The sequence below is a fragment of the Kitasatospora sp. NPDC059827 genome (assembly GCF_042731675.1).
GTDB lineage: Bacteria > Actinomycetota > Actinomycetes > Streptomycetales > Streptomycetaceae > Kitasatospora.
On the sequence record NZ_JBHWIV010000052.1, the window covers coordinates 1 to 57,671 of the forward strand.

Sequence of the window (57,671 nt, forward strand, 5' to 3'; positions counted from 1 at the left end):
GCCGAGCCGCGGCCGCCCGGCGCCGTCCGACCGCGCCGTCCTCACCCGGGACCGGCAGGTCCCACCACCTGTCGGTCCCGGGTCGCGCTACAGCGCGCGGCGCGCGGCGGCGATCCCGTCGGGATCCCAGCCGGGCCGGGGGACGGACTCCAGCAGCAGCGCCGTGTAGGCGTGCTGCGGGTCGTCGAGGACCTGGGCGGTCGGTCCGGCCTCGACGATCCTTCCGTTCCGCATCACCACGACCTCGTCGGTGACGCAGCGGACCACGCCGAGGTCGTGGGTGATGAAGAGGTAGCCGATGCCGGTCTCCTCGCGGATGTCGGCGAGCAGGTTGAGCACCTGCGCCTGGACGGACACGTCCAGGGCGGCGACCGCCTCGTCCAGTACCAGGACGGCCGGCCGCACGGCCAGCGCCCGGGCGATGGCGACGCGTTGGCGCTGGCCGCCGGAGAGTTGGCGGGGCAGCGCGTCGGCGGCCCTGGTGCCGAGCCCGACCTGGTCGAGGAGTTCCTTGATCCGGGCCTGGTGGTCGGTCTCCGGGAAGTGCAGCCGCAGGGTCTCCCGGAGCACGGCCTCGACGCTGGTGCGCGGGTCCAGCGAGAGGTACGGGTCCTGGAAGACCATCTGCACCTCGCGGGCGCGGGCCAGCCGCTCGGCCCTGCCCCGGGCGCGGCCGGTCCGCGGTCGGCCGTGGACGGTGACCCGCCCCTCGTCGGCCTGTTCGAGGCCGACGATGATCCGCGCGGTGGTGGTCTTGCCGGAGCCGGACTCGCCGACGATGCCGAGCGAGGCGCCGGCGTCGAGGGTGAAGGAGACGTCGTCCACCGCCCGGACGCTGCCGAAGGTCCGGTGCAGTCCGGTGACCTGGAGTACGGGCTCAGGCATCGGCGCGGCTCCCTTCGAGCGGGCCGTCCCCGACCGGGGTGTCCCCGAACGGACCGTCCCCGAGCGGGTGGTGACAGGCGACCGGGTGTTCCCCCGCCAGCTCGGGGGTCTGCTCCCGGCACACCTCGGTGGCGAAGGAGCACCGGGCGGCGAACGCGCAGCCGGTCAACTCCTGCCGCAGGTCCGGTGGTTGGCCGTCGATGGCGGCGAGCCGGCCGGCCGGGGCGTCCAGTCGGGGGGTGGAGGCGAGCAGGGCGGCCGTGTAGGGGTGGCGGGGCCGGGCGAAGAGTTCGGCGGCGGGGCCGGTCTCGGCGATCCGTCCGGCGTACATGACGTAGACCCGGTCGCTGATCGCGGCGGCGAGGCCGAGGTCGTGGGTGACGAACAGCAGCCCGGTGCCGAAGCGTTCGCGCAGCCGGCCGAGCAGGGCGACCACCTCGGCCTGGCTGGTGACGTCGAGCGCCGTGGTGGGCTCGTCGGCGAGCAGCAGGATCGGGTCGCCCATCAGGGCGGCGGCGATCATCACGCGCTGGAGCATGCCGCCGGACAGCTGCCCGGGGTAGCGGCTCAGCAGTTCCGGTCCGAGGCCGACGGCGTCGAGGAGTTCGACGGCCCGCCGGTCGGCGTCGGCGGCACTCATGGCACCGGTGAGGCGCACGCTCTCGGTGAGGAAGTCGCCGATCCGGCGCAGCGGGTTGATGGCGGCCCGGGGGTCCTGGAAGATCATCGCGGCCTGGCCGGTGCGCAGGGTGCGCAGCCGGGCGGGCGCCATGGTCAGGACGTCCTCGCCGTCGACCAGGACGGTGCCCTCCGGTGCGGCGCCGGACGGCAGCAGGCCGAGGGCGGTGCGGGAGGTGAGGGTCTTGCCGGAGCCGGACTCGCCGACCAGGGCGACGGTCTCGCCGGGGGCGACGGTGAGGTCGACGCCGTCGAGGACGGGCCGGGCGGTGCCGGGCAGTTGGAGCCGCAGGCCCTGGATGTCGAGGGCGTTCACAGGGTCCTTCCAGTGGTGCGGTGGTCGTTCATGCGGACCTCCGGGCGACGCGGTCGGCCCAGCGCTCGCCGACCACGTTGAAGGCGACGACGGTGAGCACGATCAGGGCGCAGGGCAGGATCGCGGAGAGCGGGTAGCCGTGCTGGATCGCGGTCTGGCCGTCGAAGACCATCCGGCCCCAGTCGGGGGTGAGGGCGGGGACGCCGAGGCCGAGGAAGGACAGGCCGGCGAGGTCCATCAGGGCGTAGCCGAAGTTGACGGCGGACTGGGCGAGGACGACCGGCGCGATGTTGGGCAGGACGTGCCGCAGGCAGATCTGCAGGGCGGAGTGGCCCTGGACCTGGTAGGCGGAGACGTACGGCCGGGTCCGTTCGGCCAGCACAAGGGAGCGGGTGAGCCGGGAGACGTAGGGCAGGTAGGCGATCGCCAGGGCGACGACGGGGGCGAGCAGGCCCTCGCCGTAGACCGAGACGATCAGGATGGCGAGCAGCATGCCGGGGAAGGCGAAGACCAGTTCGGTGCTGCGGGAGAGGACGGAGTCGAGCCAGCCGCCGCGCCAGCCGGCCGCGAGGCCGACGGCGATGCCGGCGACGGTGGAGAAGACGACCACGCCGAGCGGGCCGAGCAGCGAGGTGCGGGCGCCGATCAGCAGCCGGGAGAGGGTGTCGCGCCCGGCCGTGTCGACGCCGAGCAGGTGGTCGGGCGAGGGCCCGGCCAGGGCGTTGCCCAGGTCGACGGCGTTCGGGTCGTACGGCGACAGCAGGGAGGCGAGCAGGGCGGCGAGCACCACCAGTACAGCGAAGCCGAGGCAGGCCAGGTAGAGCGGGGCGCGGGCGGCCTTGATCCGGCCGAGGCCGGGCCGGCGGGTGAGGCCCGACCGTTCGATGAGACCGGCACTCATGCGTCGGACCTCCTGGAGCCGAGGGTGACCCGGGGGTCGACCAGTGGGTGGAGCAGGTCGACGACCAGGTTCACCGTCATGAACAGGGCGACGATGATCAGCGAGATGGCCTGGACGGTCGGGAAGTCCTTGGTGGTGGTGGACAGTTCGAGGAGCTGGCCGATGCCGCCGATGCTGAACGCGGACTCCACCAGGATGGTGCAGACCAGCAGGGTGGAGACGATCAGGCCGCCGGTGGTCAGCACGGTGCCCAGCGAGTTGCGGAACACGTGGCGGCGGATCACCTCGCGCTCGGGGACGCCGCGGCTGCGGGCCACGGTGACGTGCTCGCCCTCCAGGGCCTCCAGCATGGCGGCGCGGGTGACCCGGGCCAGCATGCCGATGAGGTAGAGCGCGAGGGCGAGCGCCGGCAGGGTGAGGTGCCAGAGCATGTCGCCGAGGCCGTCGCCGACGCCGCCGACCGGGAACCAGCCGAGCTTGACCGCGAAGAGGCCCTGGAGCAGCACGGCGGCGACGAAGGACGGCGTGCCGAGGGCGATCGTGGTGGTGACCAGGATGGTGGAGTCGGTGGTGCCGCCGCGCACCGCCCCGAGCCGGCCGAGGGCCAGGCCGATGACGACCACGATCACCAGGGCCATGCCGACCAGCAGCAGGGTGGCGGGGAGCCGGTCGGCGAGCAGCTTGGACACGTCGGTGCGGTAGGTGATGGAGCGGCCGAAGTCGCCCTGGAGCACCTGGCCGAGCCAGCGGAAGTACCGCACCAGGAAGGGGTCGTCGAGGTGGTACTGCTCGTTGATCGCCTGGAGGGCGGCCGGCGAGGCCGACCGTCCCGACAGGAGGAAGCTCGCGGGGCTGCCCGGCGCCAGGTACATGGCCCCGAAGACCACGAACGAGGCGCCGAGCAGGGTCACCGCCATCTCGACCAGCCGCCGGGCGGCGAATCGGAGGAAGCTCACCGTGCGGCCCCCACATCGGCGGCCCACGGGTAGTACATGTACGAGATGGTGGTCGGGGCGCCGGTGATCCGCTTGTTGAGGAAGACGGCGGTGGGCCACTCGGCGACCGGGATCCACAGCAGCTGCTGGGAGGCGGCCTGCTGGAGCTTGGCCTCGATCGCGCCGCGCTTGGCCGGGTCGTACTCGGCGGTGGCCTGGTCGATCAGGTCGTCGTAGGCCTTGTCGCTGTAGCCGGCGAAGTTCTGGTAGGCGCCGGTGCGGAAGTTGACGAGCAGGTCGAGCGGGTCGGTGATGGAGTCGTAGTACGTCTCCGGGAACATGTCGATGCCCTCGCGCGCCTTGGCGTCGGTGAACAGCGCGGTGAAGGCGTTCGGGGCGATCGTCCTGAGCTGGATGTCGAGGCCGATCTTCGTCCCGGCGGCCTGGACGGCGGTGGCGAGCAGGGAGACGTCCTGGCCGATGGTGCTGGTGGCCATGACGAGCGTCTTGCCGCTCGCGCCGGCCTCCTTGACCAGGGCCTTGGCCTTGTCGATGTCCTGGGTGGTGGGGGTGAGGCCGTCGAAGGCGCTCTTGCGGACGTCGTCGGGGGCGGAGGCCCAGGCGGCCTTGGTGGTGAGGGAGCCGGTGACGGTGCCGGAGCCGGCCAGGCCGGTCTTGACGAAGCCGGAGCGGTCCAGGGCCAGCGACAGCGCCTGGCGCACCCGGACGTCGCCGAGCGCGCCCTGCATGTTGGTGACGTTGACGTTGACGGTGCTCAGGCCCTCGCCGAAGTAGAGGGTGCCCGGGCCGCTCTTCTTGAGGCGGTCGTAGCTCTCGGTGGGGATGAGGTAGCCGCCGTCGACGTCGCCGGTCAGCATCGCGTTGGTGCGGGCCGAGGAGTCGGTGAGGAAGCTGAACACGACCTTCTTCGACTTGGCCTTGGTGCCCCAGTAGTCGTCGAAGCGCTGGAGTTCGAGCGACTGGCCCTTGGCCCAGGTGCCGAGCTTGAAGGGGCCGGTGCAGTCGAGGCTGCCGGTGGTGCCGTAGTCCTTGCCCGCGGCCTCGATGCCGGCCTTGGCGGCGACGACGCCGGCGGCGGTGGCCATGTACTGCGGGAACTGGGAGTCGGCCTGCTTGAGCTTGACGGTGACCTGGAGCGGGCCGGTCTTGGTGATGGAGTCGACGTTCTGGAAGGTCTGGGCCCAGGCCGCCGCGTTGTTGGGGTCGGTCTGCCGGCCGAGGCTGTACACGACGTCGTCGGCGGTCATCACCGTGCCGTCGTGGAAGTGCACCCCCGAGCGCAGGTCGTAGACCCAGGTGGTCGGGTCCGGGTTGGTGGCCTTCTCGGCCAGGCCGGGCGCCAGGGTGAGCTGGGGGGTCCAGCGCATCAGGCTCTCGCAGACGTTGGAGAGGATCGTGTTCTGCGGGTAGTCGAAGGCCTGGATGTAGTCGAGGGTCGGCGGCTCGGCGTAGGTGGCCCAGGTGAAGGAGTCGATCTCGCCCTTGGCGGGCGGGGTGGAGGCGGAGAGCTGGAAGCCGGCCTGGCCGGAGTCCCCGCCGCGCGGGGGGCCGGAGCAGGCGGCGACCATGGTCGCGGCCGAGAGCAGGGCGGTGGCGAGGGCGAGCCGGCCGCGCTTGGTGGCGCGTCTCGCGGGTGCGAGCGTCATGAGGGTGGTCTTCCGATCGGTGCGGAACGGGAGGTGCGGAGCGGTACGGGGTGCGGGCCGTACCGGTCCGCGGGGGACGCGCCGGTGGGGCGGTCGCGTCCGTGGGCCGGATGGGGGCCGGCCCGGGCGGCCGGGGGTCAGGCCCGGGCGGCCGGGGGTCAGGCCCGGGCGGCCGGGGGTCAGGCCCGGGCGGCCGGGGGTCAGGCCCGGGCGGCCGGGATCTGCTGGGTGATGCAGTGGACGCCGCCGCCGCCGTAGGCGATCACCCGGGCGCGCACGCCGACCACCTTGCGGTCGGGGTAGGCCGCGGCGAGGACGGCGAGCGCGCCCGCGTCCTCGGGGTGGTCGGCGACCGGGACGACGACGCCGCCGTTGGCCAGGTAGAAGTTGAGGTAGCCGACCTCGACCCGGTTGCCGTCGACCTCGACGAAGGCGGCCTGCGGGACGTCGACGATCTCGAAGGGCCGGCCCTGGGCGTCGGTGGAGTGCTCCAGCACGGTGCGGTTGGCGCGCATCCGCACGTAGTCCGGGTGCTCGGGGTCGGCGGGCAGCTGCACGACGACCTTGCCGGGGGCGACGAAGGCGCAGACGCCGTCGACGTGGCCGTCGGTCTCGGTGTCCAGCGCACCGCCGTAGGGCAGCCAGATCACCTTGGTGACGCCGAGGCGGGCCTTGAGCTCGTCCTCGATCTCCTCCCGGCTCAGGTCCGGGTTGCGGTTGGGGTGGAGCAGGCACTGCTCGGTGGTGATCAGGGTGCCCTCGCCGTCGACGGTGATGGCGCCGCCTTCGAGGATCATCTCGGAGCGGACGGCGGGGACGCCCAGGTGGTCCAGCAGCAGGGCGCTGATCCGGTCGTCGGTGTCCCAGGGGTGGTGCTTGCGGCCCCAGGCGTTGAAGCGGAAGTCGACGCCGGCCCGCCGGCCCTCGCCGTCCAGCACGAAGATCGGCGCGCTGTCGCGGAACCAGGAGTCGTCCAGGGGGAGTTCGACCACGGTGGTGCCCTCGCCGCAGAGCTCGCGCGCCTCGTCGCCGTGGCCGGGCGGCGCCACCATGGTGACCGGCTCGAACTCGGCGATGGCGCGGGCGACCGTCGCGTACTCGCGCTTCACCTCGGCCAGGGTGTCGCCCCAGAGGTCCGGCCGTACGGGCCAGGCCATCAGGCAGCCCTCGTGCTCGGTCCACTCGGCGGGCATTCGGAACGTCACGGGTTTCCTCTTCCGTTCGGAACTGGTGCGGTGCTGTGGTGCGGGCTCGGCGTCGGGGCCCGGCGGGATCCGCCGGGCAGGCCCCGGGGCCGAGGCCTCGGCGGCCCGCCGCCGTGGGGTACCGGGCGGGCCGCCGAGGGGTTGGGGGGCCTAGACCGCCGGTACGGCGGGCTGGGACTGGGTGGCGCAGTGGATGCCGCCACCGCCGGAGGCGATGTTGTCGATGTTGATCTGGACGACGTCGCGGCCGGGGAACTCGGCCTGGAGGATGGTGTAGGCCAGGCCGTCGGCGTAGCCGTCGCCGAACTGGGGCACGAACACCGACCCGTTGGCGACGTAGAAGTTGGTGTAGCTGGACAGGAAGTCCTTGCCGCGGCCGCGGATCAGGGTGCGGTCCGGGCCGGGCAGTTCCACCACGGTCAGGGCGCGGCCCTGGGCGTCGGTCGCGCTCTGCAGGACCTGCTTGGCCTGCTGGTAGACGTCGATCCAGACCTGGTCGGTGCCGGGGCCGGGCTTGTCGAGGACGACGCGGCCCGCGGAGGTGAAGCGGGCCAGGCAGTCGATGTGGTCGTCGGTGATGTCCTGGCCGGCCAGACCGGCCAGCCAGATCACCTTGTCCATGCCGAGACTGCTCTTCAAGGCCTGTTCGACCTGGTCCTGGGTCATGCCCGGGTTGCGGTTCGGGTTGACCAGCGAGCTGACGGTGGCCAGCAGGGTGCCCTGGCCGTCCGTCTCCAGGGCGCCGCCCTCGCCGGTGAAGGAGGCGCTGACGCGGCTGACGCCGTACTCGGCGAGCAGGCTCGCCGCGACCGCGGCGTCCTCGGCGAAGGGCTGGTAGTAGGGGGTACCGGTCTTGCCCCAGCCGTTGAAGTGGGTGTCGACCCCGGCGACGGTGCCGGGCGCAACCGTGAAGGTCGGGCCGAAGTCGCGGATCCACAGGTCGTCGTTGGGGATCTCGACGACGGTGATGCCGTAGGTGCTGCCGGGGCCGCACCAGTACCGGGCGCTCGCGGCCTGGGCGGGGCGCGCGACCAGGACGACCGGCTCGTAGCGGGAGATCTCGTAGGCGACCCGGGCGATGTCGTCGCGGACCGCCGAGAGCTTGCTGCCCCAGATCGAGGAGAGGGCGGGCCAGGCCATGAAGGTGCGGTCGTGCCGGTCGCTCTCGGCCGGCATCCGCAGCCGCGGGGTGGCGGTGGCCGATCCCGTGGCCGATTCCGTCGCCGTGGCCGTGGCCGCCTGGGCGTCGTCGGCCCGGGCGGCGGCCGGGAAGGCCGCGGTGAGGGCGGCCAGCGGCACGGCGGCCGCGCCGAAGCGGAGCAGGCTTCTTCTTGAGGGGGTGGGGGTGTTCAAGAAACGCTCCCTGCATGAGGTGGGAGGTGTGGGGGTTGCCCCGCATCCTTCACCGCACTGAAAATTCAGTCAAGCCCCTGGGGGACAGTTACCTTTCGGTCACCTTCGGAACACCCCGGCCAACCCCGGACCACCGGTCTACACCAGGGCAGTGCGGCGCGCTGACCAGGGAGCCGGTCTCGGGGAGCCCTCGGAAGGGAGTCCTGAAATTTTCGTCAGGATTGTGTAACGAGCCGGCCCGAATCCCGGTAGAGTGACCGCTCATGTCGGACCGTCGGACAGCGATACTCGAAGCCGCCACCCGCGTCATCGCCCGACGCGGCATCCGCGGACTGCGCATGGGCGAGCTCGCGGCCGAGGCCGGGGTGTCCACCGCGCTGATCTACTACCACTTCACCGACCGGGCCGGCACCCTGCGCCGGACGCTGGAGTTCATCAGCGACCGCGCCGACCACTACACCGCCGACCAGGAGCCCGCCACCCGGGCCGAGGACCCGCGCACCGACCTGGAACGGGTCCTGCTGCGCGAACTCCAGGACACCGCCGAGGTCCGCGAGAACAGCACCGCCTGGGGCGAACTGCGGGCCACCGCCGTCTTCGAACCCGACCTGCGCGAGGAACTCGCCCGCTCCACCCACACCTGGGTGCACGACGTGGCCGAACTCCTCGCCCGCGCCAACCCCACCGGCACCGCCCCCGCCCACGCGGCCGCCGCCGAACGGCTCACTGCCCTGACCGAGGGCCTCAGCGTGCGCTGGCTCAGCGGCTCACTGAGCCTCGACCACGCCCGCCGACTGCTCCGCGGCGCCGTCGACACGGAGCTGGCCCGGCGCTGAACCCCCGCGGGCGGCCGGGCCGACCGCGGCTTTTCAAGGTCGGGGACTAGCCCATCCGCTCGCGCAGCCGCGCGCTCGCCCGGTCCAGGTGGACGGCGAGCGCGCGGTCCGCCTGCTCGGTGTCACCGTCGGCGATCGCCGCGAGGATCGCGTCGTGCTCGTCGGCGATCTCGGCGATGCTGAGCAGCTTGTACGTCTGGACCTGGGCCATGCACAGCCGCATCTCGGCCATGATCGAGGCGTGGCTGCGGCTCAGCCGCGGGCTGTCGAGGGCGTCCACCAGCGAGCGGTGGAAGCGGACGTCCGGCTCCACCGAGGCGACCGCCGAGTCCTCCGCCTCCGCCAGTCGGCGGATCTGCGCCTGCGCCTCCACGGCGGCCGGCGGGACGAGCCTGCGCTGCGCCAGCTCCCGCATGACCTGGCGCTCGACGCAGGTCCGGACGTAGTAGAGGTCGGCGACGTCGTCCGCGTCGAACACCGGGACCCGGGCGCTCCGGTGCGCGTCGCGCCGCAGCAGCCCCTCCCCGGTGAGCCGCTCGATGGCGGCCTTGGCCGTCGGCCGCGCCACCTCGTACCGGCCCGCGATGTCCGTCTCCACCAGCACCGTGCCACCCGGGAGCCGCCCGTCGAGCAGTTGCTCGCGGAGTTCCGCGACCAGCGCGTCGATGAGGGACGTCGCCTGTGGGCGGGTGGCCATCATTCCTCCAGGGTGTCGATCGGCTCCGCTAAGTTACCATACGTGAACTCTTGACTGCCGTGCACACTTGTCTTACAACTTTGGGAACCCCACTCCCCCACCCCACGCTCCACGCGACAAGGTCGTCGCGTTCCAGGAGGTTCCATGTACCGCCAGGTCCTCGATCCACTGGCCGGCTCACTGCTGTGGTCCGCACTCTGCGCGGCGCTGCCGCTGCTCACCCTGTTCGTGCTGCTCGGCGTCTTCCGGGTGAAGGCACACCTCGCCGCGGTGGCCTCGCTGGTGCTCGCGATCGCCCTGGCGGTGTTCGTCTGGGGCATGCCGGCGGGCCAAGCCCTCTCCGGCGCGGCCGAGGGCGGCTTCTACGGGCTGTTCCCGATCCTCTGGATCCTGGTGAACGCCCTGTGGATCTACAAGATGACCGAGGTCACCGGCTGGTTCGCCGTCCTGCGGCGCTCCTTCGGCAGCATCTCGGCCGACCAGCGCGTCCAGGCCATCCTGATCGCCTTCTGCTTCGGTGCGCTGATCGAGGCGCTCGCCGGGTTCGGCACCCCGGTGGCCATCACCGTGGTGATGCTGATCGCGGTCGGCATCGCCCCGGTCAAGGCGGCGACCGTCGCACTGGTGGCCAACACCGCGCCGGTCGCCTTCGGCAGCCTCGGCGTCCCGCTGACCACCCTGGCGGGCGTCACCGGCCTGCCGCTGCACGACCTGGGCGCGATGGCCGGGCGCCAGACCCCGCTGATCGCCGCGTTCATCCCGCTCATCCTGGTCCTGCTGCTCGACGGACGGCGCGGCGTCCGGGAGACCTGGCCGGTCGCCGCGGTGGCCGGACTGGTCTTCGGGCTCGCCCAGTTCCTCTGCGCCAACTTCGGCAGCGTGGAGATCACCGACATCGTCGCGGGCATCGCCACCCTGGTCGCGGTGGTCGGCTTCCTGCGGGTCTGGCAGCCGAGGACCGTCCGACAGGCGCCGGCGGGCGCGGCGGACGGCACCCCGGAGGCCGCCGACGCCGACGCCGAGCCCGCTCCGCAGGGCGGCGCCCTGCTGGCCTTCGCCCCGTACCTGATCATCTGCGCGCTGTTCGCCCTCACCCAGGTCGGCCCGGTCAAGGACTGGCTGACCACCGAGGGGACGCTCCACTTCACCTGGCCCGGCCTGCACGTCGAGACCCCCACCGGACAGCCCGCCTCGGCCGTGACCTTCAAGCTGGAACACCTCAAGGGCGGCGGCACGGTGCTGTTCCTGGCCGGCCTGCTCACCATGGCGCTCTACCGGATCGGCCCGCGCACCGCGGCCAGGGCGTACGGGGCGACCCTGCACCGGCTGCGCTGGACGGTCGTCACCGTCACCGCCGTGCTCGCCCTCGCCTGGGTCATGAACCTCTCCGGCCAGACCGTCAGCCTGGGCACCGCACTCGCCCAGACCGGCACCGCCTTCGCCCTGTTCTCCCCGATCGTGGGCTGGCTCGGCGTCGCCGTCACCGGCTCCGACACCTCGGCCAACTCGCTGTTCGGCGTCCTCCAGGTGACCGCCGCGCACCAGACCGGGCTGAACCCGACGCTGCTCGCCGCCGCCAACTCCAGCGGCGGCGTGCTCGGGAAGATGCTCTCCCCGCAGAACCTGGCCGTCGCCGCGGCCGCGATCGGCCTGCCCGGCAGCGAGAGCACCATCTTCCGCCGGGTGCTCGGCTGGAGCCTCGGCCTGCTCGCCGCCTTCGCCCTGCTCGTCTACCTCCAGTCGACGCCGGTGCTGGGCTGGATGACCGTCTGACCGGTCGCCGCCCCACCGCGGCGGGACGGCCGGCCCCGTCCCGCCCCGTCGCCACCCCCAACGGAAGGACCCACCATGCGCGTTGTCTGCGCCCCCGACAAGCTGCGCGGCTCGCTGGACGCGACCCAGGCGGCCGCCGCCCTCGCCGCCGGGATCCGCGCGGCCGGCGGCACACCCGTGGAACACCCGCTCGCCGACGGCGGCGAGGGCTCGCGGCTCACCGTCCAGGCGGCCCTCGGCGGCACGGTCACCACCGTGGACAGCGTGGACGCGCTCGGGCGCCCGCTCCCGGTGCCGGTCGGGCACCTCGACGACGGGACGGCCCTGATCGAGGCGGCCGAGGCGATCGGCTGGGACGCCCTGGCCGGCACCGAGCCGGACGTGCTGCGCGCCTCCAGCGCGGGCCTGGCCGCCCCGGTGCTGGCGGCCGTCGCCCGGGGCGCCCGCCGGATCGTGGTCTTCCTCGGCGGCACCGCCACCATGGACGGCGGCACCGGACTGCTCGCCTCCCTCGGCGCCGAGGTCCTGGACGCGGACGGCGACCGACTGCGCGGCAGCGGGGCGGACCTCGCCCGGGTGCACCGCATCGACCTCGCCCCCGCCCGCCAACGGCTGGCCGGCGTCGAGCTGTTGGTCGCGGCCGACGTCACCAGCCCGCTGTTCGGGCCGGACGGCGCCGCCCGGGTCTTCGGCCCCCAGAAGGGCGCGCGGCCGGACACCGTCGGACTACTGGACGAGGGCCTGCGGGCGCTGTCGCCACTGCTGACCGGGGCCGGGCCCGCCGACGGCGCGGGCGCGGCCGGCGGCCTCGGCGCGGCCCTGCTGGCCCTGGGCGCCGACCTGGTGCCCGGGGCGGGCCTGATCCGGCAGTTGACCCGCTTCGAGGAACGGCTCGCCGGCGCGGACCTCTGCCTCACCGCGGAGGGCAAGGTGGACGCCGGGACCAGCGCGGGCAAGACCGTCCGCGGCGTCGTGGACGCCTGCACGGCGGCGGCGGTGCCCTGCGTCGTGCTCGGCGGCACGCTCAGCCCCGGCGCCGAGCTGCTGTACGACCACGGCGCCACCGCCGTGCTGCCGATCGGCCCGGGCCCGCGCGACCTCGACACCGCGCTGCGCCACGGCGCCGACGACCTCACCAGGACGGCCTACGCGGTGTGCCGCCTCGCCGCCGTCGGGGCCGCCGCGCGCCCGTAGCCCGGCTGGAGCCCCGCACCGGAGCGCCCCCGACCCGCCAGTGGCAGGTCGGGGGCGCTCCGGCGTCCGGGCACCGACCGTACTGTCGAGATGGGCATCGGATCCGGCCATCGACAACGAAATCCGAAGGGGTTCCGCAGCAACTCGACGGAATCACTTGACGACTGACGCCACCTCGGGCAAGATCCACGTCGAGTCGAGCGGCGCACGGCGGCGTGCCGCTCGCCCGTCGCGGCCCCTGCCGCACCCCCTGCCACGGCGAATCCGCGCGAGGAACTTCCGCGCCCGGCCGTGCGCCCCCCGTTTCCCGACGTCACGGGAACGGCCCTACAGCTGAGGACACCGAATGACAGCGGACTCTTCGTCGAAGACCGCGTACGACCATCTGTGGATGCACTTCACGCGGATGTCGTCGTACGCGAACGCGCCCGTACCGACCATCGTCCGCGGTGAGGGCACCTACATCTACGACAGCAACGGCAAGCGCTACCTGGACGGCCTGGCCGGCCTGTTCACCGTCCAAGCCGGCCACGGCCGCGCCGAGTTGGCCGAGGTCGCCGCCAAGCAGGCCAAGGAACTCGCGTTCTTCCCGGTGTGGAGCTACGCCCACCCCAAGGCGATCGAACTCGCCGAACGCCTGGCCCACCACGCCCCGGGCGACCTCAACAAGGTCTTCTTCTCCACCGGCGGCGGCGAAGCCGTCGAGACCGCCTGGAAACTCGCCAAGCAGTACTTCAAGCTCACCGGCAAACCCGGCAAGCACAAGGTCATCTCCCGCGCCATCGCCTACCACGGCACCCCCCAGGGCGCCCTGTCCATCACCGGCCTACCCGCCTACAAGACCCCCTTCGAACCACTGGTCCCCGGCACCCACAAGGCCCCCAACACCAACATCTACCGCGCCCCCGCCTTCCTCGAAGGCCCCGACGGCACCGTCGACCCCGAGGCCTTCGGCCGCTGGGCCGCCGACCAGATCGAAACCGCCATCCTCCAGGAAGGCGCCGACACCGTCGCCGCCGTCTTCGTCGAACCCGTCCAGAACGCCGGCGGCTGCTTCACCCCGCCCCCCGGCTACTTCCAACGCCTGCGCGCCATCTGCGACCGCCACGACGTCCTCCTCGTCTCCGACGAGGTCATCTGCGCCTTCGGCCGCCTCGGCACCATGTTCGGCGCCGACAAGTTCGGCTACATCCCCGACATGATCACCTGCGCCAAGGGCATGTCCTCCGGCTACGCCCCCATCGGCGCCACCATCATCTCCGACCGCATCGCCGAACCCTTCTACACCGGCGACGCCGTCTTCCCCCACGGCTACACCTTCGGCGGCCACCCCGTCTCCGCCGCCGTCGCCCTCGCCAACCTCGACATCTTCGAACGCGAAGGCCTCAACCAGCACGTCCTCGCCAACGAGGGCAACTTCCTCAAGACCCTCGACAAGCTCCGCGACCTGCCCATCGTCGGCGACGTCCGCGGCAACGGCTACTTCTACGGCGTCGAACTCGTCACCGACAAGGCCAACAAGACCACCTTCACCGACGAACAGTGCGAACGCGTCCTCTACGGCTACCTCTCCAAGGCCCTCTTCGACAACGGCCTCTACTGCCGCGCCGACGACCGCGGCGACCCGGTCGTCCAGTTCGCCCCGCCCCTGACCGCCGACCAGAACACCTTCGACGAGATCGAACAGATCATGCGCCACTGCCTCACCGAGGCCCACAACCGCATCTGACCGATCGACACCCATGAACACCGACAGCTCCCGGACGGCACGGGCCAGGGGCGGTCGGTAGGGGCCCGTCCGCGAGGGAACGGACCGGGCTCCGCCCGCCCCCTGGTGGTGGGTACGAAATCTCCACGATTTCGGACACCTACCACCAGGGGGTACATCTTGACTGACTTTTCAGTCCGGGAGAGGCTGAGGGCATCCCGCACCCGCCCGTCCCGGGCCCGCGCCGACAGCATCTCCCGCTCGGCCGCATCCGACTGCCCGGGGCGCTCCGACCTTGCGAGAGGCCCAGATGAACCACCCCGCGCTCTCCCGCCGCCGACTCCTGCGCTACGGCGCCGCGGCCGCACCCCTGGCGGCCTTCGGCCCGCTCCTGGCCGGCACCGCCCGAGCCGCCGACGGCTCCGGCACCGGCGCCGCCCCCGGCACCTCCGGCACCGCCCCCGCCCCCGGCGTCGCGCCGACGCTGCGGATGCCTGCCGAGACCGACCCGCACACCCGGACCTTCCTGGCCTGGCCCGAACCGACCTCCGCCTGGGGTGCCCAACTCCCCGCCGTCCAGGCGGACATCGCGAACCTCGCCAAGGAGGTCTCCCGCTTCGAGCCGGTCGTGATGGTGATCAACCCGGAGTCGGTGGCCGCTGCCACCCCGCTCTGCAACACCGCCTCGATCCCCTTCTCCCACGGCATCACCTTCCTCCCGGTCTCCAACGACGACCTGTGGATCCGGGACTTCGGCCCGACCTTCCTGGTCGGCCCGGGCGCCGTCGCCGGCCTGGACACCAACTTCAACGGCTGGGGCAAGACCGGCACCAAGTACGAGCAGGCCTTCGCCAACGACGCCAAGGTGGCCGCCGCGCTGCTCGCCCAGTACCGGATCGACCGCGTCCAGGCGCCCTTCACCGGCGAGGGCGGCTCACTGGAGACCGACGGGCAGGGCACCCTGCTCGCCACCGTCAGCTCACTGGTCAACCCCAACCGCAACCCGGGGCTGAGCCAGAGCGACGTCGAGCAGCGGCTCAAGTCCTCGCTCGGCGTGGAGAAGGTGATCTGGCTGGCCGGCCTGGCGGGCCAGGACATCACGGACAGCCACATCGACTGCGTGGCCCGGTTCAGCGCGCCCGGCCGGGTCATCCTCGACAAGCCCGGGCCGGGCTCCGCCCCGCTGTGGGTCGACGTCTACCAGCAGGCCAAGCAGGTGCTGCAGAGCGCCACCGATGCCAAGGGCCGTCCGCTGACGATCGTGGAGCTGCCCGGCCCCGACCACCACAGGATCGACGGGACCGGCTCGTCCTTCCTGGCCAGCTACACCAACCACTACACCGCCAACGGCGCCGTGCTGATGCCCCAGTTCGGGGACGCCGCGGCCGACGACGCGGCCCGCGCGATCCTGGCGGCGGAGTACCCCGGCCGCACCGTCGTCCCGGTGCGGATCAACGCCATCGCGGCGGGCGGCGGCGGCATCCACTGCGCGACCCAGTCCCAGCCCGTCGTGCCGCCGGCGGCCTGAGCCGCACCCCGGAGCCGCACCCCGGAGCCGCACCCCGGAGCCGCTCCCCAGGGGCGCCACCCGCCCGGATACGGCCGACCGGCTGACCGATCGGTCAGCCGGGGCGGCCGCCCGGCCCTACGCCCGGGTAGGGTGGCGACCCATGGCCAGTCGTAGAACGTCGATCCTGCAAGCAGCCGCACGCGTCATCGCCCGGCGCGGCGTGCGCGGGCTGCGGGTGGAGGAGCTCGCCGCCGAGGCGGGCGTGTCCACCGCGCTCATCTACTACCACTTCAAGGACCGCACCGGCATCCTGCGGAGCACCCTGGAGTTCATCAGCGACCGGGCCGAGGGCTACACCACCGACCGCCCCGCGGACGCCCCGCCGCCGACCGCGCGGGAGGAACTGGAGCAGACCCTGCTGCTGGAGCTCCAGGACAGCGTCGAGGTCCGGGAGAACAGCACCGCCTGGGGCGAGCTGCGGGCCAGCGCCGTCTTCGACGAGACCCTGCGCGAGGACCTCGCGCGCGCCACCCGCCTCTGGGTGCAGGAGACCGCCGGGCTGCTCGGCGTGATCCGGCCGACGGCCTCCGCGCTGGCGCTGGCCGGCGCCGCCGAGCGGCTCACCGCGCTGCTGGAGGGCCTCAGCACCCGCTGGCTCAGCGGCAGCCTGCCGGTCGCCCACGCGCGCGCCCTGATGACCGAGGCGATCGACACCGAGATCGCCCGGCTCGAAGCCTGAACCGCCTGAACCACCGGGGCCGGGGCCGGCGACCCGGGCGGACGGCGCGCTCCGTGACGGTGCCTGCGGTGAGAGTCACGGCCATTGCCCGAACTTGACTGACTTTTTAGTCAGTGCGACGCTGCAGGGGACAGCAGGCGCTGCCCGCCCCGTCCGTCGACCCCGTCCCGCTGTGCGCCCACGCGCCGTGACCAGGAGAGTGGAGACGGCTGCGGCCCCTCCCCCGACGGCGGACCGGCCCCCGGGGCCGCGGCGCGAACGGCACCTGCGCACCCCGCACGATCAGGAGACCACCGTGAGCTACTACCACGACGACCACTCCGGCGAGTCGGGCCCCTGGGTGCCTGCCGACGACGTCCCGCACGCGCGGACCTGGATGTCCTGGCCCTCCCGCCGGGGCGTGTGGGGGCTGCGCCTGGGCGGCGTCCAGGAGGACATCGCCCTGATCGCCCGCACCATCGCCCAGTTCGAGCCGGTGGTCATGTGCGCCCCGGACGACTACACCGCGGACAAGGCCCGCTCGTGGTGCGGCCCCTCCGTCGAGGTGATCACCGCGATCCCCACCGACGACCTGTGGATGCGCGACATCGCCCCCGTGTTCCGCCGGGACGGCCACGGCGGCCTGGAGGCCGTGGTCCTCAACTTCAACGGCTGGGGCAACAAGCAGGTCCACTACGACGACGCCCGGGCCGCCGAGCGGATCGCCGCCCACCGCGGCCTGCGCCACTCCTACGCGGACTTCGTCGGCGAGGGCGGGGCGGTCGAGACCGACGGCGACGGCACCGTGATGGCCACCGAGAGCAGCCTGGTCAACAAGAACCGCAACCGCGGCATGAGCCGGGACGAGATCGAGGACGCCGTCCTGGAGGCCTACGGCGCGGACAAGATGATCTGGCTGCCCGGCATCAAGGGCGAGGACATCACCGACGACCACGTCGACGTCACCTCCCGGTTCATCCGCCCCGGCGTGGTGATGGTCCAGCTGCCGCCGGCCGACCGCAACGACTCCTGGGCGCGCGACGCCCGCGAGCAGTTCGCCATCCTCTCCGCCGCGACCGACGCGCGCGGCCGCCGGCTCCAGGTCATCCCCGTGCACGGCCCGGACACCGTCCGCTCCCGCAGCTCCAAGTTCGTCGACTCCTACCTCAACTTCGTCCTCGTCAACGGCGGGGTCATCACCGCCCAGTTCGGCGACGCCTACAAGGACGCCGCCGCCCGGGACGCGCTCGCCGCGGCCTTCCCCGGCCGCCACGTCGTCCAGCTCGACGTCGACCGGCTGATGACCGGGGGCGGCGGCATCCACTGCTCGACCATGCAGGAGCCGCTGCCGTAGCCGGAGCGCGAGCCGCCCCCGTTCTCCTTCCCGGACCACCCTCGAACCCTGCCCGGAGAGCCCGTATGACCAACACCCGTATGACCAACACCCGTACGCCCGACGCCCGTACGCCCGACGCCCTGTCCCGCCGCGGCATGATCCGCTCCATCGCCGGCATCGGCGCCGGAGTCGGCGTCCTCACCCTCGGCCTGACCGCCTGCGACCCCAACGACCTCGGCGACCTCGACGGCGCCGTGCCGCCGTCCCAGCAGCCCGGCACCCCCGGCGCCCGCCGCTTCGGCGCCGAGTGGGAGAAGCACCAGCGCACCGTGATGTCCTGGCCCGCCTCCGAGACCGTCTGGGGCGAGCAGCTGCCGGACGTCCGCAAGGACATCGCCGGCCTCGCCCAGGCCATCGCCGCCCGCGAACCCGTCGTCCTGATGGCCCGCCCGGAGCAGAAGGAGGCCGCCCAGAAGGCCTGCGGCGCCGCCGTCGAGGTCGTGCCGGTGGCCGTCGACGACCTGTGGGCCCGCGACACCCTGCCGGTGTTCGTCGAGGAGGGCGGCAAGGTCAAGGGCGTCGACTTCAACTTCAACGGCTGGGGCAACAAGCAGCAGCACGCCAACGACTCCAAGATCGCCCGGACGGTGCTGACCAAGTTCGGCGTCGAGCGCGTCGAGACCCCGCTGGTCGCCGAGGGCGGCTCCTTCGAGACCGACGGCCAGGGCACCCTGATGGTCACCGAGAGCTCCGTCGTCAACGAGAACCGCAACCCGGGGATGAGCCGGGACCAGGTCGAGGCCGAGCTCAAGAAGGCGCTCGGCGTGACCAAGGTGATCTGGCTGGCCGGCGTCAAGGGCAAGGACATCACCGACGCCCACGTCGACTGCCTGGCCCGCTTTGTCGCCCCCGGCGTCGTCCTGCTCGACCAGTCCTTCCCCGGCGGCCCGGCGGACGTCTGGTCCCGCGCGGCTGAGCAGGCCCGCGGCGTGCTCAGGAACGCCACCGACGCGACCGGCAAGAAGCTCCAGGTGATCGAGCTCCAGCAGCCGGACCCGGACAAGATCACCGGGCGCGGCGACGCCTTCGTCTCCTCGTACATGAACTTCTACGTCGGCTCCAAGGGCGTCTACCTGCCCAAGTTCGGCGACGCCCGGGCCGACGAGCGCGCCCAGCAGGTCCTCAAGCAGTACTTCCCGGGCCGGGAGATCGTCCCCGTGAAGATCGACGCGATCGCGGCCGGCGGCGGCGGCATCCACTGCGCCACCCACGACATCCCGGCCGTCGGCTGACCGGGTACGGGCTGCCGCGCGGCGCCGCGCCCGGCGCGCGGGGAGGCCGCTTCGCCCGGCTCACGGCCGTCCTGCGGGGCCGGCCGGCCCGGCCGGCGGTCGGGGGCGAGGTGGCCGCGGGCGAGGCCGCCGGTGAACTCCCGTACGGCTGGGCGACGGTGACCACCGCCGTGGCCCGGGCCGTGGCCGGCGTACCGCCGCAGGCGCTGACCGTGCGGTCGGCGCAGCGGCTGCCGGCCGTGCCCGCCGTCCAGGAGCACCTGGACGCGGTGCTGGTCGCGATGGTGGAGTCCGCCCTGCGGCGCAGCCCGCCGGGGGCACGGGTACTGGTCCGCACCGAGCTGACCGCCGGCCGGCCCGGGACGCCCGACCGGATCCGGGTCCAGGTGGCCGACCGCGGGCCGGACCTGGCCGGCGAGGCGCGCCACCGGCTGCCCGCGGTCCCCTCCGGATCCCCCGGCACCCACCGCACGACGGCCGAACTGGCCTGTGCCGCCGCACGGTTGAGCGCGGCGGGCGGCGGCGCCCTGTCCGCCGGGGCCAATCCGGGCGGCGGGCTGCTGCTGACCCTCGCCCTCACCACCGCGGCCCGCCCGGGGTGGTGAGGCCCGGGGCCGCCGCTTCCACCGGACGACGGTGGGCCCCCGCCCGGATCGACCGGGCGGGGGCACTCCGTCGTCGCGTCGACCGCTGTCCCGGCCGGGGTGGCGGACCGGGCCTCAACGGCCTTACCGGGGTGACGGGTTCAGCCGGGATGGTGGGGCGGCCTTACCGGGGTGGTGGGTTCAGACGGCGGGCTGCTGCTGGGTGACGCAGTGGATGCCGCCGCCCCCCGCGCCGAGGTAGTCGATGTTGAGCTGCTCGACGGTCCGGCCGGGGAAGAGCCGCGCGAGCGCGGCCTTGGCGGCGGCGTCGGCCGAGGTGTCGCCGAACTGGGCGGAGATCACCGCGTTGTTGCAGAGGTAGTAGTTGGCGTAGGAGCCGACGAAGTTGGGGTCGGTCGAGCGGATCAGGTTGTAGTCGGGGCCCTGGATCCGGCTGACCGCGATCCTGACCCCCTGCGCGCTCGTCGCGCCCGAGAGGATCTGGTACTGCTGGCGCTCGTCGTTGGACCAGACGTCGGTGTCCCCGGACAGCGGCATCTGGACGGCGGCCGCACCGGCACCGAGGAAACGCGAGGTCGCGTCGACGTGGTCGTCGGTGATGTCCTGGCCCTGGATGCCGGGGAACCAGATCATCTTCGAGGCACCGTAGGCGGCGTACAGCGCGGACTCGATCTGGGTCTGGGACAGGCCGGGGTTGCGGTTGGAGTTGACGATGCTGCTGCTGGTCGCCATCAGGGTGCCGGCGCCGTCGGTCTCGACGGCGCCGCCCTCGGCGACGAGTCCGGCGGCCGTGAACGGGATCCCGAGGTAGGCGGCGACGCGCTGGGCCACCAGGGCGTCGTTGGCGTGCGTCTGCTTGTTGCCCCAGCCGTTGAAGTTGAGGCCCACCGTGTCCAGGCCGCCCGCGCCGTTGGTGCGGAAGACCGGACCGGTGTCGCGCATCCAGCAGTCGTCGACGGGGATGGTGCCGATGACGGTGACCCGCGAGCCGCACATCGACTGCGCCTTGGCGACGCTGGCGGGGTTGGCGCACACGGTGACCGGCTCGTACTTGGCGATGGTCTTGGCGATCAGGGCGATGTTGGCCTGGACGCCGCTGAGCTTGTTGCGCCAGATGCCGGTGCTGTCCGGCCAGGCCATCCAGGTCCGGGTGTGCGGGACGGTGTCGACCGGGACGGCGTAGCCGGTGGTGGCGGGCGCCCTGCCGCCGGGTGCCGTCCGGTCGGGTGCCGTGCGGCCGGGTGCCGTGCGGCCGGGTGCCGTGCCGCGGGCGGCGGCCTGCGGCGCGTTCAACCCGGTCAGCGCGGCGCCGGCGGCGGTCAGCCCGGCGGCTGCCAGGAACCCGCGCCGGCCGAGGCGCCCGAGGGGCGCCGGGTCGGGTCTGTGGTGATCGCGATCGTCCACTTCTACCTCCGTGTCAGTTCCGGCCGACGGCCGTGGAGTTGCCCAGAAGGTAGAACTGGCCAAGCGCTCGGTCAATATCTCGCGCAAGGATCGGGTGGGGATCCCTCCGAATCGTTTTCCGGCCCGCCCCTCCCGCGGCCGCCCCGCTCGTTACAGTGGCGGCCATGGCGACACGGGCGACAGGAACAGCGCGGGAGGCGTCCTCCGCGCCGGGCGGCACCGGCCGGGCACGGGCCTCCGCCAAGGGCGAGCAGACCCGGGCCCGGCTGATCGCGGCGGCCCGGACGCTGCTCGCGGGCGGCGACGCCGGACGGTTCACCACCCGCAACGTGGCCGCGCTGTCCGGGGTTTCGCACGGGATGTGCCACTACCACTTCGCCGACCGCACCGAACTGATCGTCGCGGTGGTCGCCGACATCCGGCCCGAATGGATCACCCCGCTGGAGGAGGCGGTGGACGGCCCGGGCGGCTACGCCGAGCGGGCGGAGCGGGTGCTCGCCCTGCTCACCCGGCCGGAGAGCCCCGACCTGGCCCGGCTGCACGCGGCGCTGCACTGGCTGGCGCTCAACGACGAGCGGGTCCGGGCCAGTCTGGAGGCGGAGTACGCACGCTGGCGGTCCTGCTTCGTGCGCCTGTTCCGGACGCTGGCGGACGAGCGCGGCGACGGCTCCGACCCCCGCCCGCTGGGCGAGGCCTTCGCCGCCGCCGTGGACGGGCTGGCCGCGATCGGCTCGCTGGACGGGACGGTGGACGCGGGGCGGGTGCTGCGCAGGCTGATGGCCGCACTGTCCGCGAGCGGGTGACCGGCCGAACCGCTGACCGGCTAACCAGCTGACCCGCTGACCGGCCCGGGCCCGTGGGGGCCGGGCGGGTGGGTGCGGTCAGGCGCCCTCGGCCTCGGCCTCCTTCTCGCGGCGCAGCCGGTGCTCGGTGCGGATGCCGCACCAGGCGGTGCAGGCCAGGCTCGCGGCGATGATCCCCTCCGCCCAGAAGAACGCCACGTAGTCCATCAGCGATCCGATCGGCGGCGCGCCGGGAGCCGCGTTGCGCATGCCGATCAGGGCGAACAGGCTGGCCGCCATCCAGCCCAGGGAGGGCCAGACCAGGCCCTCGCGCTTGCGGTAGAGCACCTCGGCGGCGCCGAGGACGGCCAGGGCGATGGCCCACATCGCCGCGATCATGAACCAGGAGAGGATGAAGGTGCTGCGGGAGCGGGTGATCCTGGTGTCCAGGGCCACCGCGCCGTTGCTCGCGGTGGTGGCCTGCGGGCGCAGCACGAAGAACGGGTCGGTGTCGGTGAGGACCACGCCGACCGGCACGGCCGCGCCCCCGCTGGTGGCGGCGAAGCCCACCTCCATGCGGTAGCGGTCGAAGGGGTAGTCGGTCTTGGTGCCGTCGTAGATCCCCACCTGGACGAGCTGGGAGGGCGCGGTCTCCCCCTCGGCGGCCTTGACGGTCACCTTGGGGGTGCCGGTGACGCTGATCTCGACCGGGCGGGCGAAGGTCTGGGAGCCCGGGCCGGCGGCGAAGCGGCCGTGCGGGACAGGCGTGACGTAGAGCGTCAGCTGCTGGGCCGTCGGGTCCACGTCCTGCGCGGTGACGTCGAGTTCGATCCAGTCGGCGGCCGAGGGGACGGCCAGCTCACGGGTCTGCTCGCGGGTGTTGCGTTCGTTCAGGTAGAGGCCGATGCCGCTGCCGCAGAGGGCGACGACCATCGCCAGGAGGACGGCGAAGCGCCAGCTGCGGCGGCGGGGGGCTCGGGGCGGCGTGGCGGGGGGTGCGCCGGTCTCGTCGATGGTGGCCTGCACGGTGGTCCTTCCTGGAGCGCGCGCCGGAGGCGGGGCAGGATCGCTGCCGTCCGGGCTGCCGCGCGCCGGTGTCTCGTCCGGGGCTTTCCGCTGGGTTGCCCCGCATCCTCCATTGAACTGAAAATTCAGTCAAATGCCCGAATCGCTCCCGTTGCCCCGACCGCTCTACCAGCCCTTCACCGGCCCTACGCCGGGCCCGCTGCACCGTCCCCTGAGGGAACCTCTAAACTTCGCGGCGATGCCATCCGTGCCCCACCCCTCCTTGTCCGCCGAGAGAGGCCGCCCCATGTCCGCTGACCGATCCCCCTTCGCCCTCCAGCCGGTCTTCCAGGCGCTGACCGCGGACGACCCGCGCGAGGTCGGCGGCCACCGGCTGTACGCGCGGCTCGGCGCCGGCGGCATGGGCCGGGTCTACCTCGCGTACACCCCGGGCGGCCGCCCGGTGGCGCTCAAGGTGGTGCGCCCCGAGCTGGCCGGGGACCCGGACTTCCGGGCCCGGTTCGCCCAGGAGGTGGCCAGCGCCCGCCTCATCCACGGCCTGTTCACCGCCCAGCTGGTCGACGCCGGACCGGACGCCGCCACCCCGTGGCTGGCCACCACCTACGTGCCCGGCCCCTCGCTCCAGCAGGTGGTGCAGCGGTTCGGCCCGCTCCCCGAGCGCACCGTCCTGCTGCTGATGGCCGGGATCGCCGAGGCGCTCCAGGCCATCCACGCCAGCGGGGTGGTCCACCGCGACCTCAAGCCGGGCAACGTGCTGATCGCCGCCGACGGCCCCCGGGTGATCGACTTCGGCATCGCCCGGGCGGCCGACGCCGTCGCCCTGACCGGCACCGGACTGCAGATCGGCTCCCCCGCCTACATGGCCCCCGAGCAGGCCATGGGGCAGTCCGCGACCGCGGCCACCGACGTCTGGGCGCTCGGCGCCCTCGCCGTCCACGTCGCGGCCGGCGCCCCGCCGTTCGGCGACGGCCCGCACCCGGCCACGCTCTACCGGACCGTCCACGAGGAACCCGACCTCGACCGGGTGCCGGAGGGCCTGCGCGACCTGCTCCGGCGCTGCCTGGCCAAGCGCCCCGAGGACCGGCCGACCACCGCCGAGGTGATCGCCGCCGCGGCCGGCCACCCCGCGGTGGGCGGGCAGCTGCGATTCGGCGAGGACTGGCTGCCGCAGCCGCTGACCAGCCAGATCACCCGGCACACCGAACTGCCGCAGACGCCCGCCGAAGCTGCCGGGACCGGCGGGACCGGCCTGAACGCGGCCCCGACGATGCTGGCTCCCGCAGCGATCCCGGCGCCGACGCCGACGCCGACCGTGCTCGCCACCGCCGCGCCCGCCGTACCGACCGCGTCTGCCGCTTCGGCCGCGCCCAGGTCGACCGCGCGGCCGAAGCGGATGCGCGGGCGCACCGCGCTGGTCGCCGTGGTCGCCCTGGCCGTCGGCGCCGCGGCGACGGTGTTCGTGCTCGACGACTCGGACCCGGTGGAGGCGGCGACGGCCGAGACCCCGGTGGCCGGCTCCCCCGCGCCCGGCGCGTCGACGGCGCCCACCGGCCCGTCGGGCCCCGCCCGCACGCCCTCCGCCACCACCGCGCCGAGCCGCTCGACGCCACCCGCGCCCGCCGCCGACTTCACCGCCGACTACCGGGCGGTGGAGCTCACCTCGGCGGATCCGAACTACGAGTTCGACCTGGCCTCGGGCACGGTGGTGCCGGTCGAGACCGTGAACTGGTACGTGGGGCGCACCGACAGCGAGTTCCTCATCCCGGAGACCGCCGACTCCTACATCGGCCGGGACTCCGGCCTCGGCCCGGCCGAGTGCCTCCAGGGGCTCGGCAGCCGTCCGACCGCCCGGGTGCCGTTCAGCGCCGTCGGACCGCGCGGCGCCTTCTGCGTCCGGTCCGCGGACGGCAAGGAGCTGGCGATCGTCCGGGTGCTGTCGACGGCGGGCGCGGACGGGGCGGTCAAGGTCTCGCTGGACCACTACCGCCGCAACGGCTGACACCCCCGGGAACGGCCGAGAGCCCGTCACCGCCCACGGCACGGGTGGGAGCGACGGGCCCTCGGCGCTGACCGGCGGCCCGGGTCAGACCGGGCGCCGGACCGGTTCGGACGCCCCGGGGGCGGGGGTTCCGGGCGCAGGAGCCCCCGGAACGGCAGTCGCGGCCGCAGGCGCCGCAGCAGTCCCTGCCGCAGGAGTCGCGGGCACGGCGGCCCCGGACGCGGCGGCGGGCTGGTCCTCCTCCCGCATGGCCGCCGTCTCCGCCTTGAGGATGCGCATCGACTTCCCCAGTCCGCGCGCCATGTCGGGCAGCTTCTTGGAACCGAAGAGCAGCACCACGACCGCCAGCACCACCAGCAGGTGCCAGGGCTCCAGTCCATTGCGCAGCATCGTCGCCTCACCCGGCCTTTCGTCGTCGGGACCGGGGCCGCGTGCGGCGGCCCGGGTCGTCTCGGGATGGTTTGGGTGCTTTCACCGTAGAGCTTGACTGATTTTTCAGTCAATGCGAGAGTGCAGTTCCGGCGATGCCCGGGCCGCCGTGCCCGCCGCCGATCGGCGCAGCGCGCAGCACTCCCCGGAGGCCCCGCCCGCCGCGCCGGACCGGATCCACCCTCGGCCCACCGGAGTCCACCGTGTCCCAGTCCTCCCTCGCGCGCCGCACGGTGCTGCGTTCCCTCGCCGGCGCCGGCCTGATCGCAGTCGGCGCGACCGCCTGTGCCTCCGGCGGCGACGACGCGGCCGAGCCCGCGTCCCCGTCCTCCGCCCCCGCCGGGCAGCCGTCCGCGAGCGCCACCGCCGCACCGTCCGCGACGGCGGCCCCCTCCCCCACCGGCGGACGCCGGCTCGGCGGCGAGTGGGAGAAGCACGAGCGGACCTTCATGGCCTGGCCCGCCTCCGAGAACGTCTGGGGCGAGCAGCTCGGCAGCGTCCGCAAGGACATCGCCTCGGTGGCCCGCGCCATCGGCAGCCGCGAACCGGTGGTCCTGCTGGTGCGCCCCGGCCAGGAGGACTCCGCCCGCAATGCCTGCGGCAAGGACGTCGAGCTGCTGTCCGTCCCGGTGGACGACCTGTGGGCCCGCGACACCGTGCCGGTGTTCGTCGAGGAGGGCGGAAAGGTCAAGGGCGTCGACTTCAACTTCAGCGGCTGGGGCGGCAAGCAGCAGCACGACAACGACGCCCGGATCGCCCGCGCCGTCCTGGACAAGTACGGGATCGAGCGGGTTGCGACCCAACTGGTCGCCGAGGGCGGGTCCTTCGAGACCGACGGCCAGGGCACCCTGATGGTCACCGAGAGCTCGATCGTCAACGCCAACCGCAACCCGGGCCGCGACCGCGACCAGATCGAGGCCGAGCTCAAGCAGGCCCTCGGCATCACCAAGGTGATCTGGCTGGCCGGCGTCAAGGGCAAGGACATCACCGACGCCCACGTCGACTGCCTGGCCCGCTTCGCCGCCCCCGGCGTGGTCTTCCTGGACCGGGCCTTCCCCGGCATGCCCGCGGACGTCTGGTCCCGCTCCGCCGACCAGGCCCGGGCCGTACTGGCGGACGCCACCGACGCGACCGGCAAGAAGCTCAAGGTGATCGAGATCAGCCAGCCGGACCCGGACCGGATCACCGGTCGGGGCGACGCCTTCGTCTCCTCGTACATGAACTTCTACATCGGCAACAAGGGCGTCTACCTGCCGCTGTTCGGCGACGCCAAGGCCGACGGGCACGCCCAGGAGGTCTTCAAGGACCAGTTCCCGGACCGCGAGATCGTCCCCGTGCAGATCGACACCATCGCCTCCGGCGGCGGCGGCATCCACTGCTCGACCCACGACCAGCCCGCCGCCTGACCCCCACCCCCGGTACCGACGGCCGGCACCGCCACCCGGCACCGCCGCCCCGCACCGAGGGAGAAGGGACCCCTTGTGCAGCTGACCCCCACCGAACGCGACCGGCTGCTGATCTTCACCGCCGCCGAACTCGCCCGTGCCCGCCGCGCCCGCGGCCTGCGGCTGAACGTCCCCGAGGCCACCGCGCTGATCTCGGACACCGTCTGCGAGGCCGCCCGCGACGGCCTGCGGCTGGCGGAGGCCGTCGCCCGCGGGCGCTCGGTGCTCTCCCCGGCCGACGTCCTGCCCGGCGTCCCCGACCTGGTCACCGAGATCCAGGTCGAGGCGGTGTTCCAGGACGGCACCCGGCTCGCCGTGATCGCCGACCCGTTCGGCGGGGGCGGCCTGGGCGAGGCCGCCCCCGGCGCGGTGCTCCCCGGCCGCGGCGCCGAGCCGGTGCCCGCGCCGGTCCGCACGCTGACCGTCCGCAACACCGCGGACGTCCCAGTCTCGGTCACCTCGCACTTCCACTTCTTCGAGGCCAACCCGCGGCTGGCCTTCGACCGCGCCGCCGCGTACGGCATGCACCTGGCCGTCCCGGCCGGCTCCTCCGTTCGCTTCGACCCGGGCTCGGACGTCGAGGTCGGGCTGGTGCCGATCGGCGGCGAGCGGGTCGCGATCGGCTTCGCCGGGCTGGTGGACGGTCCGCTGGACTCGCCCCGGGTCCGGCGGGAGGCGCTGCGCCGGGCGGCCGAACAGGGCTACCTCGGCGCGAGCAGGGCGAGCGCTGCGGGCAGTGCGAACGGCGCGGGCAGCGCCAATGGTGACGACGAGGCGGAGGAGAGCCAGCGGTGAGCAGCAGCAGCGGCAGCGCGTCGATCGAGGCGGCCGAGTACGCCGCCGTGCACGGCCCGCGGGCCGGCGACCGGGTCCGGCTCGGCGACAGCGGGCTGGTCGTCCGGGTCGAGTCCGACTCCCAGCGGCCGGGCGACGAGTTCCTCACCGGCTTCGGCAAGACCGCCCGCGACGGCCTCCACCTCAAGGCCGCCGCCGTCCGCGACACCTGCGACCTGGTCATCAGCAACGTGCTGGTGATCGACGCGATCCAGGGCATCCGGAAGACCTCGATCGGCATCCGGGAGGGCCGGATCGCCTCGATCGGGCGGGCCGGCAACCCGGACACCCTGGACGGCGTCGACGTGGTCGTCGGCACCGGGACGGCGATCGTCTCCGGCGAGGGCCTGATCCTGACCGCCGGGGCCATCGACACCCACGTCCACCTGATGTCCCCGCGAATCATGGAGGCCTCGCTGGCCTCCGGCGTCACCACCATCATCGGCCAGGAGTTCGGCCCGGCCTGGGGCGTCGGCGTCAACTCGCCCTGGGCGCTGCGCCACGCCTTCAACGCCTTCGACGCCTGGCCCGTCAACATCGGCTTCCTGGGCCGCGGTTCGTCCTCCCACCCGGCGCCGCTGGTGGAGGCGCTGGCCGAGGGCGGCGCCTGCGGCTTCAAGGTGCACGAGGACATGGGCGCGCACACCCGCGCACTGGACACCGCGCTGTCCGTGGCGGAGGTCCACGACGTCCAAGTGGCCCTGCACACCGACGGGTTGAACGAGTGCCTGTCGGTCGAGGACACCCTGCGGGTGCTGGAGGGCCGGACCGTCCACGCCTTCCACATCGAGGGCTGCGGCGGCGGGCACGTCCCCAACGTGCTCAAGATGGCCGGCGTGCCGAACGTCATCGGCTCCTCCACCAACCCCACCCTCCCGTACGGGCGGGACGCGATCGCCGAGCACTACGGCATGATCGTCTCCGTCCACGGCCTCAAGACCGACCTGCCCGGCGACGCCGCCATGGCCCGCGACCGCATCCGCGGCGGGACGATGGGCGCCGAGGACGTACTGCACGACCTCGGGGCGATCGGCATCACCTCCTCCGACGCCCAGGGCATGGGCCGCGCGGGCGAGACGGTGCGCCGCACCTTCGCCATGGCCGGCAAGATGAAGGCCGAACGCGGACCGATGGAGGGCGACGGCCCGTCCGACGACAACGAGCGGGTGCTGCGCTACATCGCCAAGCTCACCGTCAACCCGGCCATCGCGCACGGGCTCTCGCACGAGGTCGGCTCGGTCGAGGTCGGCAAGCTCGCCGACCTGGTGCTGTGGAACCCGGCCTCCTTCGGTGCCAAGCCGTACCTGGTGCTCAAGGCCGGCTTCCCCGCGTACGGCGTCACCGGCGACCCCAACGCCGCCACCGAGAGCTGCCAACCCCTCGTCCTGGGGCCGCTGTTCGGCGCCCACGGCGCCACCCCGGCGGACCTCTCGGTGGCCTTCACCAGCCGCGCCGCCGCCGAGGCGGGCACCGGCGACCGGCCGTACGACCGGATGACCACCCGGCGCCGACGGGTCGCCGTCCGGCACACCCGCGGCATCGGGCCGGCCGACCTGGTCCGCAACAGCCGACTCGGGCAGATCATGGTCGACGGACAGCGGGGCCTGGTCACCCTCGACGGGACCCCGCTGCACTCCGACCCCGCCGAGGAGGTCTCGCTGAACCGCCTCTACTTCCTCTGACCCCGCCGCGGCGGCGGGCACCCCTTCACGTCCGCTTGAAGAACTCCACCTCGGCCAGCGCGACGGTGCGGCCCGGGCCGGTGCCCGCCGCCTCGCGGACGGTCAGCTTCACCTGGACGACGTCGCTGATGCCGGTCGCCACCGTCTGCGGGCCCGGCTGGTCGTTGAGCGTGACCTGCTTGCGGTGCACCTCGCCGTCCGAGGCGGTCACCTCCAGGGCGAGCACCAGCGGGCGGGCCTGCTGCCGGAACTGCTCCGGGTCCGCGGAGGCGCCGGTGTGGACGATCAGGTCCACCAGCCGGAACGGGGTGCGGAAGGTGAAGTCGACGGAGTCGCCGATCGCGGGCGCGCCCCAGTAGGTGTTGGAGAGGCCGTCGTCGGCCGCGCTCGCGGGGTGCCCCTCGACCGCGGCCGACGCCGTGGTCAGCGAGGGCGAGATCGGCGCGGTGCTGCCCAGCTTGTCCAGCACGTCCTGGTAGGCGTTCTTGCCGAGCGGGTAGAGCAGGACCCCCGCGACCACCAGCGCGAGCAGCACGATCAGCGCGATGGTGCGGCGCAGCGCGTTGCCCGAACCGCCGATCCGCACCCGGCGCCGGAACGGCCACCGGGTGCGCCACCAGGGCAGCTCCGGGGCGGCCGCGGTGACGGTCAGCGGGGCCGCGCAGCGGCGGCAGAACCGGCGCTCGGGCAGGTTGGGGGTGCCGCAGCGCGGGCAGGGCGGGCCGTCCTGGGCCTCCTCGACGGCGGAGGCCCGGACGACGGGACGCGGCGCGACGGGCTTGGCGGGCTGCACGGCGACCGGGTCGGTCGGCTCGGTCGGCGGTGCGGCGGGCGGTCGCGGCTTCGGGTCCGGCTCAGGGACCGGGGCCGGGGCCGGGGCGGGCTCTGGAACGGGACCGGGCCTCGGCTCCGCTGCGGGAGCCGGTACGGGCCGCGCCCGGGTGGAGGTCGAGCGCGAGGTCTCGACGGACGGCGGGGACGGCGGCTCCTCGGCGGGCCGCTTCTCGACGGGCCGTTCCTCGACGGCCGCGGCGGGTTCCGGGACCGCGACTTCCGGGACCGCGACAGGCTCCGGGGCGACGGGCGGTTGGGTGCGCCGACTCCGGCTGGTGACCCGCCGGGAGACGTTCCGCCAGGTCCGCGAGGTGTCGGGGGCGGCCGGCTCGGGCGCAGCAGGCCCGGGCACGGCAGGCTCGGCCTTGGGCTCAGGCTCGGGCGCAGCGGGCTCGGGCTCGGACCCCGTCGAGGCCGGTACGGGCGCGGGCCCGGCCACCGGAGCGGGCCCGGCCCCCGCGGCGGGCGCGCGTCGCGACCACCCCAGGTAGGCGCCGCAGTTGCCGCAGAAGTCGTCGCCCTCCGCGTTGGCCGTACCGCATTCGGGACACACCGGCATCCGTCAGCCCTCCGCTCGCCCGGGTGGACCGGGCAGGATCTCGACCCGGCAGGTCAGGTGGACCGGGCAGCCGGCCCGGACGACGGCCAGCACCTGGTCCTCGTCCAGCCCCGCGCCGCCCAGCGGCCAGACCCGGACCAGCACCCCGCCGCCCGGTGCGGGCGGCAGGGCGCGGTCGGGGTCGGGGTCGGTGGACCAGGCGGCGCCGCCGCCGTCCGTGATCTCGGCCCCGGCGCCCAGCACCAGCCGCAGCCGCTCGGTGAGCCCGCGCCGGGTGCCGCGCCAGCGGTGCAGTTCCACGGCGCGCCCGATCACCGCCCGGCGCACCTCCTCCGGCCAGGCCGGGTCGACCTCGACCGCGACCCAGGAGGCCAGCCAGTCGAGGAAGTCGGCGGGCGCGAGCTCGGGCCGGAAGTAGGCGGGCAGGTTGTCCAGGGTGGCGAAGACCGGGGCGAGGACGGTGTCCAGGCCGGCCGTGAAGCGCTGGGCGAAGTCGTCGTCGGCGAAGAGCGCGGGCAGCAGTTCGCCGATCGGGTGCGGGCTGGGCAGCCCGGGGACGGCGGCTCTGGTCATGGGGTGCCGTCCTCGGTGACGGCGGTGACCACGACCTGGTGCTGGTGCGAGAAGACCAGGGCGTCCGGTGGGACGTCGACCCGCTCGGCGGGCGCGCCCCGGCGTCCGGTGATCGGGTCGGCCGGGAAGAGCCGCAGCTCCTCGACACCCGCGACGGCGGCCACCCGCTGGAGCACCGCGAACACCTCGCCGTACTGCACCGCCCGGCCGAACGGCCAGCCGGTGCCGGCGGCGCCGCCGCGCAGCGGGTTGAGGTGGCGGTAGAGCGCGTCCAGCACCGCCTCGCGGACCCGGTCGGGGTCGGCGGCGCGGGTGGTGAGCCGGGCGACCACGGTGACGCCCTGGTAGGCGGGCGGCTGGACGAGGACCCGGGTGCCGATCAGCCGCCGCTCGTCCAGCGCGGCCGCCACCTCGGCCAGCACCTGTTCGTCCGGGATGAGCTGCTCGAAACGCAGCCGCTCGCCCTCGTCGGCGACGGCGTCCGGCACCACCAGCACCCGTACGGCCCCGGCCTCCCCGCCGGTGGCGGGCACGCAGCTGACCCGGGCGGCGGAGGGCGCGGCCTGCCGGGCGATCAGCTCGAAGTCCCCGGCGGTGACGGCGCGTTCCTGCAGCCGCAGCTGGTGCGGGGCGCGCGCCTTGGCGTTCTCGACCGTCTCGCCGTCGACCCCGCCCCGGGCGGCCTCCCGGTTGTCCACCCGGGCCACGTACGGGACGGAGCTGCGCAGCACCGTGACGGTGTTGCGGGCGACGTTGCCCGCGATCCCGCCGCCGGTGCGGTACTGCGGGACGCGCAGCCGGGCGCCCTTGGGCGGCACCGCGCCGAAGGCGCGCAGGCTGCCGTCGGGCTCCCGGACGGCGGGCGGGAACAGGAACTCGCCGTTGGTGGCGTCCAGCACCACGTGCCGGTCGGTCGGCGCGGAGTCGCCGAAGTGCTCGACGACGGTCCAGCGCTGCCAGCCGTCGCCGGCCGAGACCTCGACCGCCGGTGCTCCGCCGTCCAGCAGTACCGGCGGCCGGGCGAGCCGGAAGCGCTGGCCCGCGACGCCCTCCGAGGTGCCCAGCGGCGCGTCGGTGACGGTCCGGGCGTGCGCGGCGGTGGCGGTGCCGCCGACGGTGAACACCTCGGCCCGGCGCACGGTCGGGGACTCGGAGTAGAACGGCTGGCCGGGCCGGGGCTCGGTCACCCGGCAGCGCAGCCAGCCGGCCCGCCGCCCGGCCACCACCGAGGCGGTGTGCCCGGCGGGTACGAACACCACCACCTCGCCGGGCCGGTTGAGGCCGCCGGTGGTGTCGCTGCCGGTCTCGCAGGCGATCCAGCGGGCGCCGTCCCACACCTCCCAGACCAGCGGGGGCTGGCGCGGGTCGACGCCGACGCCCTCCACCCGGCTGTCCAGCCGCACGGCCAGGATGCAGCGCGGCACCACGGCGGGCAGGGCGAACAGCATGGCGTCCCCGGCCGCCGGGCGGGTCTGGAAGCACCGCACGTCCGCGCCGTCCGCCAGCCGGCCGGTGACGTCCGCCTGCTCGCCGGTGGCGGAGACGGTGACCAGCCGCTCCACCGCGCTGGGGACGACCGGGAGGTCCTCGGCGGTGGCGAAGACCACCGCCTCGTCGGTCTCGGTGCGCAGCGTGGACACCTCGGTGCCGGCCCGCAGCAGGACCGTCTCGGGCTGCGGGGCGGAGAGCCAGAAGTCGACCTCGGCGCGGGCCGCGGCGGGCGGGAAGAGCCGGATGCCCAGCAGGTCCAGGAAGGCGGTGTAGTTCTTCTCGGGCACCCGGTTCAGCCGGTAGAGCAGCTGGTCGACCAGGTAGGCGAAGGTCTCGATCAGGGTGACGCCCGGGTCGGAGACGTTGTGGTCGGTCCACTCCGGGGCGCGCTGCTGCACGTACCGCTTGGCCTCGTCGACGAGTTGCTGGAACCGGCGGTCGTCCAGGTTCGGGGAGGGCAGTGCCATCAGCGGGCACCTCCGTTCGCGGCGGCGGCCCGTTCCGGGTCCGGGATGTCCGCTTCCGGGGACTCCGGGATCGTGTAGAAGGGGAAGACCAGGTTGCGGCGGTCGTTGGTGGCCCGCACGGTGTAGTGGACGTCGATGTAGAGCGTGCCCTCGTCGACCCGGTCGAAGGCGATCACCACGTCGTCGACGGTGATCCGCGGCTCCCAGCGTTCCAGCGCGATCCGCACCTCGCGGGCGATCCGCCCGGCGGTGGTGCTGTCGCCCGGGGCGAAGACGTACTCGTGGATGCCGCAGCCGAACTCGGGGCGCATCGGCCGCTCGCCGGGGGCGGTGCCGAGGATCAGCCGGATCGCCTCGGCGAGCTCACGGTCCCGCTCCACCATGCCGATCCCGCCGGTGGCGTTCACCCGCAGCGGGAAGGCCCAGCCGCGGCCGATGAAGTCGTTGCTCATATGTCCCCGCCGATCAGCACGTTGAACGCCCCGGCGATGATCTGGGCACCGCAGGTCGTCTTGTCCCGCATCCGGGCCGCGGGCAGGCCGCCGATCAGCACCACTCCCCTGGTCACCCCGCCGAGGTCGGGCTCGACCAGGTTGGCGGGGCCCATCTCCACGTGCGGGACGCAGGCGTGCACGGTGCCCGCCACCGCGGCGGGGCGGCCGCCGATCAGCACCGTCGCCACCTTGAGGGCACCCGGCGGCGGGGTGGTGAGGACGCCGCCGTGGTCGGTCGGGTCCCCGGTCCGGGCTGCGGGGGGCATGTGCGGTCTCCATTTCCGAGGGCGCCCTGCCGGGCACTTTTCCTGCTGCGGTTCCTGCTGCGCTTCTTGCTGCGTCTCTTGATGATCCGTCAATTGATGCGCACGAAGGCCCCCTTGAGGACGGCCTCGGCCCCGCCGTCCACGGTGACGGCCGTCGTGCCGCGCACGTTCACCGAACCGCCGCGCACGTTCACCTCACCGGTGCCCGCGTCCAGGGTGATGCCGGAGGAGGTCAGGCGCACCGTGCTGCCCGCCCCGCCGACCCCGCCGTGCACGGTCAGCAGGATCTCCCCGCGCTGCTGGTCCAGCCGGACCTCCAGCTTCCCGTCGCCGCTGGCCAGCCGGACCCCGGAGCTGCCGCCAGGAACGTCCAGCAGTTCCAGCCGGTGGCCCGAACGGGACACCACGGAACGGCGGTTGACCTTGCCGGCGGTCGCGTCGACCAGCGGCACGTCGTGCGGCGAGGGCCGGTCCACGCCGTTGTAGAGCCCGCCCAGCACGTACGGGCTGTCCAGGTCCCCCTGTTCGAAGCCCACCAGCACCTCGTCGTTGACCTCCGGGCTGACCACGCCGCCGCCCCCGTGGCCGCCCCACTGCACGGTGCGCACCCAGTCGGAGACGTAACTGTCGTCCAGCCAGGGGAACTTCAACCGGACCCAGCCGCGCTGGTCGGCGCCCGGCTCCCGGACGTCGGTGACCACGGCGACGGCCAGGCCCGGCATCCGCGGGCCGCGCGGCGGCGCGTTGCCGCCGGTGGTCAGCCCGGCCAGCGAACGGTCCGGCGAGGTGCTGACCACCACCGTGGTGCGGTAGCCGCGGAACGGCTCCAGCAGGTGCCGCACCCCGGTGGCGGTGTAGCGGCCGGAGAAGGCCGCGCCGACGTTCCCCAGGGCGACGGCGGTGCCCGCCCGCAGGCGCGGGTTCCCCTCGGCCACCACCTCCAGTTCGCCGAAGCCCCCGGCCACCGAGGCGGCCAGCGAACGGGCGACGGCGGCGGTCTCGGCCTGGGTGCGGTACGGGGTGTCGGCGACGGTCAGCCGGGCCTTGCCGGGGAAGGCCGAGGCCACCACCGAGGGGCTCAGCCCCGGCAGCACGGTCGTCGAGGCCACCGACGGCTCGGTGGCGACCAGGGCGCTCTTGGTGGTGACGTTCCAGCCGCGCGCCTCGACCGTGTCGGCACCGGCCGCGCCGGTCAGCACCCCGCGCAGCTCCAGCAGGTTGCGCCCGTACTCCAGCACCAGCGGGTTCTGCGGCGCGGGCGTGCTCGGCGCCGGCGCCGAGGAGGCGGGCTGCGGCCGGACGAACTCCAGCTTGCCGTCGTCGTCCACCCGCACCTGCGCGCCGCTCTCCTGCGCCAGGAACTGCAGGAACTCCCAGTCCGGCACGTTCGCCTGGGACAGCTGCTGATGCACCACCGGGAAGGAGTCGACCTGCCCGCAGGCCAGGCCGGCGCCGGCGGCGACCTCGCGCACGATGTCGGCGGTGGTCATGTTCCGGAAGGCCTTCACCCGGCGCCCGCGCATCAGCCGGTGGGTCACCGCCGCCGCCCGCACCACCGTGTACGAGCCCGTGGTGTCCACCTCCAGCTCCAGCGCCGTCACCTCCCCGGTGAACAGCCGCGCCCGGGTGTTGCCCTGGACGGTCACCACGGAGACCCGCAGCTCGGTGCCGATGGTGATCCCGGTCGCGGAGAGGAAGGTGTGGTCGGCGTCCCGGAAACTCAGCACCGCCGTGTCCGGCAGGCCGACGCTCTCCTCGATGTCGCAGGACACCAGCTGCGCCGCCCACACCGGCGGCAGCGGCCCCGGCGCCTCGACGACGGGATCCGCGGCGAACGGCCGGCCGCCTCGGGCCTCGGGAGTGGTCATGCCGCACCGCCCCGGGTCAGCTCGTCGATGCCCGGCACGATCAGCTCCGCGCCCGGGACCAGCACCAGCGGGTCGTCGATGCCGTTCGCCTCCGCGATGGTCCGCCAGGCCGTCGCGTCCCCGTACGCCCGCCAGGCCAGCAGCGGCAGGCTGTCGCCCGCGATCACCCGGTGGGTGCTGCGGGCCTCCGGGGAGCCGGAGGTCGGGTTCTGCCCGGCCGGGTCCACGCTCGCCTCGTCGATGGAGAGCGAACAGACGGCGCGCAGCGGGTTGCCGTCCACGTCGAAGAGCGTGTACGTGACGGACAGGCCGGTCAGCACCCCGTTGAACGAGGTCGTCTTCAAGGTGCCCCAGTCCAGCCGGATCCACGGGCTGGCCGGGGTCTTGCGCGCCAGACTCGTCGGGGTCGGCACGCAGGCCGTCATCAGCTGCTCCACCGCCCGCTCCACCGAGTTGTCGTGGGTCGCGGTCGAGTCCAGGAACACGTCCAGGGAGAGCGAGCGCGGGCCGCTGCCGACGAACTCCGGCAGCGCCGACTGGCCCGCCATCCGGGACGGCGTGCGCCGCCACTCGGTGGACTTGCGCAGCACCAGGGTCGCCGGGTTGAACTGGAGCGGGAGCCGCGCGATCGCACCGCCGGGCTGGGCGCCGACGGTGGCCGGCGGCTCCATGATGGTCAGTTGCGCCCGGGTGACGCTCGCGGGGACCGCCGAGGACATCTGGCTGCTCCTTGGGTCTTGGAGAGGGGAAGGGGGGTGAGGGGTGGCCCTCAGGACGGCCGCAGGCCCGCGTGGGCGATCTCCAGGGACTCCATGGCCGGTTGCGAGCTCGACGGGTCGAAGGACGGCCCGTCCCACCGCACCGGGACGATCCCGAGCACCTGCCAGCCGACGATCCGGCTCAGGTCCGGCCGCAGCGCCACGATCTCGCCGTCCTTCGGCTCGACCTTCCGCACGATCTCGTTCAGCCACCGGGCGATCTTGGCGGTGTCCGCGGTGACCGCGCGGCTCAGCGTGATGTTCGTCCAGGTGATCCGGCCCGGCAGTTGCCAGGCGAACCCGTTGTTGCCGCCCTCCGCGTACTGCTCGATCTCGACCTGCGCGCCGAGCCCCGAACAGGTGGTGAACTCGCCCAGGTCGTTCCCGCCGATCGTCAGGCTGAAGAACACACTGCTCGCGAAGATGTTGTCGGTCATCGGCCCCGCCTCCTGCTGTGCTGCTGCTCACGGTCTACGTCGATCCGGTCCCCCGGCGGCCGTCCGGCGCCGGCCCGCGCGCTCAGCGGCGCAGGTCGTACGGCTTCCCGGCCCGCTCCCGGCCCCTGCGCAGCTCGGTGCGCAGCAGGCGGCCGACCGGCTCGACCAGGCGCCGGGCCAGTTCGTCCAGGTCACCGGGTGCGGCGTGGTCGGGCTTGTCAGGGCCCTCGGCCGCCGTGGCGCCCTTCCCCGCGCTGCCCGTCCCCGCGCCGCCTGGCGGCCGTTGCCCACCGGGCTGACCGGTGCTCGACGGGGCCGCCTGCACGGTGGTCGGCCGGCGCGCCGGGACGGCGGTCAACGGCACCCCCACCAGCCCCGCCTGCTCGGCCACCCGCTGCAACACCTGCGCCGTACCGGGCATGGAACGGTGGGCGGCGGGCGGCGGGGACTGGACGAACGAGGCGCCCCCGGATCCGACGGACTGCGCGGCACCGGGCGCTGCCCCGGGTGTCACGGACCGGGACACGACCGGCGACCGTACCGCGAGCGGCTGGGCCTGGGTCTGGGTCTGGGTCGGCGGCAACGGGCCGGGCGCGCCCGGCAGCCGCTGGAGCGAAGGGACCACCGGCAGCGCGGGCGCTGCGGGCGGTGCGGGTCGGACGGGCTGAGCAGGTCGGACGGGCTGTGCGGCGCCTACCGGCGCGGCCGCCCCTTGCGACGACAACCCGGCTGCCGCCGAAGGCCACTGGGCGCGCTGGACGACCGGCGAGGGCGCGCCGGACAGCGGCGAGGCGGCCCGTGGGAGCGCCTGGACACCCGGCGGTGCGAGGCGGACCACGGGCACCGGCGCCGACGCGGCCGACCGGCCGCCGGACCACCCGTCGGACCGGGCTCCGGACCGGGCTCCGGGCTGCGGACGGCCGGACAACGACCGGGCGGCAGCGAGGCGTTGGACAGCCGCAGGGCTGCGGCCGCCACCCCCCTGCGGCTGCTGCGCCACGGGCACCGCGCCGCGCGGCCGTCCGGACCGGACGGGTGAGGGGCCGTCGGCGGACGCCGCAGTCGGTGCGGCGTCGCCGGGCGCTGAACTCCGCTGCACGGAAGGGCGATCGACCACCGCCCGGCCACCCCGGTGTTCGGGTGAACGGCGGGAGCGCAGCCGCTGCACGGCCGTCGCCACCGCGTGCCCGACGCCCCCGCCGGACGGACGACCGGCGGCCACGACACCCTCTCGCGTCCGTACCACCGGCTGCCCGGCGTTGGCAGTCCGGCCGCCCCCGGGGCTCGTCCCGCGCCGGGGAGCGACAGCCCCCCGGCTCTCCCGCGGCGACGCAGCCGACATCGACCGTGCCGCGGCCATCGAATCCTGCTTCGGCTCCGGCCCCGAATCCGTGCGGCGCGCAAGGGCGTTGGGCCAGGCCACCGGAACCACCGGCGGGGCGGCGGGTACCGCAGCGGCCCCCGGCCGGGCACCGCCACCGCCCGCGAGGGGCACCGACGCCGCCGCCAGGGCGACCGCCATCGGACGCTCCCCGATCAACCCGCGCCTCCGGGCGGTGGATTGGACGGCCCGCTGCACACCCAGGCCACCCCCGGCCGGACGGGCCGGAACCACCGGGCCGCCGCCGACACGTCCGGCTGCACGCGGCTCCGCGACGGGGCCGGATCCAGCAGTCACGGAATTAGTTGACGCTGCGTCAATCGTGCTCAAAGACAATGGCGTTGAGGCTGGTGCACTGACCGCGCGCTGCACGGGTGCACCCCCACCGGTGGCGGGCGCACTCGGCCCACCGCCTCCCGGCAGGGCGACCGAGCCCCGCCGGACCCGCCGCCGCCCACCGGCCATGGGACCGGCACCGCCTGCGGATGCCGCCGTCGGCGGTATCGCGTCGAGGGGCGCGCCCAGACCCGAACGCGGCCGCGCCGGGGCCGGGGCTTGAGCCGGAGCCGGAGTCGGGGCCTGGGTCGAGGTCGGCGCCTGGGACCGGGCCGGGGTCGGGGCCTGGGCTCGGGGCGTGATCGGGGCCGGGTGCGAAGGCGCCCGGGACGCTCGTTCGGCCGTCGGCGAGGACGGCGCACGCTGGACGGATGCCCCGCCGACGGGCCCAGGGCCGAACCCGCGCGCTGCCCGTTCGCTGCTCCCGGCCTCCCCGCCACCCGTGGCCCCGGCCTCGGCGCGGACCACCGGCATGGCCGACGACCCCGAGGCAGGCTCAACAACCCGGGGGCCGGAGGCCGCCAGGGGCGCCGCACTCTCAGGCAGCGCGGTCAGGGGCGCGCCGAGCACCGGGCGGGCCGGTGCCGCACCGCGCGTCGCCGCAGCCCGCTGCACTGCCACGTGGGCGGCGCCACCCGGGCCCGACGGCGCTGTCCGGGCCGCCGACTCGGCGCGCTCGGGCACCCGCCCGGCACCGACCGACTCCTCCGCCGCAGCTACCGGCTGGAACTCTTCGACAGCAGGGCTCGACACCCCGCCGACGACGTCCGGCGTGGCCACGCTCGACCCCGGAACGGCCGCCACCGGCCGTACGGTCAGCAACCGGGGGCGCCGCGCCACGGTCAGTGGCGCACTGACGGCCCGCGGTCGCACCGCACGCTGAACGGCCGGGCCCGCCGCGCCGTTCCGGCCTGGCGCCCCGGCGACCGCCTCCGGCTCCCGGGCCGTACCGGCGAGTACCTCCACAACTCCGGCCTCGGCAGCAGCGGTTGCCGCGCCCGCCGCCAGAACAGCACCGCCGGACGGACCCGACACTGCAGCCCCGGCCCGCCGATCGGCGCCCCCCGTCCGCACGGCACGGGCTCCGGCCGACCGTACGGGCAACTGCCGCAGTCGGACGGACCGTTGGACGGGCCTGGCCCGCCGCCGATCCGCCCGCGCGGACGGCTCGGCCGACCCCGGCGAGTCCTGCGACTCCGCCGGCCCGGCCGCCACCGCACCCGCCGTCGGCCGCAGGACGAGCTCGTCCCCGGCGCCGGCGGTCACGGACGGACGGCCCGGCACCGCGACCGCCCGCAGGATGCCCGCCGGGGCGGAGGGCAGCACGGAGTGGCCGAGCGGTCCGCTCAGCGAAGGGTCCTGCCAGGCGGAGAGCCGGGAGCGGAACGCCAGGCCGTCGCTGACGCCGCGCGGCGACACCCCGGCCAGGGTGGGGACCAGCGGCGCCACGGCGCGCCAGCCCCCCTCCCCGGCCGCCGGTCGCGGCCGCGCGACCCCGGCACTACCGGCAGTACCGGCAGTACCGGCAGCACCGACGGCCGAACCCGAGCCCGAAGCCGAGCCCGAGGTCGCGTCGGATCCCGACCGCGAACCCGACCCCGGATCAACCCCGGCGCCGGACCCGCCGCGCCGCCGCCCGATCCAGTCCCGCAGCCCCACCCCCGTCACCCACCCTCACTGATGCGGGAGTTGAGCCGCGCGACCTCGCGCACCCACTGCCCGCGCTCGTGGTGGGTCAGGTCGAGGAGGTCCTCCCGCGACCAGTGGAGGTGGTAGGCGATGTACGCGATCTCCTCGTACAGCCGAGCAGGCGCGTACGTCACGATTCCCCCAGGCGCCCACCGGCGAGGTCGACCTCGAAGGCGCCGTCGCAGTGCGGGCAGGTCACGGCGGCGCGCGTGTGGCCTTCGCTGTTGATCCGCTGGTAGAGGTCCTGGAGGAAGGCCACGTCGGTGGCGTACATCCGCTCGACGATGCCCGTGTGCACCTCGGCGAGGTCGCCCAGCCTGGTGATCACGTGGCTGAGCAGCACCACGCTGAGGTAGGCCGGGTTCTCCTTGACCCGCAGGTCGATCTGCGGCATCAGTTCGTCGCGCGCGGTCGCCAGGCGCATGGCGCCGTGGCGGTGCACGGTGCCGTCGTCGTCGACGTAGCCGAGCGGCAGCTCGAACTCGAACTCGGTGTGCGGGGACTGCCGCCGGGCCGGACCGGCCGGCCCCGCCTGCCCCGGGGCCGCCTGCTGCGGCGCGGGGTTCTGCGGGGCCGGGGCGCCTTCCAGCAGTTCCTCAAGGCCGATCTTGCGCCTCACTCGACCCGGATCTCCTCGAACACGATGGTCACCGTCTCGGTCGCGGCGCTGGACTCGCCCGCGCTGAGCGTGGGGCCCTCCCAGCGGCTCGCCCAGGCGTTGGTGAGCTGGATGCGGCGCAGGGTGGCCCCGGTGGTGTCCTTGACCTCGATGGTGAGGTTCTGCCGGGCGGTGTTGATCGCCCCGTTGTTGAGGGTCTCCTTGATCCAGTCCGTGAACGCGCCGCTCTTGTCCAGGCCGCGGGTGATGGTCACCTCGCCGGGCAGTCGGGCGCCGGGCTGCTTGCGGACGATCAGCTTGCCCTCTTGGGTCACCTGCTTGTACTCGACGACGTCCTGTTCGACCGTCAGGTTGCTGATCTCCTTGACGGACTCGACGTTGTAGCCGCCGAGTTGGACGCCGAATATGTGTGTGGAGAGCGGATCGCCTTCAGCCATGGCGTGTGGTCACCTTCCGATGTGTGTCGACAGTGGGGCCGGCGGGTGGGTCTGCGGTGGGGCCGCGACTCACTCGTCGAGGAGGCTGGTGCTGTCGGAGAACTGGGCCAGCCGGAACACCACGAACTCGGCCGGCTTCACCGGGGAGACGCCGATCTCGCAGATCACCTGTCCGAGGTCGATGGACTCGGGCGGGTTGTTGTCACGGTCGCACTTGACGTAGAAGGCCTCGGCCGCGGTCTGGCCGAACAGCGCCCCGCGCCGCCACTCCTCGGTGAGGAAGGCGGTGATGTTCCGCCGGATGCTGGACCACAGCCGGTCGTCGTTGGGTTCGAAGACGACCCACTGGGTCCCCAGGAGGATGGACTCCTCCAGGTAGTTGAAGAGCCGGCGCACGTTGAGGTAGCGCCAGGCCGGGTCGGAGGAGAGGGTGCGGGCGCCCCAGATCCGGATGCCTCGGCCGGGGAACGCCCGGACGCAGTTGACGCCGATCGGGTTCAGCAGGTCCTGTTCGCCCTTGCTGAGCCGCAGTTCGAGGTCGACGGCGCCACGGATGACCTCGTTGGCGGGCGCCTTGTGGACCCCGCGTTCGGCGTCGCTGCGCGCCCACACCCCGGCCGCGTGGCCGCTCGGCGGCACCAGCACGTTGCGGCCGGTGGCCGGGTCGAAGACCTTGATCCACGGGTAGTAGAGCGCGGCGTAGCGGGAGTCGAAGCCGGCCTCGTCCTGGCGCCAGGTGCGCATCCGCTGGGCGTTGAGGCCGGGCGGCGGGTCCAGCACGGCGATCCGGTCGCCCATCTGCTCGCAGTGCGAGATCACCGCGAGCTGGACGGTGCGCAGGCCCTCGTCGTCGAGGTCGCCGCGCTGGTAGGCGCTCATCAGGTCGGGCACCGCGACCATGGTGATCTCGTCGATCGCCTCCAGGCCGGAGAAGCCGGTGCGGGCGGCCGCGTCGCCGACGTACTCGGCCGGGTCCAGCCGGGTGCCGGCGGCCACCACCGGGCCGGTCGCGGGGGCCGGGGCGGCGGCGAGCGCGTGGCTGCGGCGCTCGGGGCGGCTCGGCGCGGTGCCGGGCTGCTCGGCGACGGCGACCAGCTTGGACTCGCGCAGCTGGGTGACGACGTAGCCCTTGGTGTTCTTCCGGGTGGAGACGTCGTAGCTCTCGACGACCTCGGCACCCCGGCGGACGATCAGCCGGAACCGGTCGTCGGGGACGTTCTCACCCTCGGCGTCGGCGACCTCGACGGACACCTCGCCGCCCGCGCCGGGCAGGGCCGACAGCAGGAAGCCGCCGATCTCCACCGGCGGGGCCGCCGCGACGGCCGGGGCGGGGGCGCCGCCGGGGGCCTGCCGCGCCGGGTCGCCGATCCGCACGACGTAGGCGGAGCCGCCGCCGTTGGCGAAGAACCCGTACACCGCGTGCGCCAGGTAGGTGCCCTCGGTGAACGCACCGAACCGCTGGACGTACTGGTCCCAGTTGGTCACCAGCGTGGGCTCGTGGAAGGGGCCGCTGCCGGCGAAGCCGACGAAGGCGGCGACGGCCGTGCCGACGCCCTCGATCGGCCGGGCACCGGACTGCACCTCCTCCACGTACACGCCCGGGGTCAGGTACGACGGCATACGCGCTCCTCCAGATGACCGGTCCTTGGTCTCACTCGCCCCCGAGTCTGCGTCCGGGGCCGCGGCCGGGGACAGGTCCCCGGGGTCAAGATCGGGGGCAGGATCACTGCCCCGGCGGGCACGGCCGGCTGCGCCCGGCGGCCCCCGGCCGCTCCGGTCAGGTGCGCCCGCCGGTCACGTACGCCCGCCGGACCCGGACCGTTCCGGTCAGGTACGCCCGCCGGCCCCCGGCCGCTCCGGGGCGGGGCGCAGCCGCTCCAGCCACGGCCCGAACTCGCTCTCCAGCACCAGCCGGCCGAGCTTGCGGTACTCCCCGACCACCGCGGCGACCAGCTGGGCCATGCCCAGTGGGGTGCCCGCCCCGGCGGCCAGGTAGGCCGCGGAGACGGCGCAGGCCCGGATCGAGCCGCCGGTGAGCTCGAAGTGCTCGGCGCAGTAGTCCAGGTCGAGGTCGTCGCCGCGGGGCAGGGCCGGTCCGAGGCAGCGGTCCCAGAGCAGCCGGCGCTGTGCCCGGTCGGGCAGCGGGAACTCGGCGATGACGTCCAGCCGCCGGGTGAACGCCTCGTCGAGGTTGGCGCGCAGGTTGGTGGTGAGCAGCGCGATCCCGTCGAAGGACTCCATCCGCTGGAGCAGGTACGCGGTCTCCACGTTGGCGTGCCGGTCGTGGGCGTCCTTGACCTGCGCGCGCTTGCCGAACAGCGCGTCCGCCTCGTCGAACAGCAGGACGCCGTTGACCTGGGCGGCCTCGGTGAAGATCCGTTCCAGGTTCTTCTCGGTCTCGCCGATGTACTTGTCCACCACGGTGGAGAGGTCCACCACGTACAGCTCCATGCCGAGTTCGGCGGCGACCACCTCGGCCGACATGGTCTTCCCGGTGCCGGACTCCCCGGCGAACAGGGCGAGCACGCCGTTGCCGCGGCCGCCGCCGGGGCGCATCCGCCACCGGCCGAGCACCTGCTCGCGGTGCCGGGCGCGCAGCACCAGTTCGCGCAGCCGGTCGGCGGTGGGGTCGGGCAGCACCAGGTCGGGCCAGCCGACGGCGGGCTCGATCCGGCGGGCCAACCGGGCCAGCCCGGCGGCGTTCTGCGCCCGGACGGCGGTCCGCAGGTCCTCGGCGCGCACCGGGCGCCGCTCGGCGGCGGCCGTCCGGGCGGCCACCGAGGCGGCCCGCGCCAGCTTCTCCCGGTCCACCCGGTAGGCGGCCACCGTCTCGGCCAGGCCGTCCGTCAGCTCCTCGTCCAGCGGTGTCCCGGCGGTGGCCAGCGCGCGGGCCCACTGCGCGGCGCGGCCGTCGGCGTCCGGCGGCGGGGCGGTGACCACCACGGGGCTCTCCCGCGACCAGGCCGGGTCCCACACCAGCGGGCCGTGCAGGATCAGCGGGACGGCGGCGAGTTCCGCGCACAGCTCGCGCAACAGCGCTGCCCGCTCGGGGCGTTCGGGCTCCAGCCGGTCCAGTGGGCCGAGCACCACCCCGCCCCCGGCCAGCCGGGCCTCGCGGGCGAGCACCCGTACGGTGGCCCCCGGCGGGCGGGCGGCCAGCGCGGCGGCGTCGACGACCAGCGGCGGACGGCCCTCGGCGGCGAGCGCGGCCACCGCGAGCGGGCCGGCGTGGCCGCCCCGGTCCAGCAGGTAGACGGCTCCGCCGGCCGCCGCCGTCGCGGCCGCGCGCAGCCGGTCGACGGCCTGCGCCTCGGCGGGGGTGAGCGCCCCGGCCGGGGCCATCGGTCGGGCCCGGTCGGCCGGGTCGGCACGGCGGGCCAGCCCGGCGAGGGCGTCGTCCGGTTCGTCCTCGCCGAGCAGGTGGGCCGTCACCCGGTCCGGCACCCGCAGGGTGCGGGAGAGCAGCGGGCGGTCCGGTTCGGTGAGTTCCAGCAGGCCCCCGGCGATCAGCGGGGACCGCGCCGCGAACCGGAAGCGGCCGGCCCCGGCCCCGGGCAGCCCGCACAGTTCGAGGGCCAGCCCGACGGTCGCCCGGCGGCGGGTCAGGTCGTCGTTGAGGTACCCGTAGAGCTGCTCGAAGCGGGGGTCGAGGTCGGGGGCGAGGGCGACCAGCAGCAGGTCGAGGTCGACCGGGAGCAGCCCGAAGGCGGCGCCGAGCCGGGCCAGCCGGGAGCCGGGCGGCGGGGCGGGCGCGTCCTGGCCGGCCGGCGTGCCGTGGCCGGTGGCCACGGCGGCGGAGGCCAGGATCCGTTCGACCGCCTCCGGGCCGAGGTACTGGCCGCGGTACGGGTCGTCCGGGTCCGGGTCGTCGGCCCGGCGCTCGCGCACCGCGGTGCGGACCCGCTGCTCGACCCGGTGCAGGCGTTCCCACAGGTGGCCGCTGTCGTGGTCGTGGCCGTGACCGTTGTCGTGGCCGTTGTCGTGGCCGTTGTCGTCGTCGTGACCGTTGTCGTGGCCGGGCGGGGCGCCGGGCACCGCCAGGGCGAGGTCCGGGCTCACCTGATTCCACCCCCGCTGCTCCCGCCCCTGCTGCTCCCACCCCTGCTGCGGCGGCCGGGCGGCAGGGCGCGGTCGCGCGGGGCGGCGAAGCCCTCCGCTCCGGGGTCGCCGGCGGTGTCGCGGTAGCGCAGCCGCCGTCCGGGGTCGTCGGCGGGCGACTCGGCCGCGTGCGAGGTGTCCACGGCGTGCACCACCAGCCCTTCGGTGACGGGCGGTCCGGCGGGGGTGAGCGCCCCGGCGAGCGGGGCGAGCACCCTCAGGTCGATCGAGGGCCGCAGCTCCCCGCCGAGCGCGGACCAGACGTCGGAGACCGACGGCAGGCCGGTGTCGCGCCCGGCGATGTCCAGGCCGACGGTGAGTCCGAGCCGGGCGAGCGTGCCGGTGAGCAGCCGGGCAGGCAGTGCGTCGACGGCGGTCAGGCACTGCAACACCTCGGCCAGCAGCCGGTGTTCGTCCTGCGGGCGGTTGGTCCAGACGGTGACCAGGTAGGCCAGTTCGAACCAGCGCGGCGCGGCGCGGTGGCCGAGCACCAGGCCGTCGGCGTCGTGTTCGGCGACGGCACCGGCCTGTCGGCGCCCGGTGTCCTCGCGGACGTCGTACAGGAAGACGCTGACGGTCGGCGCGGTGCGCCGGGCCGCCAGGTCGCGGGTGGGCGCGTCGAGGACGACCTCGACGCCGCGCTCGGGCAGTCCGGCCTCGGCGAGCAGCAGTCGCAGCGCCTCGTCGACTTCGTGGATCACCGCCGCTCCACCTCCCCCGCCGGCCCCGGCCCCTGCCCCGGCGCCTGCCCCGGCACGGGAAGTCGACCGGGCCGACTTCCCGTGCCCGCCATCTCACGCCTCACCAGCGCTCCACCCTCTCCGTGCACAGCACACCATCGCCTCCGGCCTCACACCCGCACGGGAAGTCGACCGGGCCGACCTCCCGTGCGGCGGCGTCCTCCGGGCTCACCGCCGGTCCACCTCTCCCGGCGGGCCGATGCTGCCCTCGACCACCAGGAAGGGCGTGGTGACCGGGGAGAAGCCGGGGCCGTCGGCCGTGATGGTGCGCGGGCCGGTCTCGTCCTTGGGCAGGATGAGCAGCTGGCCCGCGAAGGTCCCGTCCGCCTTGGGGTACGTGGGCGCGGCGGCGGCGGTGATGCCGGGGTTCCAGGTGAAGCGGACGGGGGCGCCGGGCGGGAAGTCCACGCCGCGCACGGAGGTCACGAAGCCGGGCTTGCCGATCGGCGGCACGGCGACGATCCGCGGCTGGACGACCCGCAGCGGGGTGCCGGCCCGGTGCGGGCCGGGTGTGGCGTCGGTGCCGGTGGTGGTCAGTTCGGCGGTGACGGTGGTGTCCAGCACCGCGACGGGCGAGAGCACCACCCGGACCACCTGGCTGCGCCCCGGGCGCAGGTCGGCCAGCGCGCAGCTGCCGGCCCGGCAGCCGGGCGGCAGCGCCTCGGTGGGCACGCCGGCGGGCAGGCCGAGGGTGAGCCGCAGGCCGGTGGCGAGGGCCTGGCCGGTGTTGCGCACGGTGTAACTGACGGTCACGTGGCCGCCGACGTAACCGGGGGTCGGCTGGGCGTCGACCGCGACGGTGGGGCCGGCCTGCGGCGGCGCGGGGGCCGGCGGCGGGGGCGCGGGGGCGGGCGTGCTGCTCGGGGTGGTCGGCGCGGGGGTCGGGGTCGCGGTCGGCGTGGGGGTCGGGCTGGGCGAGGCGGTGGGGCTCGGGGTCGGCGTGGGCGCGCTCAGCACCGGCAGGACCGTTTCGGCCGAGTCGTTCTCCGGGTTGGGGTCGACGACCGTCCCGGTGACGCTCCAGCCGAACGGCTGGTCACCGGTGCGGGTGCCGATCAGGGTGGCGGTCACCCGCACCTCGGCGCCCGGTGCCAGGGTGCCCAGTTCGCAGCGCAGCGCGGCCGCGTCGCACGTCCCGACGGGCGTGGTGAGCCCGCCGAGCCGGGCGCCGGTCGGCACGGAGGCGGTGAGGACGGTGCCCGGTGAGGCCGCCGGCCCGCGGTTGGTCACGATGACGGTGACGTCGGTGCTGCCCTCGACCGGCACGGCCGGGGTGCGCGGCGGCGCGCTCAGCGCCAGGTGGACGGACTGCTGGACGGCCGGCTCCTTCTGCCGTCCGGGCAGCCGCCGGTCGAGCGGGGTGAGCTTGCCGCTGGCGAGGTCGTAGGTGCCGAGCCCTTCCGGGGAGTTGGGCGGCAAGGCCCGGCGCGAGGTGAGCACCAGCTGGGCGCCGTTCGGCGTCCAGGCGGCGTCCCGCGGCTGGTACGGGCCGGTGGCGGAGGTGTCGGGCAGCGGCCGGGTGCAGGCGCCCTTGTCGTCGCGCAGCCCGGCGGGCAGCAGCACCGTGCAGTCGGTGCCGGTGGGCGAGGTGACCAGGAGGCCGTCCTGCCGGTTGTTGCCGCCGTCGCCGGCCTTGCGGTTGAAGGCGAGGCGTCGGCCGTCGGGCGAGAACACCGGGCTGTCGTCGATCACGTTGCAGCTGCCGGGGCAGGCCGCCCGGCTGAGGTCGCGCTGGCGGGTGAGGTCGTCGGCGGCGACGGTCCAGACGTGCAGGTTGCCGGGGTTGCCGTTGACCACGGCGGTCCGGGAGAAGGCGATCAGTTTGCCGTCGGGGGACCAGAACGGCTCGCCGTCGGAGGCGCCCGGCTGCTCGGCGGGCGGCTGGACGGTACCGACGATCGCGCCGGTGGCCACCTGGGCGATCAGCAGCCGACCGGGGCGGGCCGGGGTCTGCCCGGCGGCCGGGGTACTGCGGCTGAACACGATGAGCCTGCCGTCCGGGGAGAGCGAGGGGTCGGTGTCCCGGTCGGTGGGCCCGCGGCCGGCGAGGTTCAGCGGGCGCGGGTTCGAGCCGTCGGCGTCGGCCTGCCAGATCCGCTGGATCCGCCCGGCTGGGGAGTCCTCGTAGCGGGTGACGACGAGCTGTCGGCCGTCGGGCGTGTAGCTCTGCCGCTCGTACCAGGGGTCGTAGCCGGGGCGGGGGTGGAAGAGCGGGTCGGCGCCCGGGTCGGGGTTGGTGTTGGTGTCGGCGGCCGGGTCCTCGGTGAGCACGCTGATGCCGAGGTCGCGCGGGTCGGTGCCGTCCTGGTGGACGTCCTGGACGTCGGCGGTGTTGGCGGTGGCGGCACTGGTCTGCTCGACCACCGGGCCGCCCTCGGCCTGGGTGCCGAGCCAGGTCGGGGTCGAGATCAACCGGTTGGTGCGGTAGAGGAGTTGGGGGTCGGTGCAGTCGCAGGTCGGCGCCCGGTAGAGGTTCACCACGGGCGGCTGGTTCGGGTCGGGCTGCGGCGCCGGGGGCGGGGAGGTGAGCTGGTCGGCACTGAGGAAGAGGACGCCGGTGCCGTCGGCCAGCCAGGCGGCGGAGCCGGTGCGCCAGGTGGAGCCGGTGCCGGGGAAGAACGCCTTGTCGCCGCCGGTGGGCGAGGTGAGCATCAGGGTGCGGCCCTGGTCGCCCTTGTCCCAGGTGTAGACGATCTGGTTGCGGTGGGCGTCGTCGTTCACCGGGTTCCAGGTCGGGTCGACGGCGTCGCCGTCGGTCACGTTGGTGATCTTGACGGGCGCGCCGCCGGCGAACGGCCGCAGGTAGATCTGGCGGTGCGCAGGGTCGCCGGTGCAGGAGTACGCGATCCACTGGCCGTCGGGCGAGACGGTCGGGTGGGTCTCGTCGGCGGCGCCGTCGGTGATCCGGCGCAGCCCGGTGCCGTCCCGGTTGACCGCCCACAGCACGTGCTGGGTGCCGCCGGAGGCGGTGGTCTCCACCGCCTCGAAGACGACGCCCTTGCCGTCCGGGGCGAGCGCGGGGTGGGCGGTGTCCATGCCGTTGGTGAGCCGGCGCACCGCGCCGTTCGCGTCGCGCAGGTAGACCTGGGGCAGCGGGCTGTCCCGCAGGCTGGTGAAGACCAGTTCGCCGCCGCGGGCCGAGGGTTCCTGGTCGAAGTGGACCGGGCCGGGCCCGAACAGCGGGGTGCTGGCGGCGCCGCCGGTCACCCGGCCGAGGCCGCGGTGGTTGGTGCCGGCGTAGACGATCCGCCCGGCGGCCGGGTCCTCGGCGGTGACGGCCGGGGCCGTCCGGCCGGTCGGCGTGACGGGGGCGGAGCCCAGGGTCAGCACGGCGGTCGCCAGCGCGAGCAGCACCGCGACGGCGGCCCGGGCCGGCCGCCGGACGGGGCGGGGGGTGGCGGTGGCGCCGATCACGCTCGACCTCACAGGATGGCAGGGGCGGTCTCCCCCGCAGTCTCACCGGCCCGGGTGCCCGGGAACAGGGCCCGGGCACCCGAGCCGGGGGTAACGGCCGGTGTCCGCAAAGGGCAGGACGCCGCGGTCGCGGGCGCTGGGGCGTGTCTGACCGTTCGCGTCGGATCAGCGCGCGGCGTTGGGGTGCGTGCATCGCAAGGCGGAGGAGCGAGTCCATGCGGAGCATCGGCGACCGACGACAACGCGGCGAGGTGCGTGCCCCAACGCCGCGCGCCCGGCGGGAACGGTCAGACACGCCCCACGGACGTCCGTCCGCGCCGGGACGCTCCTGCTCCTCGGGATCAGCCCCCCTCTCTCAGATCAGGCCGCGCCGCATCGCGTACCCCACCGCGTGCGCCCGGTTGCGCAGCCCGAGCCGGGTGATGATCTCGTGCAGCACGTTCTTGACGGTGCGTTCCGAGTACGAGGTCTTGGCCGCGATCTCGCTGGTGTCGAAGCCCTCGGCGACCAGCCGCAGCATCTCCGCCTCCCGGGCCGTCAGGGTGGACAGGGTCAAGCCGCGTCCGTCGAGCATGGTGCGCTGGAGCGTCCCGATCCGGTCGAGCAGTTCGCCGAGGAGGTCCCCGGGCATCACCCCCTCGCCGTTGGCCAGGGCGGTGATCAGGTGCACCAGCCGGTCCTGGTCCGCCTCCGAGCGGCGCAGCACGGCGGCGACGCCGTGCTCGACGATGGTCTGCAGCCCGCCGGCCTCGAACTGGCCGACCACCAGGCCGATCCGGCCCGAGGTGGCGAGGCGCAGTCGGCGCAGGTGGTCGGCGACCGCCTCGGTCAGGGCGTCCACGACCAGCAGGGAGACCTCCGCCCGGCCCGCGTCGGCCTCACTGAGCAGTTCCACCTCGGGCCGCTGGCGCAGCTGTTGGACCACCCCGGTCTGCAGGATCAGGTCCTCGGCGTACACCGCCACGGGTATCTGGGCCGGCCGGGGGCGCCCCTGCACCGGGATCCGTGCCCCGGCCGGGCGGGTGGTCACGGACGGCGGTGCGGCCGGCCCCCTGCGGCTGGTGACGGCTTCCCCTCGGGTCGCCTCGATCGATGTCATCGGAACACTCCATTCTCCTGCGGTCCTGCGGCTGTTGCGGCCCGGCGCCGTGGCGCGGGGCCGGTCGGGGGCCCGGTGGGGGCCTCGGTGGGGGCCCGGTCGGGCCCCGCGTGGTCGGTGGCGGCGGCGCCGGGCAGGGCCGGTCCGTCCGTACGGGCAAGGGGTGTGCCCACGGCTTGCCCGTACGGCCCTCTCCGTGGACGGTCCTCCGGCCCTACCGTCACGCCATGACCACTTCCGCCGAACTCGGCCTGCCCGCGCTGACGGTGGCGCCCGGTGGCGTGGCCACCACGACGCTGACGGTGCGCAACGACCTCGACATCGTCGAGGCGTACACGCTGGAGGTGGTCGGCGACTGCGCCGCGTGGACGACGGTCGAGCCGGCCCGGGTCTCGCTCTTCCCGGGGACGTCCGAGACGGTGACGGTGCGCCTCGCCCCACCGCGCTCGCCCGCCGCCCGGGCCGGGGAGTTCCCGCTCGGCATCCGGGTCCTGCCGACCGAGCGCCCCGAGCTGGTGACGGTGCCGGAGACCACGGTCACCGTGACGCCCTTCCAGGAGCTGCAGGCCGCGCTCGCGCCCCGGCGCCGCCGGGGCTGGCTGCGCGGCCGCTACCGCACCTCGGTGCGCAACCTCGGCAACGCCCCGGGCACCGTGGTGCTCACCCCCGGTCAGGCCGGCGAGGAGCTGCGCTTCCGGGCGACCCCGGAGCGGCTTCGCCTGGAACCCGGCGAGTCCGGGGAGCTGCGGTTGCAGGCCCGCGCCCGCAAGCTGATCTGGTTCGGGAAGCAGGCCTCCTGGCCGTTCGAGGTCGCGGTGGGCCCCGAGCCGGCCCCTGCGGGCAAGGCCTCCGACGGCAGGGGCAAGGACAGCAAGGACGGCAAGGGCACCGGCGGCGCCGCCACCGAGGGCACCGCCGCAACTCCCGCTCCCACCCCCGCTCCCGCTCCCGCGGACGCCCTCACCGCCGCCCAACGGCCGGTGCTGGAGGGCGAGTTCATCCAGCTCCCGATCTTCCCCAAGTGGCTGCTGGCCCTGCTGGCGGCGCTGATCGCCCTCCTGCTGGCCTGGTTCGCCCTGGTCCGCCCGGCGGTGCGCAGCTCCGCCAAGCAGGCCGCCGAGCAGGCCGTCGCCCAACAGAGCGCCACCCCGGCCGTGCCCGCCGGCAGTCCCGGCGGCGGACCGGGCGCCCCCGCCGGCGGCAACCCCACCGCACCGGGCAAGCCGGGCTCCGGGCAGCCCACCGGCGGCGGCCGCCCCGCCCCCGGCCCGGGCCTGGCGGAGCCGGGCACCGGCCGGCAGAGCTCCGCGACCATCGACGTGCCGACCGGGGCCGGCGCCGCGGCCACCGGCAGCTACCAGGTGCCGCACGGCAAGGTCTTCGACATGACCGACCTCGTGATCGCCAACTTCCAGGGCGACCAGGGCGTCGTGACCATCACGGCCGGCCAGAAGGTGCTCAACACCATCGCCTTGGAGACCTTCCGCAACCAGGACTACCACTGGGTGACTCCCATCCAGGTCCCCGAGGACCAGGCTGTGACGGCGAGCGTGACCTGCGAGTCCCCGGGCACTCCGGCCTCGGGCAAGCAGGCACCCACGTGCCACGAACTCCTCAACATCAGCGGAACGTTGAGCGACATCAGGCAGGGGAACTGACCCGGTGCACACGGTGCCCTCCCCTCCCGGCGACCGGACCGGAAAGGTGCACCCGATGCCCCAACGGTGTCAATGGGCCCCTTCCGCCGGAATCACCCCGTTCTCCTCCGTGATCTTCCCCTTCCGTATCTCCTCCCACGGCCCGTGACCATGTCAACGCGGGACGGACGTCGTGCCCGGTCCGCGCACCGGGCGACAACCCGTTCGAACCCCGGCACCACGGGCCGCGTGCCCTCCCGGGGAACCCGGTCGGGACCCACCGGGGCAACCGACCGTTCCCCCGTGGACGGCGAAGTCTGCCCCCGGCGCCCTACTGACGCGTCATCAGTACAGCAGTAGGTTTGCGTCGTTCCCACACCGGAGACGCCTTCGGGGCCGTATACGCACCGAATCGCCACAAGGCGGAAGGAATCCGACCACCGTGCGCGCACATGAACCGGACCGGCGGGCCGACCAGCGGGGCGACCGGGGGGACGCCCCAGCCGCCCGCGCACCCCGCCCGGGCCCTCGGCCCGGCACCGCCCTCGCCCTGCAACGGACCCTCGGCAACGCCGCGGTGAGCCGCCTGGTCCGGGAGGCCCGGGCCGGCTCCGGCGCCCACGGCGGCCACGACTGCGCGGGCCACGGCAGCGCGGGCCACGGCGCCGAGCCGGAGGAACTGCCGCTCCAGCGCTCCCTGGTCCCCCAGGTGCTGCGCAGCGCCGGGAAGCCCCTGGACGCTCCCACCCGCAGCGAGATGGAGGCCCGCCTCGGCGCCGACTTCTCCGACGTCCGGCTGCACACCGGCAGCGCGGCCGCCGCCTCCGCGGCCGAGGTCGGCGCCCGCGCCTACACCTCCGGCAACCACGTGGTGCTCGGGCCGGGCGGCGGCGACCGGCACACCCTGGCGCACGAGCTCACCCACGTCATCCAGCAGCGCCAGGGCCCGGTGGCCGGCACCGACCGCGGCGACGGCCTGCGGGTCTCCGACCCGTCCGACCGCTACGAGCGCGAGGCGGAGGCCAACGCCGTCCGCGCCCTCGCCGGCCCGCTGCAACGCACGGAGGAGCCGGCCGCCCCCGCCCGGGCCGGGGGCGCGGTGCAGCGGATGCCCAAGCGGAACGCGGACGTCGCCGAGGTGCGCGGCAGCAGTCCGCCCGCGCGCACCACCCGGGGCAAGGCACGCGCGGCGAACCTCGACCTCGCCCGGCCGGTGCTGGAGTTCGAGTCCGGCTACGAGGGCCCGGCCACCCAGAAGATGGACGACGACCAGAGCATCGGCTTCTGGCAGGTCGCCCGGTTGAAGAACCCGCCGGGCGCCCCGCAGCGGGTCTCCACCAACTACCACTTCTGGCAGGAGGTCACCGACTCCAACGTCCAGGTCGTCCGGGCGAAGGACGGCGGCTACGGCGAGCACGACTCGGCGCGCGACTGGGTCCAGGACGGCCCGTACCGCCCGAACTACACCAACGCCGTCATCGTCGACGCCCAGAACCAGATCGAGTTCAACGACAACCCGGGCTTCTCCACCTCGGCCCGGATGACCGCCGGGTACTGGCTCCAGCAGTACAGCGTCTCGTTCCGCTGGAAGGTCGCCCCGAACGCGGGCACCTGGAACCGGAACCTGCCCGCCTGGACCAGCCCCGTGGTCACCCACAGCGTGAGCGCGCAGTTCGATCCCGAGCACCCGGACGAGCCGGTCGCGATCACCGTCCACGAGGGCGGCAGCCACACCTGGAACGTCGACCTGACCCCGTACACCACGGGGGCGTGAAACGACTGAGCCCCCGGGGAATCCCCGGGGGCTCGGCCCAACGCGCTCGACGGTCCGGACGGTCAGCGCCTCGGCCCGGCCAGGGCGTACACCGCCGTGCCGACCGCCCCCAGGCCCCACGCCGTCCAGGTGGACACCGTGGTGGCCGGGGAGAAGGTCATCCAGTGCACCACCTCCCCCGCGGTGCCGGCGGCGGCCGGGCTGAGGACGGTGACCGCCAGCCAGCCGGTCGGCAGGATCCAGGCCAACTGCGCTCCCCACAGCGCCGCCCCGAGCGCGGCCAGGCCGGCCAGCCCGGCGGCGTCCCGGACCACGTACCCGGTCGGGGCGGGGTCCGCCCCCACCAGCCGGAGCGCCAGCAGCGCCGCGGCGGCGACCGCACCCATCAGCAGGACGTGCGCCGCCCGGCGGGGCACCCACCGGATCGCGGCCGTCCGGTCCAGCGCGGTGTCCTGCCCGCCGAGCCCGACGGAGGCGGCCGCCATGCTCAGGGTGAGGACCAGGACGACCGTCACCAGGTCCATCGGCCCCGGGCCGTCGTGGCAGAAGGCCCAGGCCGCCAGCAGCACCGGCACGGCGACGGCCGCCGAGGCGGGCACCTGCCGCGAGCGCGCGTACAGGGTCAGCCACCTCATCGGGACACCTCCCCCGTCAGCGGCGCCAGCTCGCTCCCGCAGGACAGCGCGGCGGCCCGGACCTCGGCGACCCGCGCGCGCTGCTCGGCCCGCGGCAGCGCGTTCAGCTTCTCCCAGGCGGCCGTCGCGCTCGTCCACGCGGCCTGGGCGTACTGGTCCTCCTCGGGCTTCTCCAACGGCTGGACCTGACGGTCCCCGAGCGCCCAGCTCGCGACGACGCTCTGCGCCGGGAGGGAGAGCTGCCCCCCGCCCTCCCACGGGGTGCGCGGCCGGCAGTTCGGCGCCAGGCCCTGGGCGACCAGCAGCCGGGTCAGCTCCGCCCCCGTCGCCCGGGCGATCAGCGGGTCGTCGAAGTCGACCAGCACCGTGTCGGCGGACAGTTGGCGGTCGTCGCCGTTCGCGCGCAGTGTGGTCTCCTCGTGGACCGTGGCCGGCGCCCGGTCGCCCAGGGCGTCGTGCAGCACCCGCAGCGCCTCCTTGCCGGCCGGCGCGAGTACGGGCAGCTGCGTGCCGTTCGCCCGCGTCACGCACACCGGGCCGTCGCAGACCAGGGCCGCGGCGGCCCGGTCGACGACGTAGGTGTCGCGCGGGTCGCCCGGCAGGACCAGCAGGGCCAGCACCGCACCGGCCAGGACGGGGGCCGCCGCGAACAGCCGGGCCCGGGTGGTCGAGGCCGCCAGCAGCGCGAACCCGGTGCCCAGCAGGCCGAGGAACCACAGCGCCTGCCCCAGGTCCACCGCCCCGGAGAGGGTCAGCAGCATCTCGCGCGGCATGTCGGTCACTGGCGACAGCTGGGAGAGGCGGTTCGACGCCTGGCCCGACGGCAGCGCCCCGTCGGTGGTCTGCCGCAGGTACATGACCGCCACCAGGGAGCCCACCACCAGGATCGGCGGGGTGAGCACCGAGGGCAGGGTCCGCGCGAGGCCCATCCCGAACACGGCGCCCGCGACCAGGGCCAGCACCGCCACCAGCGAGATCGGCAGCCAGCCCGCCGGCAGGTAGTCGGTCTCGCCGAGGGCCACCTGGCTCCCGCCCCACAGCACGAGCAGGCCGAAGCCCGCCGCCAGCGCGAGCGCCAGCGCGCCGGCGGGCAGCGCCGCACGGCGCCAGGCCGGACGCGGCGTGCTCGCCAGCAGTTCGGCCGTCCGCGAGCGGGCGTCGCGCAGTCCGTACACCGCGCCGAAGCCCACCGAGAGCGGCCACAGGTAGGCCAGCATGGAGCGGGTCGTCAGCGCCATCGACGTCCACTGCCCGGTCCACGCCGCGGTGCCCTGCCACCACAGCCCGTTGACGGCGTAGAGGATGGCCAGGCTGCCGCCCAGGACGACCAGACCGGCCCACGGGGCGACGGAGCGCCTCAGCTCGGTACGCAGAACCCGGGTGTTCACCAGTTGCCCCCCTGCCGGCCGGAGTCACTGAGCAGCGCCGAGTAGCCGCGCTCCAGCGGGCTGTCCCCCGGGTACTCGCTGCCGCCCGCGGCGGCCAGGTCGTCCGGGGTGCCCTGGAAGACGAGGCGCCCGTCGGCGAACAGCACCACGTCGGTGCAGGCCGCCGCGACGTCCTCGACCAGGTGGGTGGAGACGACCACGCAGGTGTCCCGGCCCAGTTCCTGGAGCAGCTCGCGGAAGCGCAGCCGCTGCGCCGGGTCCAGGCCGGCCGTCGGCTCGTCCAGCAGCAGCACCGCGGGGTCGTTGACGATCGCCTGGGCGATGCCGGCCCGCCGCACCATGCCGCCGGACAGGGTCTTCATCCGGTGGTCGGCGCGGTCCGCCAGGCCCACCCGCTCGACGGCCCGCTGGACGGCCGCGGGGATGTCCTGCTTCGGCACCTCCTTCAACCAGGCCATGTACTCCACGAACTCGCGCACGGTGAAGCGCTTGTAGTAGCCGAAGTCCTGCGGCAGGTAGCCGATCCGGCGCCGCAGCGCCCGGTGGTCGCCCAGCCCGGCGACGGAGGTGCCGAGCAGTTCCAGCTCGCCGCCGGCCGGTCGCAGCACCGTCGCGAGCGCCCTGATCAGGCTGGTCTTGCCCGCGCCGTTGGGCCCCAGCAGGCCGTGGGCGCCGAGCCCCAGGGAGAGGTCGAGGCCGTCGACGGCCATCTTCTTCCGGCCGACCCGGACTCTCAGGTCACTGGCCCGGATCTCCCAGGCGTAGGTCTTCGGCGCGATGTCGGCCGCGCTCGTCATGGGCGCCATGCGGTGGCCCCTTTCGAGGGTCGATGGTGTTGTCACAACGTCGAGTAGGTGTTCCGGCGGGCGATCACGGCGGCGACCCCCAGCACGAGGAGCAGGCCCCACACCGGCAGCCGGCCCGGCTGCAGGGCGAGCCACAGGGCTGCGGGGGTACGTCCGGTGACGGCGGCGGGAAGGAGCACGGCGATGCTCCAGAGGGCCGCCAGAGCGACTGCGGCGCGGGTCACCCCGACGACGCTGCCCAGGGCCAGCGCCGTGGACGTGAAGGCGAGCGAGGGCAGCAGCCACTGGGCGGCCGACATGGTGCCGGTCAGCCACCCCGTCAGCAGGAGCCCGGGCACGACCACGGCGAGCACCGCCGTGGTGCGCCTGAGCAGCAGGGGCAGACCCGCGCGGGCGGTCGAGGCGGTCAGCTCGTACACCGGGTCCAGGGCGCGCGACCACGCCGCGGCGACGCCGAACAGCGGCAGCACGGGCGCCAGCAGCGACAACGGCGAGGCACCGCCGAGCGATCCCGACGGCGCGAGCGCGTCCAGCAGCAGCGCCAGCAGGGTGACGGTGACGGTCATGGCCAGCCACGGCCCCGTCGCGGGCGTCAGCCAGGCCGACAACCACCGCGGACGGCGCCACCGGGCGGGCGCCCGGACCTCGGCGTCCAACTGCG

General features: G+C 74.6%; 48 protein-coding genes and 1 pseudogene (1 of these 49 running past the window's edge). 16 read left to right on the forward strand and 33 right to left on the reverse strand.

Annotated features, from left to right (window positions below; translation table 11 throughout):
* Positions 1-87: 87 nt before the first annotated feature.
* From ACFV8H_RS27665 to ACFV8H_RS27695, 7 genes are all read right to left on the reverse strand, one after another.
* Complete coding sequence (locus ACFV8H_RS27665; RefSeq protein WP_380405084.1) at positions 88-885, reverse strand: ABC transporter ATP-binding protein; 798 nt, start codon at positions 883-885, stop codon at positions 88-90.
* Positions 878-1,879 carry an ABC transporter ATP-binding protein gene (locus ACFV8H_RS27670; protein ID WP_380405087.1) on the reverse strand — a complete coding sequence of 334 codons (1,002 nt, stop codon included), beginning with the start codon at positions 1,877-1,879 and terminating at the stop codon, positions 878-880. The genes ACFV8H_RS27665 and ACFV8H_RS27670 overlap by 8 nt, the downstream gene beginning before the upstream one ends.
* Before the next feature lie 28 nt (positions 1,880-1,907).
* Positions 1,908-2,780, reverse strand: a complete 873-nt coding sequence (locus ACFV8H_RS27675; RefSeq protein WP_380405090.1) for an ABC transporter permease — start codon at positions 2,778-2,780, stop codon at positions 1,908-1,910.
* On the reverse strand, positions 2,777-3,736 hold the full coding sequence (locus ACFV8H_RS27680) for an ABC transporter permease (protein WP_375893531.1): 960 nt from the start codon (positions 3,734-3,736) through the stop codon (positions 2,777-2,779). Before ACFV8H_RS27680 ends, ACFV8H_RS27675 begins: the two co-directional genes overlap by 4 nt.
* Complete coding sequence (locus ACFV8H_RS27685) at positions 3,733-5,382, reverse strand: ABC transporter substrate-binding protein (protein ID WP_380405093.1); 1,650 nt, start codon at positions 5,380-5,382, stop codon at positions 3,733-3,735. The genes ACFV8H_RS27680 and ACFV8H_RS27685 overlap by 4 nt, the downstream gene beginning before the upstream one ends.
* 200 nt (positions 5,383-5,582) lie before the next feature.
* The gene (locus tag ACFV8H_RS27690; RefSeq protein WP_380405096.1) at positions 5,583-6,587 is read right to left on the reverse strand and encodes an agmatine/peptidylarginine deiminase; all 1,005 of its coding nucleotides are present in this window, start codon (positions 6,585-6,587) and stop codon (positions 5,583-5,585) included.
* Between the two features lie 150 nt (positions 6,588-6,737).
* On the reverse strand, positions 6,738-7,940 hold the full coding sequence (locus ACFV8H_RS27695) for an agmatine deiminase family protein (protein ID WP_380405099.1): 1,203 nt from the start codon (positions 7,938-7,940) through the stop codon (positions 6,738-6,740).
* 263 nt (positions 7,941-8,203) lie between these two features.
* Between ACFV8H_RS27695 and ACFV8H_RS27700 the strand changes: the two genes are divergently transcribed.
* Positions 8,204-8,776 carry a TetR/AcrR family transcriptional regulator gene (locus tag ACFV8H_RS27700; protein ID WP_380405102.1) on the forward strand — a complete coding sequence of 191 codons (573 nt, stop codon included), beginning with the start codon at positions 8,204-8,206 and terminating at the stop codon, positions 8,774-8,776.
* A gap of 46 nt (positions 8,777-8,822) precedes the next feature.
* On the opposite strand, the gene ACFV8H_RS27705 is transcribed toward ACFV8H_RS27700, so the two are convergent.
* Positions 8,823-9,473, reverse strand: coding sequence for a GntR family transcriptional regulator (locus ACFV8H_RS27705; protein WP_380405105.1), 651 nt, complete (start codon positions 9,471-9,473; stop codon positions 8,823-8,825).
* A 144-nt stretch (positions 9,474-9,617) separates the two neighbouring features.
* Between ACFV8H_RS27705 and ACFV8H_RS27710 the strand changes: the two genes are divergently transcribed.
* The 8 genes from ACFV8H_RS27710 to ACFV8H_RS27745 all read left to right on the forward strand — a co-directional run bounded on the left by ACFV8H_RS27710 (position 9,618) and on the right by ACFV8H_RS27745 (position 19,609).
* Positions 9,618-11,246 (forward strand): L-lactate permease, encoded by a 1,629-nt coding sequence (locus tag ACFV8H_RS27710; protein WP_380405108.1) that lies wholly within the window; start codon positions 9,618-9,620, stop codon positions 11,244-11,246.
* A 75-nt stretch (positions 11,247-11,321) separates the two neighbouring features.
* A complete protein-coding gene (locus tag ACFV8H_RS27715; protein WP_380405111.1) occupies positions 11,322-12,440 on the forward strand; it encodes a glycerate kinase in 1,119 nt (372 codons plus the stop codon).
* Between the two features lie 346 nt (positions 12,441-12,786).
* Complete coding sequence (locus ACFV8H_RS27720; protein ID WP_380405114.1) at positions 12,787-14,169, forward strand: aspartate aminotransferase family protein; 1,383 nt, start codon at positions 12,787-12,789, stop codon at positions 14,167-14,169.
* A 289-nt stretch (positions 14,170-14,458) separates the two neighbouring features.
* Positions 14,459-15,676 (forward strand): agmatine deiminase family protein, encoded by a 1,218-nt coding sequence (locus ACFV8H_RS27725; RefSeq protein WP_380405117.1) that lies wholly within the window; start codon positions 14,459-14,461, stop codon positions 15,674-15,676.
* 142 nt (positions 15,677-15,818) lie between these two features.
* Entirely contained in the window at positions 15,819-16,397 is a 579-nt protein-coding gene (locus ACFV8H_RS27730) for a TetR/AcrR family transcriptional regulator (protein WP_380405120.1), read from the forward strand.
* 295 nt (positions 16,398-16,692) lie between these two features.
* The gene (locus ACFV8H_RS27735; protein WP_380405123.1) at positions 16,693-17,730 is read left to right on the forward strand and encodes an agmatine/peptidylarginine deiminase; all 1,038 of its coding nucleotides are present in this window, start codon (positions 16,693-16,695) and stop codon (positions 17,728-17,730) included.
* A gap of 65 nt (positions 17,731-17,795) precedes the next feature.
* Positions 17,796-19,004, forward strand: coding sequence for an agmatine deiminase family protein (locus tag ACFV8H_RS27740; protein ID WP_380405126.1), 1,209 nt, complete (start codon positions 17,796-17,798; stop codon positions 19,002-19,004).
* 110 nt (positions 19,005-19,114) lie between these two features.
* Positions 19,115-19,609: a hypothetical protein gene (locus ACFV8H_RS27745; protein ID WP_380405129.1), complete on the forward strand. Its 495-nt coding sequence runs from the start codon at positions 19,115-19,117 to the stop codon at positions 19,607-19,609.
* A gap of 180 nt (positions 19,610-19,789) precedes the next feature.
* On the opposite strand, the gene ACFV8H_RS27750 is transcribed toward ACFV8H_RS27745, so the two are convergent.
* Entirely contained in the window at positions 19,790-21,013 is a 1,224-nt protein-coding gene (locus ACFV8H_RS27750) for an agmatine/peptidylarginine deiminase (RefSeq protein ID WP_380405132.1), read from the reverse strand.
* Between the two features lie 164 nt (positions 21,014-21,177).
* Between ACFV8H_RS27750 and ACFV8H_RS27755 the strand changes: the two genes are divergently transcribed.
* Complete coding sequence (locus ACFV8H_RS27755) at positions 21,178-21,816, forward strand: TetR/AcrR family transcriptional regulator (protein ID WP_380405135.1); 639 nt, start codon at positions 21,178-21,180, stop codon at positions 21,814-21,816.
* Positions 21,817-21,894: 78 nt separating this feature from the next.
* Here ACFV8H_RS27755 and ACFV8H_RS27760 read toward each other — a convergent pair whose 3' ends face one another.
* Positions 21,895-22,821: a DUF4436 family protein gene (locus ACFV8H_RS27760; RefSeq protein WP_380405138.1), complete on the reverse strand. Its 927-nt coding sequence runs from the start codon at positions 22,819-22,821 to the stop codon at positions 21,895-21,897.
* Between the two features lie 286 nt (positions 22,822-23,107).
* Here ACFV8H_RS27760 and ACFV8H_RS27765 point away from each other — a divergent pair, with 286 nt between their 5' ends.
* Entirely contained in the window at positions 23,108-24,820 is a 1,713-nt protein-coding gene (locus ACFV8H_RS27765; RefSeq protein ID WP_380405141.1) for a protein kinase, read from the forward strand.
* Between the two features lie 84 nt (positions 24,821-24,904).
* Here ACFV8H_RS27765 and tatA read toward each other — a convergent pair whose 3' ends face one another.
* Positions 24,905-25,210, reverse strand: coding sequence for a Sec-independent protein translocase subunit TatA (gene tatA / locus ACFV8H_RS27770; protein ID WP_380405143.1), 306 nt, complete (start codon positions 25,208-25,210; stop codon positions 24,905-24,907).
* 242 nt (positions 25,211-25,452) lie between these two features.
* On the opposite strand from tatA, the gene ACFV8H_RS27775 reads away from it, so the two are divergent.
* From ACFV8H_RS27775 to ACFV8H_RS27785, 3 genes are all read left to right on the forward strand, one after another.
* The gene (locus ACFV8H_RS27775; protein ID WP_380405146.1) at positions 25,453-26,655 is read left to right on the forward strand and encodes an agmatine/peptidylarginine deiminase; all 1,203 of its coding nucleotides are present in this window, start codon (positions 25,453-25,455) and stop codon (positions 26,653-26,655) included.
* A gap of 75 nt (positions 26,656-26,730) precedes the next feature.
* Positions 26,731-27,489 carry an urease subunit gamma gene (ureA, locus tag ACFV8H_RS27780; RefSeq protein ID WP_380405149.1) on the forward strand — a complete coding sequence of 253 codons (759 nt, stop codon included), beginning with the start codon at positions 26,731-26,733 and terminating at the stop codon, positions 27,487-27,489.
* On the forward strand, positions 27,486-29,210 hold the full coding sequence (locus ACFV8H_RS27785) for an urease subunit alpha (RefSeq protein ID WP_380405152.1): 1,725 nt from the start codon (positions 27,486-27,488) through the stop codon (positions 29,208-29,210). The genes ureA and ACFV8H_RS27785 overlap by 4 nt, the downstream gene beginning before the upstream one ends.
* 25 nt (positions 29,211-29,235) lie before the next feature.
* Here the strand turns inward: ACFV8H_RS27785 and ACFV8H_RS27790 are convergent, their stop codons facing one another.
* The 18 genes and pseudogenes from ACFV8H_RS27790 to ACFV8H_RS27875 form a co-directional block, all read right to left on the reverse strand.
* Entirely contained in the window at positions 29,236-30,003 is a 768-nt protein-coding gene (locus ACFV8H_RS27790) for an NADase-type glycan-binding domain-containing protein (RefSeq protein ID WP_380405200.1), read from the reverse strand.
* A 534-nt stretch (positions 30,004-30,537) separates the two neighbouring features.
* Positions 30,538-30,603: pseudogene (locus ACFV8H_RS27795) on the reverse strand (zinc-ribbon domain-containing protein); the annotation flags it as partial.
* A 3-nt stretch (positions 30,604-30,606) separates the two neighbouring features.
* A complete protein-coding gene (locus tag ACFV8H_RS27800) occupies positions 30,607-31,176 on the reverse strand; it encodes a phage tail protein I (RefSeq protein WP_380405153.1) in 570 nt (189 codons plus the stop codon).
* Positions 31,173-33,134 (reverse strand): putative baseplate assembly protein, encoded by a 1,962-nt coding sequence (locus ACFV8H_RS27805; protein ID WP_380405156.1) that lies wholly within the window; start codon positions 33,132-33,134, stop codon positions 31,173-31,175. The genes ACFV8H_RS27800 and ACFV8H_RS27805 overlap by 4 nt, the downstream gene beginning before the upstream one ends.
* Positions 33,134-33,586 (reverse strand): GPW/gp25 family protein, encoded by a 453-nt coding sequence (locus tag ACFV8H_RS27810; RefSeq protein WP_380405158.1) that lies wholly within the window; start codon positions 33,584-33,586, stop codon positions 33,134-33,136. Before ACFV8H_RS27810 ends, ACFV8H_RS27805 begins: the two co-directional genes overlap by 1 nt.
* The gene (locus tag ACFV8H_RS27815; RefSeq protein WP_380405161.1) at positions 33,583-33,894 is read right to left on the reverse strand and encodes a PAAR domain-containing protein; all 312 of its coding nucleotides are present in this window, start codon (positions 33,892-33,894) and stop codon (positions 33,583-33,585) included. The genes ACFV8H_RS27810 and ACFV8H_RS27815 overlap by 4 nt, the downstream gene beginning before the upstream one ends.
* Positions 33,895-33,983: 89 nt before the next feature.
* On the reverse strand, positions 33,984-35,762 hold the full coding sequence (locus ACFV8H_RS27820) for a VgrG-related protein (protein ID WP_380405164.1): 1,779 nt from the start codon (positions 35,760-35,762) through the stop codon (positions 33,984-33,986).
* Positions 35,759-36,481, reverse strand: a complete 723-nt coding sequence (locus ACFV8H_RS27825; RefSeq protein WP_360244219.1) for a LysM peptidoglycan-binding domain-containing protein — start codon at positions 36,479-36,481, stop codon at positions 35,759-35,761. The genes ACFV8H_RS27820 and ACFV8H_RS27825 overlap by 4 nt, the downstream gene beginning before the upstream one ends.
* Before the next feature lie 50 nt (positions 36,482-36,531).
* On the reverse strand, positions 36,532-36,957 hold the full coding sequence (locus ACFV8H_RS27830) for a phage tail protein (RefSeq protein ID WP_375893480.1): 426 nt from the start codon (positions 36,955-36,957) through the stop codon (positions 36,532-36,534).
* Between the two features lie 82 nt (positions 36,958-37,039).
* The gene (locus ACFV8H_RS27835) at positions 37,040-37,483 is read right to left on the reverse strand and encodes a hypothetical protein (protein WP_380405168.1); all 444 of its coding nucleotides are present in this window, start codon (positions 37,481-37,483) and stop codon (positions 37,040-37,042) included.
* Positions 37,484-40,338: 2,855 nt separating this feature from the next.
* Positions 40,339-40,497: a DUF6760 family protein gene (locus ACFV8H_RS27840; protein ID WP_360244231.1), complete on the reverse strand. Its 159-nt coding sequence runs from the start codon at positions 40,495-40,497 to the stop codon at positions 40,339-40,341.
* On the reverse strand, positions 40,494-40,982 hold the full coding sequence (locus ACFV8H_RS27845; protein ID WP_380405171.1) for a hypothetical protein: 489 nt from the start codon (positions 40,980-40,982) through the stop codon (positions 40,494-40,496). The genes ACFV8H_RS27840 and ACFV8H_RS27845 overlap by 4 nt, the downstream gene beginning before the upstream one ends.
* Positions 40,979-41,419 (reverse strand): phage tail protein, encoded by a 441-nt coding sequence (locus ACFV8H_RS27850; RefSeq protein WP_350509413.1) that lies wholly within the window; start codon positions 41,417-41,419, stop codon positions 40,979-40,981. The genes ACFV8H_RS27845 and ACFV8H_RS27850 overlap by 4 nt, the downstream gene beginning before the upstream one ends.
* A 69-nt stretch (positions 41,420-41,488) precedes the next feature.
* Positions 41,489-43,039 (reverse strand): phage tail sheath family protein, encoded by a 1,551-nt coding sequence (locus ACFV8H_RS27855; protein ID WP_380405174.1) that lies wholly within the window; start codon positions 43,037-43,039, stop codon positions 41,489-41,491.
* Between the two features lie 207 nt (positions 43,040-43,246).
* Entirely contained in the window at positions 43,247-45,352 is a 2,106-nt protein-coding gene (locus ACFV8H_RS27860; protein ID WP_380405203.1) for an AAA family ATPase, read from the reverse strand.
* A gap of 122 nt (positions 45,353-45,474) precedes the next feature.
* A complete protein-coding gene (locus ACFV8H_RS27865) occupies positions 45,475-46,218 on the reverse strand; it encodes a DUF4255 domain-containing protein (protein WP_380405177.1) in 744 nt (247 codons plus the stop codon).
* 207 nt (positions 46,219-46,425) lie between these two features.
* Complete coding sequence (locus ACFV8H_RS27870) at positions 46,426-49,671, reverse strand: hypothetical protein (RefSeq protein WP_380405180.1); 3,246 nt, start codon at positions 49,669-49,671, stop codon at positions 46,426-46,428.
* Between the two features lie 355 nt (positions 49,672-50,026).
* Entirely contained in the window at positions 50,027-50,770 is a 744-nt protein-coding gene (locus ACFV8H_RS27875) for a LuxR C-terminal-related transcriptional regulator (protein ID WP_380405183.1), read from the reverse strand.
* A gap of 227 nt (positions 50,771-50,997) precedes the next feature.
* Between ACFV8H_RS27875 and ACFV8H_RS27880 the strand changes: the two genes are divergently transcribed.
* Both ACFV8H_RS27880 and ACFV8H_RS27885 read left to right on the forward strand, forming a co-directional pair.
* Complete coding sequence (locus ACFV8H_RS27880) at positions 50,998-52,428, forward strand: hydrolytic protein (protein ID WP_380405185.1); 1,431 nt, start codon at positions 50,998-51,000, stop codon at positions 52,426-52,428.
* 421 nt (positions 52,429-52,849) lie between these two features.
* A complete protein-coding gene (locus ACFV8H_RS27885) occupies positions 52,850-54,181 on the forward strand; it encodes a DUF4157 domain-containing protein (protein WP_380405187.1) in 1,332 nt (443 codons plus the stop codon).
* A 62-nt stretch (positions 54,182-54,243) separates the two neighbouring features.
* Here ACFV8H_RS27885 and ACFV8H_RS27890 read toward each other — a convergent pair whose 3' ends face one another.
* The 4 genes in view from ACFV8H_RS27890 to ACFV8H_RS27905 are tightly spaced (at most 32 nt apart) and all read right to left on the reverse strand, a layout consistent with a single transcriptional unit that may run on beyond the window.
* Positions 54,244-54,816 (reverse strand): hypothetical protein, encoded by a 573-nt coding sequence (locus ACFV8H_RS27890; RefSeq protein ID WP_380405189.1) that lies wholly within the window; start codon positions 54,814-54,816, stop codon positions 54,244-54,246.
* Positions 54,813-56,204, reverse strand: coding sequence for a hypothetical protein (locus tag ACFV8H_RS27895; RefSeq protein ID WP_380405191.1), 1,392 nt, complete (start codon positions 56,202-56,204; stop codon positions 54,813-54,815). The genes ACFV8H_RS27890 and ACFV8H_RS27895 overlap by 4 nt, the downstream gene beginning before the upstream one ends.
* On the reverse strand, positions 56,201-57,010 hold the full coding sequence (locus ACFV8H_RS27900; RefSeq protein WP_375893457.1) for an ATP-binding cassette domain-containing protein: 810 nt from the start codon (positions 57,008-57,010) through the stop codon (positions 56,201-56,203). Before ACFV8H_RS27900 ends, ACFV8H_RS27895 begins: the two co-directional genes overlap by 4 nt.
* Before the next feature lie 32 nt (positions 57,011-57,042).
* Positions 57,043-57,671, reverse strand: the 3' portion of a protein-coding gene (locus ACFV8H_RS27905) for a zf-HC2 domain-containing protein (RefSeq protein WP_380405194.1). 199 nt of this gene lie beyond the right edge of the window; the window shows 629 of its 828 coding nt (coding positions 200-828); its start codon lies beyond the right edge, outside the window; the stop codon is at positions 57,043-57,045.

Coding starts and splice junctions, on each gene's coding strand:
- ACFV8H_RS27665 (WP_380405084.1), bottom strand. CDS start 885: ATGCCTGAGCCCGTACTCCAGGTCACCGGACTGCACCGGACCTTCGGC.
- ACFV8H_RS27675 (WP_380405090.1), bottom strand. CDS start 2,780: ATGAGTGCCGGTCTCATCGAACGGTCGGGCCTCACCCGCCGGCCCGGC.
- ACFV8H_RS27685 (WP_380405093.1), bottom strand. CDS start 5,382: ATGACGCTCGCACCCGCGAGACGCGCCACCAAGCGCGGCCGGCTCGCC.
- ACFV8H_RS27700 (WP_380405102.1), top strand. CDS start 8,204: ATGTCGGACCGTCGGACAGCGATACTCGAAGCCGCCACCCGCGTCATC.
- ACFV8H_RS27705 (WP_380405105.1), bottom strand. CDS start 9,473: ATGGCCACCCGCCCACAGGCGACGTCCCTCATCGACGCGCTGGTCGCG.
- ACFV8H_RS27710 (WP_380405108.1), top strand. CDS start 9,618: ATGTACCGCCAGGTCCTCGATCCACTGGCCGGCTCACTGCTGTGGTCC.
- ACFV8H_RS27715 (WP_380405111.1), top strand. CDS start 11,322: ATGCGCGTTGTCTGCGCCCCCGACAAGCTGCGCGGCTCGCTGGACGCG.
- ACFV8H_RS27720 (WP_380405114.1), top strand. CDS start 12,787: ATGACAGCGGACTCTTCGTCGAAGACCGCGTACGACCATCTGTGGATG.
- ACFV8H_RS27725 (WP_380405117.1), top strand. CDS start 14,459: ATGAACCACCCCGCGCTCTCCCGCCGCCGACTCCTGCGCTACGGCGCC.
- ACFV8H_RS27730 (WP_380405120.1), top strand. CDS start 15,819: ATGGCCAGTCGTAGAACGTCGATCCTGCAAGCAGCCGCACGCGTCATC.
- ACFV8H_RS27740 (WP_380405126.1), top strand. CDS start 17,796: ATGACCAACACCCGTATGACCAACACCCGTACGCCCGACGCCCGTACG.
- ACFV8H_RS27755 (WP_380405135.1), top strand. CDS start 21,178: ATGGCGACACGGGCGACAGGAACAGCGCGGGAGGCGTCCTCCGCGCCG.
- ACFV8H_RS27765 (WP_380405141.1), top strand. CDS start 23,108: ATGTCCGCTGACCGATCCCCCTTCGCCCTCCAGCCGGTCTTCCAGGCG.
- tatA (WP_380405143.1), bottom strand. CDS start 25,210: ATGCTGCGCAATGGACTGGAGCCCTGGCACCTGCTGGTGGTGCTGGCG.
- ACFV8H_RS27800 (WP_380405153.1), bottom strand. CDS start 31,176: ATGACCAGAGCCGCCGTCCCCGGGCTGCCCAGCCCGCACCCGATCGGC.
- ACFV8H_RS27805 (WP_380405156.1), bottom strand. CDS start 33,134: ATGGCACTGCCCTCCCCGAACCTGGACGACCGCCGGTTCCAGCAACTC.
- ACFV8H_RS27810 (WP_380405158.1), bottom strand. CDS start 33,586: ATGAGCAACGACTTCATCGGCCGCGGCTGGGCCTTCCCGCTGCGGGTG.
- ACFV8H_RS27815 (WP_380405161.1), bottom strand. CDS start 33,894: ATGCCCCCCGCAGCCCGGACCGGGGACCCGACCGACCACGGCGGCGTC.
- ACFV8H_RS27820 (WP_380405164.1), bottom strand. CDS start 35,762: ATGACCACTCCCGAGGCCCGAGGCGGCCGGCCGTTCGCCGCGGATCCC.
- ACFV8H_RS27825 (WP_360244219.1), bottom strand. CDS start 36,481: ATGTCCTCGGCGGTCCCCGCGAGCGTCACCCGGGCGCAACTGACCATC.
- ACFV8H_RS27830 (WP_375893480.1), bottom strand. CDS start 36,957: ATGACCGACAACATCTTCGCGAGCAGTGTGTTCTTCAGCCTGACGATC.
- ACFV8H_RS27850 (WP_350509413.1), bottom strand. CDS start 41,419: ATGGCTGAAGGCGATCCGCTCTCCACACACATATTCGGCGTCCAACTC.
- ACFV8H_RS27855 (WP_380405174.1), bottom strand. CDS start 43,039: ATGCCGTCGTACCTGACCCCGGGCGTGTACGTGGAGGAGGTGCAGTCC.
- ACFV8H_RS27875 (WP_380405183.1), bottom strand. CDS start 50,770: ATGACATCGATCGAGGCGACCCGAGGGGAAGCCGTCACCAGCCGCAGG.
- ACFV8H_RS27880 (WP_380405185.1), top strand. CDS start 50,998: ATGACCACTTCCGCCGAACTCGGCCTGCCCGCGCTGACGGTGGCGCCC.
- ACFV8H_RS27890 (WP_380405189.1), bottom strand. CDS start 54,816: ATGAGGTGGCTGACCCTGTACGCGCGCTCGCGGCAGGTGCCCGCCTCG.
- ACFV8H_RS27900 (WP_375893457.1), bottom strand. CDS start 57,010: ATGGCGCCCATGACGAGCGCGGCCGACATCGCGCCGAAGACCTACGCC.